The 46,607-nt window shown below is 38.1% G+C and carries 36 protein-coding genes and 1 other RNA gene (1 of these 37 cut by a window edge); 7 read left to right on the top strand and 30 right to left on the bottom strand.

The genetic code is table 11. From position 1 onward, the window contains the following. The first annotated feature begins 708 nt into the window (after nucleotides 1-708). On the top strand, nucleotides 709-1,200 hold the full coding sequence (locus tag HMJ38_RS08190) for a Cif family virulence factor (RefSeq protein WP_194973879.1): 492 nt from the start codon (nucleotides 709-711) through the stop codon (nucleotides 1,198-1,200). Between the two features lie 52 nt (nucleotides 1,201-1,252). Here the strand turns inward: HMJ38_RS08190 and HMJ38_RS08185 are convergent, their stop codons facing one another. The 5 genes from HMJ38_RS08185 to HMJ38_RS08165 all read right to left on the bottom strand — a co-directional run bounded on the left by HMJ38_RS08185 (nucleotide 1,253) and on the right by HMJ38_RS08165 (nucleotide 5,949). Continuing rightward, the gene (locus HMJ38_RS08185; protein WP_228779955.1) at nucleotides 1,253-2,386 is read right to left on the bottom strand and encodes a sensor histidine kinase; all 1,134 of its coding nucleotides are present in this window, start codon (nucleotides 2,384-2,386) and stop codon (nucleotides 1,253-1,255) included. 3 nt (nucleotides 2,387-2,389) lie between these two features. After that, on the bottom strand, nucleotides 2,390-3,190 hold the full coding sequence (locus HMJ38_RS08180; protein ID WP_194973878.1) for an alpha/beta fold hydrolase: 801 nt from the start codon (nucleotides 3,188-3,190) through the stop codon (nucleotides 2,390-2,392). Nucleotides 3,191-3,233: 43 nt separating this feature from the next. Then, nucleotides 3,234-3,872 (bottom strand): O-methyltransferase, encoded by a 639-nt coding sequence (locus HMJ38_RS08175; RefSeq protein ID WP_194973877.1) that lies wholly within the window; start codon nucleotides 3,870-3,872, stop codon nucleotides 3,234-3,236. 94 nt (nucleotides 3,873-3,966) lie between these two features. Beyond that, a complete protein-coding gene (locus HMJ38_RS08170) occupies nucleotides 3,967-4,485 on the bottom strand; it encodes an SAM-dependent methyltransferase (RefSeq protein ID WP_194973876.1) in 519 nt (172 codons plus the stop codon). Nucleotides 4,486-4,557: 72 nt separating this feature from the next. After that, nucleotides 4,558-5,949 carry an APC family permease gene (locus tag HMJ38_RS08165; protein WP_194973875.1) on the bottom strand — a complete coding sequence of 464 codons (1,392 nt, stop codon included), beginning with the start codon at nucleotides 5,947-5,949 and terminating at the stop codon, nucleotides 4,558-4,560. Nucleotides 5,950-6,281: 332 nt separating this feature from the next. Here HMJ38_RS08165 and HMJ38_RS08160 point away from each other — a divergent pair, with 332 nt between their 5' ends. Further along, nucleotides 6,282-7,385 carry a 3-keto-disaccharide hydrolase gene (locus HMJ38_RS08160; protein WP_228779954.1) on the top strand — a complete coding sequence of 368 codons (1,104 nt, stop codon included), beginning with the start codon at nucleotides 6,282-6,284 and terminating at the stop codon, nucleotides 7,383-7,385. A gap of 144 nt (nucleotides 7,386-7,529) precedes the next feature. On the opposite strand, the gene HMJ38_RS08155 is transcribed toward HMJ38_RS08160, so the two are convergent. The 3 genes from HMJ38_RS08155 to HMJ38_RS08145 all read right to left on the bottom strand — a co-directional run bounded on the left by HMJ38_RS08155 (nucleotide 7,530) and on the right by HMJ38_RS08145 (nucleotide 14,431). After that, nucleotides 7,530-8,669: a DEAD/DEAH box helicase gene (locus HMJ38_RS08155; RefSeq protein ID WP_194973874.1), complete on the bottom strand. Its 1,140-nt coding sequence runs from the start codon at nucleotides 8,667-8,669 to the stop codon at nucleotides 7,530-7,532. Between the two features lie 51 nt (nucleotides 8,670-8,720). Then, nucleotides 8,721-11,768, bottom strand: a complete 3,048-nt coding sequence (locus tag HMJ38_RS08150) for a PVC-type heme-binding CxxCH protein (RefSeq protein WP_194973873.1) — start codon at nucleotides 11,766-11,768, stop codon at nucleotides 8,721-8,723. A gap of 95 nt (nucleotides 11,769-11,863) precedes the next feature. After that, a complete protein-coding gene (locus tag HMJ38_RS08145) occupies nucleotides 11,864-14,431 on the bottom strand; it encodes a family 20 glycosylhydrolase (RefSeq protein ID WP_194973872.1) in 2,568 nt (855 codons plus the stop codon). A gap of 246 nt (nucleotides 14,432-14,677) precedes the next feature. Here HMJ38_RS08145 and HMJ38_RS08140 point away from each other — a divergent pair, with 246 nt between their 5' ends. Further along, the gene (locus HMJ38_RS08140) at nucleotides 14,678-15,826 is read left to right on the top strand and encodes an acyltransferase family protein (RefSeq protein WP_194973871.1); all 1,149 of its coding nucleotides are present in this window, start codon (nucleotides 14,678-14,680) and stop codon (nucleotides 15,824-15,826) included. 94 nt (nucleotides 15,827-15,920) lie between these two features. Here HMJ38_RS08140 and HMJ38_RS08135 read toward each other — a convergent pair whose 3' ends face one another. Then, nucleotides 15,921-16,487 carry a DUF3109 family protein gene (locus tag HMJ38_RS08135; RefSeq protein WP_194973870.1) on the bottom strand — a complete coding sequence of 189 codons (567 nt, stop codon included), beginning with the start codon at nucleotides 16,485-16,487 and terminating at the stop codon, nucleotides 15,921-15,923. 263 nt (nucleotides 16,488-16,750) lie between these two features. After that, a complete protein-coding gene (locus tag HMJ38_RS08130; protein ID WP_194973869.1) occupies nucleotides 16,751-19,192 on the bottom strand; it encodes a TonB-dependent receptor in 2,442 nt (813 codons plus the stop codon). A 232-nt stretch (nucleotides 19,193-19,424) separates the two neighbouring features. Between HMJ38_RS08130 and rnpB the strand changes: the two genes are divergently transcribed. Together rnpB and HMJ38_RS08120 are read left to right on the top strand one after the other, a co-directional pair. After that, nucleotides 19,425-19,838: RNase P RNA component class A (rnpB, locus tag HMJ38_RS08125), an RNA gene on the top strand. 21 nt (nucleotides 19,839-19,859) lie between these two features. Then, a complete protein-coding gene (locus HMJ38_RS08120) occupies nucleotides 19,860-21,020 on the top strand; it encodes a sigma-54-dependent transcriptional regulator (RefSeq protein WP_194973868.1) in 1,161 nt (386 codons plus the stop codon). A gap of 183 nt (nucleotides 21,021-21,203) precedes the next feature. On the opposite strand, the gene HMJ38_RS08115 is transcribed toward HMJ38_RS08120, so the two are convergent. Further along, nucleotides 21,204-22,217, bottom strand: coding sequence for an acyl transferase (locus tag HMJ38_RS08115; protein WP_228779953.1), 1,014 nt, complete (start codon nucleotides 22,215-22,217; stop codon nucleotides 21,204-21,206). A gap of 53 nt (nucleotides 22,218-22,270) precedes the next feature. On the opposite strand from HMJ38_RS08115, the gene HMJ38_RS08110 reads away from it, so the two are divergent. Beyond that, the gene (locus HMJ38_RS08110) at nucleotides 22,271-22,945 is read left to right on the top strand and encodes a hypothetical protein (RefSeq protein WP_194973867.1); all 675 of its coding nucleotides are present in this window, start codon (nucleotides 22,271-22,273) and stop codon (nucleotides 22,943-22,945) included. 41 nt (nucleotides 22,946-22,986) lie between these two features. On the opposite strand, the gene HMJ38_RS08105 is transcribed toward HMJ38_RS08110, so the two are convergent. Beyond that, nucleotides 22,987-25,404: an alpha-ketoacid dehydrogenase subunit alpha/beta gene (locus tag HMJ38_RS08105; RefSeq protein ID WP_194973866.1), complete on the bottom strand. Its 2,418-nt coding sequence runs from the start codon at nucleotides 25,402-25,404 to the stop codon at nucleotides 22,987-22,989. Between the two features lie 440 nt (nucleotides 25,405-25,844). Here HMJ38_RS08105 and ald point away from each other — a divergent pair, with 440 nt between their 5' ends. After that, the gene (gene ald, locus HMJ38_RS08100; RefSeq protein ID WP_194973865.1) at nucleotides 25,845-26,960 is read left to right on the top strand and encodes an alanine dehydrogenase; all 1,116 of its coding nucleotides are present in this window, start codon (nucleotides 25,845-25,847) and stop codon (nucleotides 26,958-26,960) included. Nucleotides 26,961-27,068: 108 nt separating this feature from the next. Here ald and HMJ38_RS08095 read toward each other — a convergent pair whose 3' ends face one another. The 18 genes from HMJ38_RS08095 to HMJ38_RS08010 all read right to left on the bottom strand — a co-directional run. Further along, nucleotides 27,069-28,979, bottom strand: a complete 1,911-nt coding sequence (locus HMJ38_RS08095) for a polysaccharide biosynthesis protein (RefSeq protein WP_194973864.1) — start codon at nucleotides 28,977-28,979, stop codon at nucleotides 27,069-27,071. Nucleotides 28,980-29,199: 220 nt separating this feature from the next. Next, nucleotides 29,200-29,802 carry an acetyltransferase gene (locus HMJ38_RS08090; RefSeq protein WP_228779952.1) on the bottom strand — a complete coding sequence of 201 codons (603 nt, stop codon included), beginning with the start codon at nucleotides 29,800-29,802 and terminating at the stop codon, nucleotides 29,200-29,202. 24 nt (nucleotides 29,803-29,826) lie between these two features. Next, nucleotides 29,827-30,441 (bottom strand): sugar transferase, encoded by a 615-nt coding sequence (locus tag HMJ38_RS08085; protein ID WP_194973863.1) that lies wholly within the window; start codon nucleotides 30,439-30,441, stop codon nucleotides 29,827-29,829. 8 nt (nucleotides 30,442-30,449) lie between these two features. Next, the gene (locus HMJ38_RS08080) at nucleotides 30,450-31,580 is read right to left on the bottom strand and encodes an aminotransferase class I/II-fold pyridoxal phosphate-dependent enzyme (protein ID WP_194973862.1); all 1,131 of its coding nucleotides are present in this window, start codon (nucleotides 31,578-31,580) and stop codon (nucleotides 30,450-30,452) included. Between the two features lie 151 nt (nucleotides 31,581-31,731). After that, nucleotides 31,732-32,886, bottom strand: coding sequence for a glycosyltransferase family 4 protein (locus HMJ38_RS08075; RefSeq protein ID WP_194973861.1), 1,155 nt, complete (start codon nucleotides 32,884-32,886; stop codon nucleotides 31,732-31,734). Nucleotides 32,887-33,256: 370 nt separating this feature from the next. Next, nucleotides 33,257-34,135: a glucose-1-phosphate thymidylyltransferase RfbA gene (gene rfbA / locus HMJ38_RS08070; protein ID WP_194973860.1), complete on the bottom strand. Its 879-nt coding sequence runs from the start codon at nucleotides 34,133-34,135 to the stop codon at nucleotides 33,257-33,259. A gap of 190 nt (nucleotides 34,136-34,325) precedes the next feature. Continuing rightward, nucleotides 34,326-35,420 carry a non-hydrolyzing UDP-N-acetylglucosamine 2-epimerase gene (gene wecB, locus HMJ38_RS08065; protein WP_194973859.1) on the bottom strand — a complete coding sequence of 365 codons (1,095 nt, stop codon included), beginning with the start codon at nucleotides 35,418-35,420 and terminating at the stop codon, nucleotides 34,326-34,328. A 3-nt stretch (nucleotides 35,421-35,423) separates the two neighbouring features. Then, a complete protein-coding gene (locus tag HMJ38_RS08060; RefSeq protein ID WP_228779951.1) occupies nucleotides 35,424-36,899 on the bottom strand; it encodes a capsule assembly Wzi family protein in 1,476 nt (491 codons plus the stop codon). 207 nt (nucleotides 36,900-37,106) lie between these two features. Continuing rightward, on the bottom strand, nucleotides 37,107-37,556 hold the full coding sequence (locus HMJ38_RS08055) for a cupin domain-containing protein (protein WP_194973857.1): 450 nt from the start codon (nucleotides 37,554-37,556) through the stop codon (nucleotides 37,107-37,109). 76 nt (nucleotides 37,557-37,632) lie between these two features. Then, on the bottom strand, nucleotides 37,633-38,289 hold the full coding sequence (locus HMJ38_RS08050) for a sugar transferase (RefSeq protein ID WP_228779950.1): 657 nt from the start codon (nucleotides 38,287-38,289) through the stop codon (nucleotides 37,633-37,635). A 4-nt stretch (nucleotides 38,290-38,293) separates the two neighbouring features. Further along, on the bottom strand, nucleotides 38,294-39,445 hold the full coding sequence (locus HMJ38_RS08045; RefSeq protein WP_228779949.1) for a UDP-N-acetylglucosamine 4,6-dehydratase: 1,152 nt from the start codon (nucleotides 39,443-39,445) through the stop codon (nucleotides 38,294-38,296). 86 nt (nucleotides 39,446-39,531) lie between these two features. Continuing rightward, nucleotides 39,532-40,446, bottom strand: a complete 915-nt coding sequence (locus HMJ38_RS08040) for an NAD-dependent epimerase/dehydratase family protein (RefSeq protein WP_194973855.1) — start codon at nucleotides 40,444-40,446, stop codon at nucleotides 39,532-39,534. Beyond that, on the bottom strand, nucleotides 40,443-41,651 hold the full coding sequence (locus HMJ38_RS08035) for a glycosyltransferase family 4 protein (RefSeq protein ID WP_317174507.1): 1,209 nt from the start codon (nucleotides 41,649-41,651) through the stop codon (nucleotides 40,443-40,445). Before HMJ38_RS08035 ends, HMJ38_RS08040 begins: the two co-directional genes overlap by 4 nt. After that, a complete protein-coding gene (gene wecB, locus HMJ38_RS08030; protein WP_194973853.1) occupies nucleotides 41,648-42,781 on the bottom strand; it encodes a non-hydrolyzing UDP-N-acetylglucosamine 2-epimerase in 1,134 nt (377 codons plus the stop codon). Before wecB (HMJ38_RS08030) ends, HMJ38_RS08035 begins: the two co-directional genes overlap by 4 nt. Before the next feature lie 39 nt (nucleotides 42,782-42,820). Then, nucleotides 42,821-43,942 (bottom strand): polysaccharide biosynthesis C-terminal domain-containing protein, encoded by a 1,122-nt coding sequence (locus HMJ38_RS08025; RefSeq protein WP_194973894.1) that lies wholly within the window; start codon nucleotides 43,940-43,942, stop codon nucleotides 42,821-42,823. A gap of 7 nt (nucleotides 43,943-43,949) precedes the next feature. After that, nucleotides 43,950-44,990, bottom strand: coding sequence for a polysaccharide biosynthesis protein (locus HMJ38_RS08020; RefSeq protein ID WP_194973852.1), 1,041 nt, complete (start codon nucleotides 44,988-44,990; stop codon nucleotides 43,950-43,952). A gap of 17 nt (nucleotides 44,991-45,007) precedes the next feature. Continuing rightward, nucleotides 45,008-46,123, bottom strand: coding sequence for a glycosyltransferase family 4 protein (locus HMJ38_RS08015; protein WP_194973851.1), 1,116 nt, complete (start codon nucleotides 46,121-46,123; stop codon nucleotides 45,008-45,010). A gap of 18 nt (nucleotides 46,124-46,141) precedes the next feature. Continuing rightward, nucleotides 46,142-46,607, bottom strand: the final stretch of a protein-coding gene (locus HMJ38_RS08010) for a glycosyltransferase (protein WP_194973850.1). It continues 584 nt past the right edge of the window; 466 of the gene's 1,050 nt are visible here — the last part of the coding sequence; its start codon lies beyond the right edge, outside the window; its stop codon occupies nucleotides 46,142-46,144.

Genomic DNA, 46,607 nt, shown 5'->3' with positions numbered 1-46,607 from the left:
GAAACACTGACTATATTTGAAAAACAAAAGTGTCAACCATTTTCAGGACGAGACACGTGAGAACTCCTACTTTTCTGTAGGCTCAAGTCCAATTGGCTACTTGCTGACTTCTCAGTCTTCAACTCGTGAAGTCCGAGATCTCCCCAGAGCCTGTCCCGTGACAACGGGATAAGGACATATTCCCCAGCGCTCACCCTGGCTCTTCGCACTCCCGTGCTCAGCCCTGATTCCTGCGGCATCTACCTAAAAGGGATTGTCGGTCACGGGCTTTGCAATCCGCCAGCTGGCGGATACTTACCCTCCCTTTTTGGCCTCCGTATGCCGTTTCCCGAAAATCGGGACAGGCTCTGTTCGTCAGTACCGGATTTTGCAGTCTCGCTTCCCTGTCCTCCGGGAGGCGGGCTTCACTGTATGCCTCACGGCAACCAGCCCCGATACTCGGGACAGGCTTTGCGACTTACTAGCAGGCTTCACCAACTTGCCTGCAAGGGACTTTCACCCTCTGGAATAATTTGGTATCTTCGATACCAGATGCCCTTGCTGGGCACACACATCACCTTGGATACAGCGGGCGGTTCAAAGTAAATTGAAAGTTTACTATCTTTAAGAAGTTAGGAATAGGTTGAAAGAGAACGTCTCCGAAAGCCCGCCGTCTCCAAGCTGAATCCCGTTGGCAAAAATTTTTAAACAACTTAAAACCACAAAATTATGAGATACTTCACAATATTTCTTTTAGCAATTGCTATCATTTCCTGTAACGAGAATGGAGATAAATTACAATCAAATTCAAATAACCGCGAGGCAATTGATATTCAAAAAGAATTAGAATCTATTGAAGATACTAGAGCAGGATTTGAGCTAGCGATCAAAGAAAAACGCTATGGTGATTTAAAAAAATTTGCAACGGCAGACCTGATTTCCCTAACCCCTATTTGCGGAGAATGGGAAGAATATAAAACACTTAGAGCCAATCCTAATGACTTATTTAGCTACGACAGTTTAGTAATGAGACCTGAGGAAACCATTATTGTCAGTGATAGTGTTGCTTATGACTTTGGTACCAGTTCAGTTTATTATACCAATGGAGAAGGAAAACCAGTAGTAATTTCAGATACATTTTTGGCAATTCTCAAAAAGGATAAGAATGATGGAATGTGGAAACTGCATAGAGAAGTCGCTACTTCCAATAAAAAAGAATAGATATTTTACCTTATCCAAGACTTGTAAGACAGTGGTAAGCAAAGAAATCAACTTACACAGTTTTTGTCATAGGCCCATTTTTTGGGAGTTTGAAATAAAAATTACTTCCTATTCCCGGCTCCGATTTTGCCCCGATTGTCCCTCCATGAATTTCAAGTATCCGCTTGCAAGCCGAAAGTCCAATACCCGTCCCGGATATACTGCTATGGGTATGTAGTCTTTTCATAAATCCAAATACCTGATCGGCAAACTCCTGTTTAAATCCCATCCCATTATCCTTGACAAAAACAGTAATTTCATCAGCGTTTTCTTCAAATTCCACTTTTATCACCGGGTCTTTTTCAGAGCGATATTTGATAGCATTACTAAAAAGATTCTGAAATAGCCTTACCAATTGAATCTTATCCCCAAAAACTATTGGTAATTCTGCTATTAAAAAAGTTGCACTACTTTCGTTTACCTGATTTTCTATCATTTCAAGCGCATACCCACAAACCTCATTTAAAGAAACCTCATCAAACTCCAACTCATCCCCATCTATTTTAGAATATTCAAGTAGGTCTTTGATCATCATCTTCATTCTCTCCGCATTACTCTTGATGAGTGAAAAATACTTCTTCCCCTCACTACCATCAGGAAAATAACCATTCAGCTCCAACAAACCCATCAAACCGGATATGGTATTCAAAGGAGCCTGCAAATCATGAGAGGCCGTATAGGCGAATTGTTCCAAATCCTCATTGACCTGTTTAAGCCTTTTAACAGTTTGTTCAGCTTTTTCTCTGGCTTTCTTTAACTCCAACTCATATTGTTTGCGCTGAGTGATATCTAAAACAGAAAGCCTGTAGACCGATTGGGAACCCGAACGTGCGGGAATGCGCTTTGCATTGACCAAAGTGGGCAACTTGATTGATTCTTTTGTTTTAAGCTCGATGTTTATCTCAGAGATCTCCCCCTGCATTTGTAGCAGGGGCAACATGTGTGTTTCAAAGTAAATCTTCCCGCCCATCCCCAATAATTCCTGAAAGGGTTTCTGATAGACTATCTCGTCTCGCTCATAGTCTAACCAATCCAGTAATGTGCCATTTATATTGATAATAAGTCCGTCTTCTCGCATAGATAAATAGCCAAAAGGTGCATTTTGGTAAAGATCTTCTGCTTCTTCTAAGATTGGTTGGGTATTCAAGGTTCAGTTTTTTAAATAAGTTTGTATACTATCAATAACTTGTTCAGGAGCAGTAAGGTGAGGGCAGTGACCGGGAGTGTCCAAAAGTTCATATTTGCTTAAAGGCATTTGGTTATGAACAAATTCTCCAACTTGAACAGGGGCTATTACATCAGGGTGACATTGGATAATCAAGGCAGGGGTCGAAACCTTTGGTAAATCCTCTCGATTATCTCCAAGAAAGGTCACTTTTGCAAAATGCTTGGCAATTTCAGGGTTCATGCTGCAAAAACTGTTCCTAAGTTCTTCGGAATACTCCGGCTTTTCCGGGTTTCCTATGATGACGGGAGTTATGAAACTTGACCAACCTAAATAATTACTCTCCAAAGTTTCTATGAGCTCATCAATATCCTCCTTTGAAAATCCCCCAAAATATCCATTTTCATTGATGTAAGATGGGGATGGCCCTATGAATATCAATTTTTCAAAAAGTTCCGGTCTTTCCACATCTGCCAAAGCCCCAATCATACTACTTACTGAATGGCCTACAAAAATCACCCTTTGAAGATTCAATTCAGTGCAAATTTCTACCAAGTCATTCGCATACCCCTTGAGAGAACTGTATTTTTCAAAATCATATGCGTTGGCATCTGATTTTCCAGATCCCACATGGTCAAACAAAATAATCTGATAATCTTTCTCAAAAGCAGGGGTAATAAATCGCCACATATTCTGATCACAACCATAGCCATGGGCAAAAACAATCGGCTGTGAACCTTTTCCATAAATTTTTATATTATTTCTTTTTATTAATTCATTATTCATATTTTCTACGCTACTTATTTTAAAATTTAACCAATAATAGAGATTATTTTTTAAAACTGATCGCTATTCCCGAGCTGCTGCTTTTATCCACTGTGGTGATATATTCGGGATGCTTGTTGACAAATTCCATAAACTCCCGGATACCACCTATATTTTGAAGCACATTATGTGCTGTAAATCTACCTCCTCTTTTAAGTTTGGGATGGACATCCTTGAAGTACTGAACATACCAATCTTTATCTGCATCCGAAAACACAAAATCAAAAGGTCCTTTCAGTTCTTTGACGATCTGATGGGCATCTCCAGGCCTAAATTCCACAAAATCCGAAAGTCCTGCCTTTTTGATATTTGCTATTGCTTGTTGTTGTCTTTTTTCATTCAACTCAACGGTGATCAGTTTCCCACCCGTTTTACTCAGCGCCCAAGCAATCCAAATGGTGGAATGACCTGTGGATGTTCCAATCTCAAGTGCTGATTGGTAATTGTTTTCAACGATGAGATCATGGATAATTTTCCCGTCTCCAAAAGGGACATTGAGATCCCGCCATTGTTGCCGGTTCTCATCCAGAAATTTCTCAACTTTTTCATCAAGATCTTTGGGTTCTTGGCTGAAGCATGCGGTAGAAATTATAACTGTAATCAACAGTAAGAGAAACGTGTTTTTATTTATCATTGCTTTCATGTCTTCAGGGTTTAGTATTTGGAAGTATTTAATACATTACTTTGATTGGAGAACTTTTAATAAAAAAATAATCATGTACGTATTTTTTCAAAGATCACCGAATGGTCCATAGGTAAATGGTATAGCCATCTACAGATTCCACTTTATCCGGAACCCAATCACCCATACTAAAAGTATTGCTAACAACCCTGGAACCCGGCTTTAACTGTTCAAGCAATTTAGGTCTTAATTTCAGATTTAATGATTCCAAAAGGTACAGCGTAACCACGGAAGCTTCCCGTACATCCGCTTCAAACAGATTTGCAAGGACAAATTCAACTTTATCAGTCACCCCTGCATTTTGTGCATTTTCATTGGCTTCCTTAATCCTTTGGGGATCAATGTCGATGCCCTTTCCTTTCGTTCCATAGGTTTTGGCAGCAGTGATTACCATCCGCCCATCACCACAACCAAGGTCATAGACAATATCGGATTTTTTCACATCGGCCAACTTAAGCATGGCATCGACCACCTTCTGCTGTGTCGGAACATATACTACATCTTGGGCAATGGCCAAACATGAAACTCCTATACTTATCAGGAGTGAAAGGGATAAATTCTGAATTGTTTTCATATTCTTTTGATTTTTAGGTTGAAGAAATCACTACTTACACGCTGTTCATATCATTGAGCTTAACATTTTGATTCAGGTTGAATTATCAGCACCGGATGTGATGATAGAAGGTTTGAATAAAAGCAACAAAGCACCTGCCAGCAAAACCGATATCCCTACAAAAGCACCCCATCCGGTGTATGCGATACTGGAATAAAGCAAGTAGGAACTTGATAAACAGAATACCAAGGGCAATATGGGATAGAATGGGACTTTGAAGGGTCTTGCGGCATTGGGTTCTCTTCTTCTCAAAACAAACAATGCCAGTCCGACCATCAACAGAAAAAACCAGAAAACCGGAGCAGTATAATCGATCATGGTTTCGAATCCACTTCTTGAAAACAAACCAAAACTGACCAATACCATGGCAATTACACCTTGAATGATAAAAGCATTGACAGGGCCTTCAGAACCGTTTTTCCATTTTCCCATAAATGCAAACACAGGGAAATCCCTGCCCAATGCATAATTTGACCTTGCCCCTGTAAAAATCGTGGCATTGGCAGATGTCAGCGCTGCTATGCCTACTAAAACGGATATCAGCACAACGCCGGGTTTCCCAAAAGCATTCCCCATCAGGTCACTGGCAATAGCATTGGACCCGGCCATCCCGGAAAGTCCCAAACCCCTTAAGAATGCCAGGTTAACCAATAAATATATTGCCGTAATGAGCAAAATCCCGAAAATCAAAGCCTTGGCAATCCACTTTTGCCCTGACTTCATTTCGGCGGATATATAAGCAGCTTCATTCCACCCTCCAAACGTCAACAGCACAAAAACCATAGCAAGGCCCAATGAATTGCCTGAATTGGTTTCCCTAACCTGAATTGACTCAGAATTAGGTGACAAAACAAACAAACCCACAAAAATCAGTACAATCAAACCCAAAACTTCAAACAAGGTTAATATCTTTTGCGCGCCGGTCCCCATATTTACCCCCCTGAGATTAACGAGCGTGAGGATTGCAACGGCAAATCCTGCATATATAACAGAAGAATAGGGCCCGATTCCGTAGATTTCCGAAGCATAATCTCCAAAGATAAATGCCAATAAAGCAATAGATCCTGTCTGTATCACACTCATTCTTGCCCAAGCAAATAGAAAAGCTACCCTCTTACCAAAAGCCCTCATCAAAAAATAATAATCTCCTCCTGTATTGGGAAATGCCGTGGTAAGTTCGGCATAGCATAGAGCGCCTGCCAATGAAACAAAGCCGCCGAGCACCCAAACCAGAAGCATAACCCAACCAGAATCCACATTCCCAGCTACCAACGAAGGTGTACGGAATATTCCGGCGCCGATTACAATACCAACAACCAAAGCTACCACATCCACCGTTCGCAAAACCTTTGCAGGTTTGTTGGACAAGGATTGGCTTTCCTTTTGTTCCAAAATAATCTTTGTATTTGATTCTTGTCCTGACATGAATTTTCAACAAATAGAAAAGCCTATAAATGATGTCAAAAATCTTTGTTTTAGGTAGAAAATGACAATTAATAATCCGAAAAAATGAATTGAAGATCTAGACAAGCAATTTGTTATTAACTTACTGAATATAAATGTTTAACAAAAAAATCTACCTGTATTTTTTATACTAATTTATATAAGTGGATGAATGGGGAGGTTGAATTTTAAGAATAACATTCCATTCGTTAATTCTTCTAAATATATCACTGTTTGGAACTTAAACCAATCTTAAAGTTTCCTTTGATAGGATAATTCCTTAATTTAAATTTCGAAATTAAAACCTAAAGATTATGAACAATATGGTTTCTCAATTCGGATCATTTTTGGGCAAGATTGCCCTGATTTTGATATTGTCCACAGGTACAACAATCGCGCAAGTTGAAACTGTAACCAAGCCAAAAATCAATTTGGATAACCCTGATTCAAGAACTATGGAACATGATGGTAAAACTGTCATCATACCCTCCAGCATCAAGGATCAGACCGTAACAGGTTACACATCTTACCGAATGGGCTATAATTTGCTAAGTGATCTAAAGGACTTTATTGGAAAATGGAACCTGACTTTGGATATGAACGGTAAAGCGATCCCCTCTTGGCTTGAGGTAAAACTATCGGGCTTATCCACTTTGGTGGGCTATTTTGTCGGGGATCATGGAAGTGCCCGTCCTATTTCCATTATCAACTTTGAAAATGGGAAAATCACCTTCAGTATACCTCCACAATGGGAAAGTGCCAACAAAGACCTGGTATTTGAAGGGGTATTGTCAGGAAATAACCTGACCGGAACCATTCAATACCCAAATGGTGATCAGTTCAATTATGTAGGAGAAAGAGCCCCAGCATTGGTCCGGGACAGAAACCCGACTTGGGATAAACCCATCAGTATATTTAATGGCAAAAATCTGGATGGCTGGCATGCCGACAAACCTGAAAACCAATGGGTAGTAAATGACGGCATCTTGAGCAGTCCCGAATCAGGAGCTAACCTGATAAGCAATAAGAATTTTGATGATTTCAAACTCTTGGTAGAATTCCGGTATCCTAAAGGAAGCAATAGCGGGATTTACCTAAGAGGAAGGTATGAATTACAAATTCAGGATGATATAGGTCAAGAACCTTCAAATCTTCTTTTTGGTGGAATCTATGGTTTCTTGACACCAAATGAAATGGCTGCCAAACCAGCAGGTGAATGGCAGACTTATGAAATAACCTTGATCGGAAGGAGATTAACAGTAGTGGCAAACGGTAAAAATATAATCAATGATCAGATTATACCAGGCATTACAGGAGGTGCTTTGGACAGCAAAGAGGGTTTACCTGGACCAATCGTGCTTCAAGGTGATCATGGTCCTGTAGAATTCCGAAAAATTGTTATTACTCCAGCAAGATAAAGAACCGGGTTCAGTTATGTTTCCTTTCACAAATGGTAGGATTTGAAAAAATCATATGACCTATATTTGTTTAATATATTCTGGGCCTGATCTCTAAGTGCTTCCAAATTCCAGTTAATAATCGAAGAACCGAAAAGAATTATTTTACCTCTTAAAATCCAGATTAATGGAATCTATTAATTCCACCCTCCTGCCCATTTTTTTCTGAATGACTTTAAAATGGTGCTCTTCTTCCTCTGAAACCAAGGAAATAGCCTCCCCTTCACTTCCTGCCCTACCTGTCCGACCAATTCTATGGATATAATCCTTTGGTGATCTTGGTAATTCAAAGTTGACAACATAGGGCAAAAATTTAATATCAATCCCTCTTGCTGCCAAGTCAGTGGCCACAAGAACCCTTATTTTGCCTGCTTTGAATTTGGTCAAGGCATCTGTTCTGGCACCTTGGCTCTTATCACCGTGAAATGCCATGGCTTCAATGCCATGTTTTTTGAGTTTATTCGCAACATTATCCGCTGTTCTGATGGAAGATGCAAATACCAAAACCTGCTGCCAATCACCTTCTTGGATCAAATGACGCAATAAGGGTCCTTTGTATTCCATTGGTACCAAATAAGCGGATTGGGAGATCAGTTCAGGTGCAATCTTATCCTGTTCGATTTCGATTTTCACAGGATTGCGAAGAAGTCTGTTGATCAATTCCTCCACGGATTCCTCCATGGTTGCGGAGAAAAGGATGTTCTGTCGTTTTTTGGGAAGCCTTGAAAGGATTTCATCCACCTCCAACTTAAAGCCTAGATTCAAAACCTTATCCGCCTCATCGAGGACCAATATCTGTAGTTTATCCAGCTGAATGGAATTCCGGGCTACCAAGTCCAATAGCCTTCCCGGAGTGGCCACTAAAATTTCTGTACCATGGAGATTCATCATTTGGGGATTGATGGAAACGCCACCAAAAACCGCCATGGTTTTAATCCTTCTAGGCAAAAACTCAGAAAAAACCTTGACCACTTCCTGAACTTGGGCCGCCAATTCCCTTGTAGGTACAATCACCAAAACGGGGATCTCCCTGTTTTGAGGGACTTCTTTTTCCAACAGCATCTGAAGAATCGGTAAGACGTAGGAAGCTGTTTTGCCCGAACCTGTCGGGGCAATGCCCAAGAGATCTTTTTTCTGAAGTATAGCCGGAATGGCCTCTAACTGTATAGGATAAGGGCTATCATATTTGGCTTTGCTGATAGCCGCCAATAATTTTTCTGATAACCCAAGTGAATCAAATGTCATGTAATCATATTTTGGACAAAGGTAGGTTTAAATGGTTATTTAATTGTCCTCTTAGGATTTCTTCTTCAAACTCATCAAATACTCGACCAAATCAACCATTTCCTGTGCTGTCATACCCCTTTCCAAGCCTGCCGGCATCATGGAGTTTTCCATTTGTTCGATAGAGGCAATATCTGATGTCTTTAGACTGACTGAGGTTCCTCCAGGCATTTTCAATTCCAAATCAGTTTCTGTTCGACTACTGATAATTCCGCCATAAGTGTTACCGTCTTTTGTCTTCAATATTTGACCCTCATATCCAAAACTGATTCCTGCATCGGGATGGATGATGGCAATGTATTGTGCCTCCTTGGATAACTTACTTCCAATCTCGGTCAATTTGGGACCAAAATCCATTCCCTCCTCTCCTACTTGATGACAGATGGCACAGCTATTCTTAAAAACTGTCTTACCATTTTCTACCACTCCTGACATAGCCAACAAGTCATTCATGGGCGGTAGGTTACTTTCTCCCCCATTTTCCAAATAAGTGGCAGCTTCCTGCCTCACTGTCCTTCTCCAAGCCCTACTTAAACCATTCACTGCAGAAGCCTTTAGATTGTCCGGAAATTTTTCTTCCCTCAATAGGTCCAAAACCCTTTCTTCCCCTGAATAACTTGCACCCATAGCCGAAGCAGCTTCCCTTCTGACATTGATAGAACGGTTTGCATCAAAAGCTACATTCTCCAAAAGTGCTATGGATTCATTAGAACCAATACCCCTGAGCGAGGCCATCATATCAATGACTACTTTTTCCTCCTTACTTTGTAATGTTCCGACTATTAAATTCTTCCCTCCTAGTTGCATCAAAGTAGAGGCCGCATTTCTGCCCAGGTTATTCCCACTGTTTTGGATCGCCAAATCCAGGAGTTTGGTATTGTATTCATTCAAACTAAATTTACTGACCAACTCCACAAACTCCTGTTTACCTTCGGACTCGGCAATCAATTCCTTTAAGGCAGCCATAGCCACAGGTGACCTTTTGGTATATTGGGGATCCAAATGGGCAATGACCAATTTGTTGATTTCTTGTTGATCAGCTTCTTTATTGTTCAGCATATTGATCAATGCTTTGGATTTACCTTCCACATCGGGATTGAAGTCAAATGCCCTGAAATACCTCAACCTATCTTCCAAAGGTTCATCCTGGCCAACCGCCAAGGAAGCCAACATCGGTATTGAGTTTCCAGTCCTCGCTCTCCAAATAATATCCTGATTTGCCTTTTTATTTAAATCTGCCTCCACTACTGCATCCTTCCAAGCTGCAAAGTAGTTGTCCCATTGGTTATGAGCGCCTATACCGAGAGCCTCCAGGTACCACCGGTCTTCTCCGTCATGTTGCATGGCAAGCTTTGCCCATAACCTAGGGGCCTCAGGAGAAGGGTGAAAGCGAAGTGCAATAGCAGCCTCCCTCATGACTTGTGGGTCAATGCTTTCGGATAATGTTGTTATGATCGGTATCAGATCCAAATCAAGTTGCCGTGCTGCCCTTAGACCTGCTATCTGAATATCCGGGTTGGAATCTGCGATAGCCAAGTCAACATATTTTTGTCCTTTCCCTTCCATTTTGGCCAAAACCCAAAAAGCCCTTGCCCTCATCCTTGGGTTTTCATGGTTTGCAAACATTTCTGCCAATTCTTTTTCTGCCTGACCACCAAAGTCTTGAAGAGCCATCCAAGCCTGATACCTCCAGGAAAGGTTTGGATTCTGTAATGCTTCTAAAGCCCCTTTGACCTTAGTTAAATTATAATTAGGGATTTTGTAACGGGTCCTTGGAGGTGCCAACCTGAATATTCTTCCCCGATTCAAATCACCCACTTGATGGCCACCCACTCCCGGGTCATACCAATCAGCTACAAATAGAGAACCGTCCGGTGCTATACAAACATCAGAAGGACGGAACCATTGATTCTTGTCCCCAACCATAATATTGACCATTTCTGCCGTATAGCCGGCGCCATCCTTTTGGACGGGATATGACCTGACCACATTTGGACCTGCATCGGCATGGATCATTTGATCCCAAAACACCTCCGGAAGCAATCTCCCTTCATAAACCAAAATACCGGTAGGTGAGCCGGCTCCAGTTTGCAATAAATTAGGTACAACACCCGGGTCATTCAAATGCCAATGTTGAAGTGGAATCTCTTTTTCTTTGTTGGTCCTGTTTGCCGACCAACTCGCATTGGTCATTTCATCTTTATATCCATAATTCCCGAACTCCATGACATAGTTGATCCTTACACCTTTGTTTCCATCATCATCATTGTCCGATTGCCAAAGGGTACCATAAGAATCCACAGCCACCTCGTAATTGTTCCTGAAATTCTGCCCTAAAACCTCAATGTCCGTAAAGTCTGTATTGCATCTGAAAACCAATCCTTGTCTGAAATTTTTGGTATTGATTTCTACGCCATGGATATCCTTAATAATCTGATTGTTTTTATCCCTCAATTGAGCGCCTGAATTCCCAAAGTTGAAATAAAACTTCCCATCTGGGCCAAATACAAAACTGTGCATCCCATGGTCATGCTGTTCACCGGAAATTCCCTGAAAAATGATTTCCTTTTTATCTGCCTTATCATCCCCATCGGTATCAGTAAACATCCACACATAGGGACTTTGCGAAACAATCGCCTGATTGCCCATTACCCAGATACCCAATGGTGCATTGATTTCAGGTCCCTGATAGAATACCGTGCTTTTATCCTGAACACCGTCACCATTGGTGTCTTCCAAAATCACTATCCTATCCCCTTCAGGTTTGATTTCATTTCCTGTGATCTCGGGACGGTAATTAAATGCTTCCAGCACCCAAACTCTGCCCTTATGGTCAATATCAATATTTGTCGGGTTGGTGATGGTGGGTTCCGAGGCAAAAAGTTTAGCCTCCAAACCTTCAGCTATGCTAATTCCTGAAAGGGCAAATTCAGGTAAATGTCTTTGTTCATGTGTCAAAGTATCAAAATCCGGAATAATGACAGGCTGGTTGCAGGAATAGAAAGAGAGGAATCCTGCCGTCAACATGGGCAAGAGAATCAGTTTAACAGGTTTTTTCATAATAGGTCATTTGGGAAATTTGGGCTTTATTTAACGACTAAAGATAATAGGCTTTCTTTCAATAGATTCTGGTAGCATCAAAATAAATGGGCAAATCAATTACTCTTTTGAAGACAGGTTGAAGTCTCCCCTGCATGTCCTGATGGTGTAAATACCCTCACCTTGATATTGCCTTCTATGGGCATTGGGGCAGAATATTCGGGGGAATTCATATCGGGTTCAGTTCCATTCCTTGTATACCTTACGATGAGACCCGGGGTCTCGACATTCACGTGCATCAGGCCATCGTGAACCAAAGTACCGGGCTTGGGTAACCTGACATTGAATCCTCCAAACAAATAGTCCAACCTCGGGATTTCCCGCTGACCGACAGCATTTGCAAATTTGTTCCAATCCTTTTCCCTTGCCTCTATCCTCTTTTCCGTGTTTTCTAATGAAGTCCAACTTGGGTCAGTTGCCCAGGCCCTTTCCACCAAGCCGAGCATTTTGGGCAAAAGATAATATTCCATCATGTCCTGCCCTTTGACCGTTTCTGTCCAAAGTTGTCCCTGAATTCCTTTGATATTTTTTGAGCCTTGCGCGCTAAGCTTAATTTTTCCTTTTGCCAGTTCATCAGGATCAATGGGTCTTCCATACATGTCCTTTTCATTTGAAATGAAATGATTTAGTGGTACAGTTCTCCAAGCCGTTTTCAGGTCCACATATCCTGACCACTGATGTCCGGGCTCGTCCGGGTCCATGTTGTAAGCCAGGTCAAAATAAATATTGGAGGAATTACAGACAATTACCTCATAACCAGCATTGGCCAACTGATAGGCCATGTCCTCTCCGCCCCAACCTGCAACTGAGTTCCAGGCATAAACCCTAAAATTTTTGTTAGCAAATTCGGGATTGGGTCTAGAAACTTCTTTGCCATTTACCATTTCAGACTTTTGACCTATTTCTTCCCAGCCCGCAACTTGTAGCCCCCTATCTTGAAAAATCTTATTTACTCTATTATAAAAATAATTGCTCAAATCTTTAACCTCATTTAAGTCTTCATGCTTGGAGATAAACTCAGCACAAGTTGGTGACGCAGTCCAAGCCCCATGAGGGACTTCATCGCCGCCAGTATGGAAGGTATTCAGCGGGACTCGCGCAGACCGATACCTGGCCATCATTTCATCAACAATTTTTTCATAAAAATTGTAAGTTGATTCCTGACAGATGCACAGGGTGTTACCCCGAAAATTCTGTGCCGAGAGATATTCTGAGGTATCCTCAAAATCTTCCAAGAGGAACTCGATTGCAGCAGCCATGTCATTTTCTTTTTTATCATGATAGCGCTTTCGCATGGCAATGATAGCAGCTCTTGAATGTCCTGGGACTCCCAATTCAGGGATCACTTCAATATGCCTTTCATGGGCGTATTTTAGTATCTCTTCAAAATCTGAAACTGTATAGAAACCGGTCCCATTTGGTGAATTGTCGACATCAGGACCTGAACCATAATATGGCCAAAGGAAGTTTTTCTCATCCCTTGAAAATCCCCTCTTGCTTCCTACATTGGTCAATTCCGGCAAGCCTGGGATTTCAATCCGCCAGCCTTCATCATTGGCCAAGTTTAAATGAAAAACATTCAATTTATAAAAAGCCATCAAATCCAAGAGTTTTAAGACAGCTTCTTTGGTCTGGAAATTCCGAGCCACATCCAGAAAAAGTCCTCGATACGCAAAACGGGGCTCATCTTCAATTTTCAGTTGAGGGAAAACCAAGCGGGATTGGGCTTCTCTGAAATTGTCAATAGGTAACAATGCCAATAAAGACTGTAAAGCATAAAAAACACCTTTGGGATGATTAGCCTGGATTTGGATTTTATCTGAGATATCCAATTGATATCCTTCTTGATTTTTAATGGATGGATTTTTTTTGATCTGGATTATGGCATCAGATGTTGAATTGGAAGCAATCTGTCCCAGGAATTTTGATTCTAAAGTATTGATCAAAAATTCAGCTTCACTTGAAAAGTCTGGGTCAAATGATATTTCAAAATCTCCTTCGATCTGTAATTCACCTTCACTCCATTCTAGAGTTTTGGGTGTAGGAATGATGGGAGAAAATTCCATTCGCTTTAATAAAGTAAGCTCTTTTGACTGTTCAAATAAATTCTTGCCGATAGGAATAGGAAGCGGGGTACCCTCAGACATTTTATACAAGTCACCAAGGCTAAATTCTTTTGCTGTGTAATTAGCCATCGTATGACCTTTTTCTTCCTCACCAAAGACCATAAAAACCCCCTGAGGTGAATGGCTGTTTTTCACAAGAAAATTATCGGATTGGTAGGAAAAAGAATAGGTTTGATCCGTCTCTAATACCGGAAAATCCATTGTGGGTTTTATCCTAAAAAAATCCCCGGATAAATGTTCCAACATAATATTTTCATCTAAACTGGATGGATTCACGGAAAGAAATATGGTATTGAAATAAATCTCCCAATCAGGATTTAGAGGGGATTTTGCTGTATTGGTAATGTTGAACGTAGCAGTATGGGTTTGATTGGGTAAAGCAATATTTTCTTCTAATTCCCAACTCAGAAGTATATCATCTACATTGATTTTATCATTGGTGGATTGGCAGGAAAACCAAAGGAATATCAAAGGCAGAAACGGTATCCGATAAGTCATAATTGATAGCTTTAGACCTCAATATAATATTTTATGTTTTGGAAAAAATAAATTGTAATGGCTAAAGCGAATATCAGATTAGTTTAACTGATTAGTTTTCAATGATTTCAACAGACAAATGATTTGATTTTGTTGGTCAAACACATTTATATAAAAAAAATTATTAGATTTAGAATTGATACTTTAATAAAAATATTGCTTAAGTATTTGCTATTGGAATTCAGTTATCAATAAAACCCAAAGCTAATGACCCCAACCCCAGCCTTAGGTGTACCCATTCAAGAAAGGTACCTAGCCCTTGATGTTCTACGTGGACTGACGATTGCATTGATGATCGTGGTCAATACTCCTGGCAGTTGGAGTCATTTGTACGCACCATTTGCCCATGCCGATTGGCATGGATTCACCATTACTGATTTGGTCTTCCCTACTTTCCTTTTTGTGGTAGGAAATGCCATGAGCTTCAGCATGAAGAAAATGGAAAAAATGGATCAAGGAGTTTTTCTGAAAAAAGTATTCAAAAGAACCGCTATCATTTTCCTGATCGGTTGGGGTTTGAATGCATTTCCATTTTTTGAATACAACGAAGCCGGCGGAATCGTCATGATCAATTGGTGGGATGTGAGGTTATTGGGTGTGTTGCAAAGAATTGCACTTTGCTATATGTTGGCTTCTCTTATTTTGTATTATTTGGGAAAAAGAGGAGCTATTGTATTCAGCATTGTCACACTTTTAGGATTTTGGTGGGTATTGTATTTTTTTGGAGATGCGGAAGACCCATATTCATTGACAGGTAATGCAGTATTGAAACTGGATCTATGGCTGATCGGAGCCAAAAATCTCTATGGGGGTGAAGGCATCCCATTTGAACCGGAAGGTATCTTAAGTACATTCCCTTCGGTAGTCAATGTAATTGCAGGATACTTTGCCGGAAAATTTATCCAGCAAATGGGAAATACAAGCAAAACTGTAAAGGCCCTCTTTATCGCAGGTGTGATAATGATTGTAGTCTGTTTGCTATGGGACAATCTGTTTCCAATCAATAAAAAGATCTGGACAAGCCCCTATGTACTTTTGACAGTTGGACTTGACCTTTTTCTGATTGGGTTTCTTATCATGGTCATTGAAGTCTGGAAAAAAAGAAACTGGACTTATCCTTTTGAGGTATTTGGCAGAAACCCTTTGATCTTGTATGTGCTTTCCGGAATTGTGATTTCGGTGATGCACATCATTCCGATCGCTGATAGCAGTTTGAAGGGGGTGATTTATGATGTCGCATTCACCTCTTGGCTTGGGCCAAAGAATGCCTCAATTTTGTTTGCTGTCTTTTATATGCTGTTGATTTGGTTGGTGGGATTGTGGATGGATAGGAAAAAGATTTATATAAAGGTTTGATTGAAAGTGAATTGAAAAAATTTTAAGATTGGAAAATTTTAAAATTGAAAAAATCAAAATAAAAAAGAGGGATTGTTTAGAATAAAATTGCTTGTCAGTCCTCTTCTATTTCCTTTACCAATTCTGCATACCAATCCGCTCCATATCTTCTGATCAAAGCATCTTTAAGGAATTTGTAGATAGGAACTCCAAGCTTGCTGCCCAATACACATGCAGCACTGCAAATATGCCAACGGTCGTAATTAAGGGCTTCAAATTGATCATATTTGGTTATCCTGATCGGATACATGTGGCAGGAAATGGGTTTTTTAAAATCTGTTTTTCCGTCAAGATAGGCTTGTTCTATACCACATTTTAAAATCCCCTTTTCGTCATAAAGGGCATAGGCACATTCCCTGTTATCCCCTATGGTAGGTGTTCCTTTGTCTCCGTCTTTATCAATGACCCATGTTCCTTGTTCTTCAATTACTTTTCGGCCCTCTTCTGTGATATAGTCTTTTACCAATGGATAAATCTGCTCAATAATGCGCGTTTCCTCCTCTTCCAGAGGTGCACCGGAATCCCCCTCAACACAGCATGCCCCTTTGCATTTTTCCAGATCACAAACAAAAAATTGTTCTTTAATATCATCGCTGATGACAGCATTACCTACAAGTATCATTTTCTAAATTGTATTAAGGGGCAAAGGTATGGATATAGATTTAAAAACATAAAAAAAGGGATCACACATGGCATATAATGAACCTCCAAATGCTGTCTTTTTGGGTCTTGCTGACCATCTTTCTTTTTTCACAATATAAAAAAAAAGAACCGTCCCAATTTCTTGGAACGGCTCAACCCAGCACTATGAAGAAAAGCTATTTAAGCCTTCCATCAAATAACAGCGGTGCATTTGAAATGTTTAAAATTTTAAAAACTTTTTTTTTAAAATCTGAATTCATAACCCGCTGTTATAAATCTTGGTATTCCAACCCTAATGCCTTGTGGTCTTCTAGAAGTAATAAATCGCTCGTCTGTGAGGTTTTTGATGCTAAAATTAAATCTAGAATTCCATTTGGAAATATCATAGCTGAAAACTGCATCAAATACTTTGTAGGAAGGAATAAGACCTATTCTGCCATTTACTGAAGGTTCGATTGAGTTTAGTTCATCTGCAAATTGATTTCCAACAAAATTACCCGCCAACCTTAGGCCAAAGCCGGAATTAGTCTGAATGGTGATTGCTGAATTGACAAACCACTCAGGTGAATAAGGAGTCCTGTTGCCATTGATATTGACATCATTGATGAATCTGTCTGCCGAAAATGTAGACCTGAGGACAGTTGCATTCAGGTCATAAGTCACTTTTATACGGCTCATTCCAAAAAGATTACTGATGTCAAAAACCATCGCCGACTCCACTCCTCGGTGCAATGTCGCACCTGCATTGACCACACCAAAGCCTATTCCGCCTGCTGATTCGGCCACCGGAATAATCTGATTGCTAAAATCCATCAAAAAACCCGTAGCCTCAATAAATAACCATCTTGTAGGTTCTGTTCTCAGGCCAAATTCATAATTGACACTTCGCTCCGCCTCCAAATCAAGGACGTCACCCATCGCAGTAATGGCATCTTTGGTCCTAGGTGGTGCATACCCCCTATGTACTCCGCCAAAGACATTAACAGTCGAAGTAGGTCTTACATTAAAACCAATACCCGGTATGATTTCATTGATCACATTACCTGCAATCAATACTGTATCCCGGATGCCAATGCCGGCAAAGTTTCTTCTTCTGATATCTCTTTCATAATCGAAATTCTCAAATCTAACGCCGATGTTTAAATCAGCCTTTTTTGTGATTTCGATTTTGTTCTGTGCATAAGCACTGATGGCATGTCCTGTCCTTACTTCGTCCTCAACAAGGTTACCACTTTTGACTCCTGCCCTTGTCCCGTTAACCCTTTGTTCAAAAGCCCTTTCATATAAATATCGCGTGCCTACTATCAGTTCATTTTGTGTATTGAAAAGCTTGTGGTCAATTTCAAGCCTTGGTTCAATACCTGCTACTTCAAATTGTCTGTTTCTGTTTCCTGTACCATCCCTCATAAAAACCGCGCCACCGGGGATTTCACGATCACCCCAAACCACACCTGTCCAATTTGCAGGAGGAGTATTGGTCTGATTGATTGAAAAATCCTGTCTGCTCCAATTCCTTGTAGTAGTATACCCATAAGCAATTGTCCTCAGTCTCACATGCTTATTGATTCTATATTTATGGCTCAAGCTCATAGAATATCTTTTGACCTCCAATCTGTCATCCGGAGCCATTCTTGTAAAATCTTCTCCACCCCTATCAAACATGACCTGATTGATACCTATATAGGTTGAATTGGATATTTCATTGTAGAGCCCCAATTTAAGACCCAATTCAGATTTTTCATTGAGATTGAATAAGAATTTGGTATTGAAATCTGTGATGTCAAATTCGGTCGGACCTACATTATCAGCTCTCTTTTTTAACAGATTTGCTTGAATCCCTGTGTTTCCAAATGTATTTCCATAATTGACCATTCCGGTAAAAAACCCTCCCTGACCTCCTTGGATATATATAGCACCTTCTTCCTCCTGAGGTGGATTGGCTGTAATATAATTAACAACACCACCTATAGTCTGGGGACCGAAAAGGACCTGTCCTGAACCCTTTAAAATTTCTACTCCTGACATCCTATCCATCACAGGTGTATAATATAACTCAGGCTCACCATAGGGAGCCAAGGCTACCGGAACACCATCCTCAAGTACAAGAATACTTCTACTTCTATCCGGATCAAGTCCTCTAATTCCAATATTGGCCCTCATCCCTACTCCTTCTTCATCTACTACATGAACTCCCGGAGATCTTCTCAAAACTTCATTTCCACTTAGCGGGTTCACAGTTTTGATTTCTTTTGCATCAATATAGGTAACTGATCCGGGAACTCTGCTGAACACCCTATCCTTGCTGGCAATAACAGTAAACTGTGGCATTTCGACTCCCACTTCCTCAAAAATCAAATTCAATTCACTCAATTGACCATTGATCACCTGGACATATCTGGTAAAAGTCTTGTAACCGACTGCCGACACCTTAACAGTATACTCTCCATCCGGTAAATCATAAATCTGAAACGTCCCATCAAGATTGGTATATGTGCCCTTTACTGTCCCCACAACCATAATATTGGCAAATGGGATCGTTTCTCCTTCCAGTGAGCTTACTTTTCCAGAAAGCACCAGGGATTTTCCATCATTATCATTTGCAGATACATCCTTGGCAACTGAAACATTAATGGAAATAATAAAGATGGCAGTTGCGAAAATCCAATTAAATAATTGAGATAACATATAGGTGGGCAATTCTTATTTAGATTTAATTTAATTAACGTCGCAAATGTATTTGCTATTTAAACTTAATCCAAATAAAGGGGTGGCTATTCCGATACTTTTTATTTATATCCAATCCAATTAAATAGATTTTATCAATGATATGTATTTAAATAATTTATATTTTAAATTATAACTTTCGGTTTTGGACTCAACGTTGAATAAGATTGATTGAAATTGTCTTACTTTGCAAGGTGCAAGCTGACTTGTCGCTGTGCCGATAACTATCGGGAGAGAGGAAAGTCCGGGCAACATAGAGCGCCATACTTCCTAACGGGAAGGGGCCAAGTTGGTGACGGCTTGGTTACAGAAAGTGCCACAGAAAATATACCGTCCCGTCCCGATAGCTATCGGGATCGGGATAAGGGTGAAAAGGTGGGGTAAGAGCCCACCGTTCCGGTGGTGACATCGGGAGCAGGGTAAACCTTATGGGTTGAAAGATCAAATAGGTCCCGCGATGAAACTTAGTTTCATAAAAGGTTGCTCGTCTTTATGCGGGATGGGTAGATCGATGGAGTCCTTCCGCGAGGAATGACCTAGATAAATGACAAGTGATGCATTCATCAGGAATGTTGAACAGAACCCGGCTTATAGGCTTGCACCTATTTTAATCACTTAAAAAGCATTTATGCCAAAAATTCTGATTATTGATGATGAAAAGATCATCAGGTCCACGCTTAGGGAAATTCTTGAATACGAAAAATACCAGATTTCTGAAGCGCAGGATGGGGAACAAGGATTAAAAATGTTAAAAGAGGAAGATTTTGATCTAGTCCTCTGTGACATAAAAATGCCTAAAATGGATGGTTTGGAAGTATTGGAAAAATCATCTGAATTAGAAAAACAGCCCCAATTCATTATGATCTCTGCGCATGGTTCGATTGAAACAGCTGTAGAGGCCACAAAAAAAGGTGCTTTTGATTTTGTCCCCAAGCCTCCTGATCTAAATCGGCTTCTTTTGACCGTCAGAAATGCCTTGGACAAAAAGAATCTTGTTTCAGAAACAAAAGTTTTAAGAAAAAAATTGTCACAAAAACTTGATATGGTAGGCAAATCCCCTTCCATCAATCATGTGAAGGACACCATAGAAAAAGTTGCCCCGACAGAAGCACGGGTATTGATAACTGGACCAAATGGTACGGGCAAAGAATTGGTAGCCCATTGGCTGCACAAAAAGAGCAATAGAGCTAATGCACCTTTTATAGCTGTGAATTGTGCCGCAATTCCAGCTGAATTGATAGAAAGTGAACTATTTGGGCATGAAAAAGGCTCCTTTACCTCTGCTGTCAAACAAAGGATCGGTAAATTTGAACAGGCAGATGCAGGTACACTTTTTTTAGATGAAATCGGCGACATGAGTTTATCTGCACAGTCTAAAGTTCTCAGAGCCCTTCAAGAACACAAAATTACCCGCGTCGGCGGTGATAAAGACATCAAAGTTGATGTACGGGTTTTGGCCGCCACCAACAAAGATTTGAAAAAAGAGATTGAGGAGGGTAACTTCCGTGAAGATTTATATCACCGTCTCAGCGTCATATTAATACAGGTTCCACCATTGAAGGACAGAAAGGAAGATATTCCCCTTCTTGTAGATAAATTCCTAGAGGATGTCGCCAACGAATATGGCACAGCAAAGAAGGAAATTTCCAAAGAGGCAATTTCTAAACTTCAAGAATTTCCTTGGACCGGAAATATCAGGGAACTACGTAATGTTCTTGAGCGCCTGATGATTTTGGGTGAGAAAACCATCAGTTTGGATGATATAAAAAAATATGCTGACTATGAGTAGTCAGCTTATTTTTATCCTTTAATCTCTGTAGAATCTACAGCTTTTGCATAAGCTGGGCAAGGCTTGCTCGAGGCACAGGCACCTAGTGCCAAAAGTCCTACGGCCATTACAACAATTGCTAATCTTTTCATACTTTTCATTTTTTGGAAACCAAATATGTTTATTTCTTTAAGGAATACAAAATTAATTGACCATTAAATTACAGCCCCTTATCTCGCTATTATCAAATCTCCCAAGCACTTCAAGACTACCGTCAGGCCCGATTTTTCCCAAATCCTGCGTTTCTATAAATGCGCAAGAATGAAAATTGGCAAGATCAATAATATTGATTCCTCCCTGCGACCTAAAGGTTAAGGAAAGGGGGTCGTTGATGTCCCTCAATAAAACGCGCATGGTAGGAGGTAAATTGTATTTCCCACTTCCTTTCGAGTAAGCTTGCGACATCAGTTCGGTCATACCATATTCAGAATGAACTGCTTCAACATGAAATGCTGACTTCAAAATATCATGCAATTCTTCCCTGACCAACTCCCTCCTTCGACCCTTCATACCTCCTGTTTCCATTAAAAAAAAATTTTTATTTATTGGGATTTTCAGGCCACTTTCTGCCAAATCCAGAAGTGCAAAGGTAACACCAAGCAATAAAACCTTTCTGGAATCATTCTTCAGCTCCTCTAATTTTTTAACAAGTTCTTCATGATTATAGAGGTAATAGCCTGAATGTGAAGAGTTGGATTGCTGTATCAAATGATCTGTCATTTTGACCAATGAACTTCCGGGACGTTCTAAATATGAGGGCAATAAGGCCAAAATATGGTAATTATCCACAGGACCATAAGCCAATTCAAATAGCTGTTGCGAATGTTTCAAATAAAATGACTCGTCCCAAAAATAATGCTTGCTGGTAGTGCTTCCTGTAGTGCCACTGCTTGAATAAAAACCTTTGAAATCCTGTATTTCTGAACTTATAACATTGTGGTTTTTGAAAAAACCAATAGGAAGAAATGGAATTTGATCCATTTGTCGGACATCGGAAATCTGGACTTTTCTAAAATCAAGGTATTGGCGGTACACAAAATTATTCTTTGCCTGAAATTTAAAAATCTCCAAAGCAAATTCCTCAAAATCGGTAAAGTCATGAGATAAAATCCTTTGCCCAAAACTTTTGAAATAATTGATCGTTGTATTATTTGTCATCCAAAATATGTGGTATTTTGACTATACGTAAATTCCTGTAAATTTACAGCAGCATGAGCAATGTAAGAAAATATCTTGTTTTAATATCACTGATTTCACTTCTAGGATCCTGTATCTCTCCCCCGGAAAATTTTCCTACGGTTCCGGAAATTTCTTTTAAGGATATAAGGTTTATACCTACTGATGGATCAGATTCTTTGATTGTAAGTGTCAATTTTAAAGATGCAGAAGGCGACCTGGGACTAAATCCAACTGATATAGATCCGCCATTCAATCCTGTCACTTTTAAAAGAGACAATGGTGGCAACCTGATTGTTTACAGCAATAGACCATCTGATGCTCCTTCCTTCAATCCAATTGATTGGGAAATCAATCCTATTGTAAACAACGAGCGCGTTAATGACACGATTTGGGTGGAACAAAACCCCAATCACAACAATATTTTTGTCAAATTCTTTATTAAAAGAAACGGTGTTTTTACAGAATTCAGATGGCAAGACCCACCATTCTTTACAACCTTCAATGGACGTTTCCCAAGGATTGTAAACAATTCAAATGGTCAACCTGTAGAAGGAAGTATTCAGTATGCCATGCTTTCCTTTGGCTGGACATCTATATTCAGAAATGATACGCTCAGAATAGATGTTGAAATTCAGGACAGGGCCTTAAATAAAAGTAATTTGGTTTCCAGTCCGGAAGTAACCCTCAATCAAATAAGAAGGCCTTAAAAAAGCTTCAGAAATTTCTGAAGCTTTTTTGATGATTTTTTTTAGATCAATCCGGGAAATTCATGCGGATTTGATTCTGACATCATTTCGTATATTTTTTCCACTACATCCTCCACAGAAGGTTTTGAAAAATAATCTCCGTCTGAAGAATATGCTGTTCTATGTTCTTTTGCTGTAAGCGTAGCAGGTTCACTATCTAGATGAAAATAGCCCTTTTGACCTTCAATAACCTGTTGCATCATAAACGCCGATGCCCCACCCGGAACATCTTCGTCCGCAAATAAAACCCTGTTGGTTTTTTTGATGGACGATACAATTCTATGGCTATTGTCAAATGGTATCAAAGTCTGAACATCGATGACCTCAATGTCTATACCCATCTCCAGAAGATCAGCTGCTGCATCCATTACAATCCTGCACATAGAACCGTAGGTGACTACTGTCAGATCTTTCCCCTCCTTCAAGAATTCAACTTCTCCCAATGGCAATCTAAACTCACCGATATTGGAAGGCATTTTCTCCTTCAACCTATAACCATTGAGACATTCAATCACAAGCGCAGGTTCATCTGCTTCAAGAAGTGTATTATACATTCCTGCTGCTTGCGTCATATTTCTGGGAACACAGATCAACATTCCTCTCAATGAATGTAACAACATACCTGTTTGTGAACCAGCATGCCATACTCCCTCCAAGCGATGCCCCCTAGTCCTTACGATCAAAGGTGCTTTTTGTCCTCCTTTGGTTCTATATTGGAGACAGGATAAATCATCCGCCAAAGACATCAAAGCATAATAGATATAATCCAAATATTGGATTTCTGCCATGGGCCTCAAACCTCTTAATGCTGCGCCAATACCTTGGCCAATAATTGTACATTCTCTGATTCCCGTGTCTGAAACCCTTGATTCTCCATATTTGGCTTGAAGACCGGCGAATGCTTGGTTGACGTCACCGATTTTACCTACATCCTCCCCAAATGTCAAAAATCTTGGTTCTCTTTCCAGGATTTTATCAAAACATGACTGAAGAACCTCTCTACCATCCACCATACTTGCATTTTCCTGATATTCAATAGGAACAGCTTTTATATTTCCGACTTTAAACTCTGATTGACTGTATAAATGGCTGCTATATCGGTCTTTATTTTTTATTTGCTGTCCACGGTACCATTGTTCAATCTCGTACTTCACAACATCTGCGTCGCCTCTCATCGACCAAAGAGCTCTTCTAACCGTACTGACAACATCTTTCCGGATGGGATTTAAAGTCTTTGCCAGCTCATCTGCCAATTGACCCAAAACTTGGCCATTTACTGATTGAGAAGCTGCCTTTTTTAGTAAATCGATTGCTTCTAGCAATTCTGACTTTATTTCTCCGGAGAATGCCCTCCACGCAGCATCTTTTTCCTGCTTTACATAAATTTTAGCCTCCTGATCAATGGCATCTAACTCTTCTTGTGTGGCTAGCTCATTTTGGATGAGGTAATTTCTGAATTTAAGAATGCAATCATTGTCTTTTTCCCAATTCAAGCGTTCTTTTGATTTATATCTCTCATGTGAACCAGAAGTAGAATGCCCTTGAGGTTGGGTAACTTCGACTACATGAATGAGTACTGGCACATGTTCTTCTCTTGCTATCCTGGAAGCATTCTCATAGGTCCAATCCAATGCCTCGTAATCCCAACCTTTAACGACAAATATCTCATAACCCTTTTGGTCATCATTCCTTTGAAATCCACGTAATATTTCAGAAATACTGCTCTTGGTTGTGTGAAATTTATTTGGCACTGAAATACCATAGCCATCGTCCCAAACAGATACTACCATCGGAACCTGCATCACTCCGGCTGCATTGATGGTTTCAAAAAACATACCTTCAGAAGTAGAGGCATTTCCTATCGTACCCCAAGCAACCTCATTACCATTATTACTGAATTCCGTAAAGGATTTCAAACCGGAATTTTCTCTGTATAATTTAGATGCATAAGCCAAGCCCAAAAGCTTCGGCATTTGACCGGCAGTCGGGGAAATATCAGCTGATGAGTTTTTCATGGACATAAGATTCTTCCATGTTCCATCATCATTGAGAGATCTCGTGGCAAAATGCCCATTCATTAACCTTCCGGCCGAAGCAGGCTCAAGTGCTACATTGGTATGTGCATATAATTGCGCAAAATATTCTCTTATAGAAAGCTGATCGATTGCAAACATAAAAGTCTGATCCCGATAGTAACCCGCACGAAAATCTCCATCCTTAAAATATTTGGCCATGACAATTTGGGCAAGTTCTTTACCATCTCCAAAAATCCCAAACTTAGCTTTACCCATAAATACTTCCTTCCTTCCCATGAGGGAAGCTTGCCTACTCTCCTGAGCAATGCGATAATCCCCCAATAGGGTCTCCTTTTCAAATATTTTAGAATGCTTTTGCTTAGAGTTTGTTGACACTACCTTCATTTTAAGTGATCATTAATGCTAACTGAATTTAGTTGGTGAAACCAGTCAACTCAAAAATAAAGAAATTTAGGATTTTTACAAACTACCAAACAGAATAATTCTAATTTTTTACAAAATTTTTTATTGAAAAAATGAATTAAAAATATTATTTACAAAATTTTATTCTTTAAATATTATCATTAATTTAATAAAAAAGTTGGCAAAAAGCCAAATACAAACAAATCTGATTGCGATATTCACAATTTTAGAATTACCGAAATTAAAAATCAAAAGAAAAGCATTTTTAAAATTATATTCATTTAAATTAATTATTAAGAAATTAAATTTTGAAAAGATTTCATTTTCTTATTCCATTCAAAATAAGTGAGCATATTTTGACTTGTATTAGTGTCCGCGTATTATCTTTGTGCTCTTGATTTACAAACCCAAATTTTAACAAAATGATAATAGGTATTCCAAAGGAAATCAAAAACAATGAAAACAGGGTGGCCATGACCCCTGCCGGTGCAAAAGAACTAGTCAAAAGAGGACATCAGGTATATGTTCAGCATACAGCTGGCGAGGGAAGTGGTTTTCCTGATGACGAGTATACAGCAGCTGGGGCGGCTATTTTACCCGCCATAGAAGATATCTACAGCATAGCTGAAATGATCATCAAAGTAAAGGAACCTATTGAACCCGAATATAAATTAATCAAAGAAGGACAATTATTGTTCACCTATTTTCACTTTGCTTCTTACGAGCCTTTGACCAAAGCTATGGTTGAAAGTAAGGCTGTTTGTTTGGCCTATGAAACAGTAGAAAAGTTGGACAGAAGTCTACCATTATTGGTTCCTATGTCAGAAGTAGCAGGTAGAATGGCTATTCAAAAAGGAGCGAATTACTTGGAGAAGCCTTTGAAAGGCCGAGGTATTTTATTGGGCGGAGTACCTGGCGTCTTACCTGCTAAAGTTGTGATTCTTGGAGGTGGTATTGTAGGCACTCAGGCAGCATGGATGGCTGCTGGATTAGGCGCGGATGTAACCATCATGGATGTCTCCCTTCCAAGGATGAGGTATTTGGCAGATGTAATGCCTGCCAATGTCAAAACCATGATGTCGAATGAATATAATGTAAGAAAAATGATCAAAGATGCCGACCTTATTGTAGGCGCTGTCTTGATTCCAGGGGCAAAAGCACCCCATTTGATTACGAGAGACATGTTGAAGGACATGAGAGCTGGAACCGTATTGGTAGATGTGGCAGTTGACCAAGGAGGATGCATCGAAACATGTAAACCAACTACGCATGAAAACCCAACCTATATCATAGATGACGTGGTCCATTATTGTGTAGCGAATATGCCCGGTGCAGTGCCATACACTTCCACTTTAGCCCTTACCAATGCCACATTACCTTATGCCATTCAATTGGCTGATAAGGGCTGGAAAAAGGCAGCACAGGACAATGCGGACCTTATTCCCGGTCTCAATGTTATCAATGGAGATATTGTTTACAAAGCGGTAGCAGAAGCATTTGATATGTCTTATGTTCCTGTAGAAAAATATTTGGTGTAATTTATAAAGAGTCAAAAGAAAGTATTTAGTTCAAAATTATTTGATAGAACGCTGATTGAGCTGATTATGGTGATGCATACAGATTAGTAAATCAGCGTTCTTTAAAAATCAATTCAATCTATCTAATACTTCAAATCTTGATACGCTGCTTTTGAATTCCGGGATGATTGATTTCAAATGAAAGACAAGATCATTTTCAGAACTTTTTCCAATCATATTAAAGAAAATCTCTAGCTGACCATCAATTTTGTAATAATGCACGCTTGATACTTGGGCAATTTTGATTTTGGGATGATGGGTAATTTTCACGGTTTCGGAATCATTGAGCAATTCCTCATATAATTTTTCGCCATCTCTTAATCCGGTAAAAACTATAGAAATATCCTCTCCAACTTTCTTGCCACTTAAGTGAATCATATTGACAGCAAGGTCTAAAATCTTTAAGGGTTCGCCCATATCAAAAGCGAAAATTTCACCGCCATTCCCCATTATACCTGCCTCAATCACCAACTGACTTGCTTCAGGAATTGTCATAAAGTATCTGGTCACATCAGGATGTGTCACAGTTATAGGTCCACCTTTTTGAATTTGTTTTTTGAATAAAGGGACAACTGAACCATTGGAGCCAAGGACATTCCCAAATCTTGTAGTAATAAATCTAGTATATGAACGCTTATGGTGATGCTCAAGATAGGTATTCAAGGACTGTACATACATTTCAGCAGCTCTTTTGGTAGCTCCCATGACATTTGTAGGATTTACTGCCTTGTCAGTACTCACGAAAACAAATTTTTCGACATGGTATAATACCGCTAAATCTGCTAATATTTTTGTACCCAGGATATTACTCTTAATGGCTTCCTCAGGATAATTTTCAATCATTGGTACATGTTTGTAAGCTGCCGCATGAAAGACGATATCAGGCTTGATCTTACTAAAAATCGACTTCATTCTGTTCTTATCTCTAATATCAGCTAAGATGGTAGTATGGGAAGTTGCCATACCTGAATCCTTTAAATCAAGATCCAATTCATAAAGAGCAGATTCTGACATATCTAATAATACCAGCATCTTGGGATTATAAAACATGATTTGCCGGCACAATTCACTGCCAATCGAACCCGCTGCCCCTGTCACCAAGACGACCTTATCCTCTAAATCGGATTTTATCTTGGGATTTTCCAGTGATATCTGTTCCCTGCCCAAAAGGTCTTCAATTTTCAAATCACGGATAGCTTCAGAATTAAGACCCCTGTTGATCCATTGATTCAGAGGCGGAACTATACTGACATGAATTTTATGAAGATAACATGCCTCCATGATTTCTTTTTTCCTTTGGACAGACAAATCCCTAACCGCAATGATCAACTCAGAAACACCATGGCTTTCAACCAGTTTTTTTAAATTCTCAAGACCTTTATGGATTTTTTTACCTTCAATGATTTTTCCTTCTTTTTTCGGATCGTCATCAAGAAAAGCGGCAATCTCAAAATTTGAATTACTATCTCTCTTGATCACATCATTGGCTATGATTCCGGCTTCACTCGCCCCAAAAATTACCCCGACTTTTACTTTGTTATTTACAAAGCCACTTTTGAGATAGAGAAAGAGTTCTTTTACAAGCAACCTGTAAAATACCAGAAGAAATAGTGCTGTCAACGCAGCAATAATCAATACCGAGGTAGGTATCAAATAATTTTTAAAAATCAGTTTGTCATAAATAAAATTGACAGATGCTACCAATAAGAAATTAAACATAACCGTCCTAAAAATGATGATACTATCCCTGAAACCAGTATGTCTAACAATCCCTTGATAACTACGGGTAATTAGCATTACAATTACTCCAAGTACCATAAATACTAAAGATCCTAAAAAAGCATTATTTTGTTCAACTAGTTGCAATTCAAAATTGAACCTGACCAAATAAGCAAAAAATGCAGATTGGAACAGAACTACAGCGTCCAGTGAAGCAATGACCCATCTGGGAAGTATTCTAATTTGTTTTAAAAAATCCATAGTAGAATAAGATCAATGGAGTAAAATAATGATATTTAACGGGTGATAATTCACCAAATATAGAATCGATTCTCAGAAAAACTAATAAATATTACAACTAATTTAAGCAAATTTTTTAAGTAACATTTTTGATTATTTATATTACAAATAAAAGTAAATCTTTCAAAATTTCGTTTACATAAATTTTGTCTTTTGAATTAATTCAAGAAAAAAATAGAAGTTAAATATATAAACGATTGCCTATCCATTTAGCTCCGTCAGGTACATCTTGATGAACGACACTACCTGCTCCAATCACACACCAACTGCCTATAGAAACTCCCGGAACGACTACCGTTCCAGCTCCAACAAGCGTCCCCTCTCCCACTTTGATATTGCCACAAAGCGTCGATCCTGGACCAATATGAACAAAATCATCAATTCGGCAATCATGGTCTATGGAAGCCCCGGTGTTTATAATTACATGATTACCGATCTCAGAATCCACCTTGATGATGGCACCTTCCATGACAACAGTCCCATCACCCATTTTTGCTAAAGTTGAAACAAGGGCTGACTGATGGACTATGGTTTGATATTTTGTTTCGGAAGTTAATGATTCTACAATTTTCCTTCTGATCTTATTATCTCCTATGGCAATGTGTACTTTGCCAATTGCGTTAATAATTTTACTTCCTGGACTTTGCACCCTTATTCCCAGGATTTCTCCGATTTTGGGATTATCATCATATACAGCAGCAATCATTGATTTGTCTTCCAACAAGTCAATAACAGCTTTGGCATGTCCAGATGCGCCTATAATATGCAGATCTTTTTTTTTCATAAGATGAATTTATAATAGATAACCTCAGATTTCGGATTCGTTGCCTTTAAACTTCGGCATGGTTACGTGGCCCTGAAAATTGACTCCTTCCCGCTGGAATATCTTTTGAACAGTCAACAACATGATTTTCAAATCCAACTTAAAAGAAATATTGTCAACATACCAAACATCCATTTCAAATCTTTTTTTCCAATCTACGTCATTTCTGCCATTCACCTGCGCCCAACCCGTAATTCCAGGTCTTACTTCGTGCCTTCTTGCTTGCTTGTAGGAATATAGAGCCAAATATTCCTCCAACAAGGGCCTGGGACCTACTAAACTCATTTCTCCAATTAGAACATTCCATAATTGAGGAATTTCATCTAAGGATGCTTTTCGTATTATTTTACCAAAATTTGTCAACCTTTTCTCATCCTCCAACAAATTGCCTTGGTCATCAAAAACATCGTTCATGGTTTTGAATTTAATTAACTTGAAAATCTCCCCATTCAATCCTGGCCTAAACTGATAGAAAAAGGGTTTTCCATTATTGGAGAAAAATAAAACCAAAGCCACAATCATAAAAAACGGACTGGTCAAGACTATTAAGACCAAAGCTAAAATCAAATCCATCAACCTTTTGCCAAACGGAATATACATGGTAGCTTTTATTTGTTCCGTAAACCGATAATTACTTTTACAATCCTTTCCTGATCCGAAATTATCAGGTCTTCGCTGCTTGGTAAGCACAGCCCTTTATCAAATAGATCCTCCGACACGCCATTACTGTAAAATAAGCTTTCTTTGAATGAAGGCTGAGTATGGAGCGGTTTCCATAGGTACCTGGATTCAATGTTTTGGTCAAGCAGGGCTAGCCTTAATTCTTCATTTGAAAACCCCGTCTTGATTTTGTCAATCAGGATTGCCGATAACCACCTATTTGAATAAAAACCATTTGGTTCGTCCAAAAAGGTAATCCCATCGATATTTTTTAGAAGGTCAACGTAATTTTGATAAACTGTCCTTCTTCTTTCAATTTTATAATCCAACTTCCCGATTTGTGCCAAACCAATAGCCGCAGACATGTTGTTCATGCGATAGTTAAATCCAACTTCTTTGTGGACATAGTATTTATAATTTTCACGTGCCTGAACGGACAAATATTTTGCCTTTTCAATCCTTTCTTGATTTGAGGAGAGTAATGCACCGCCACCACCGGTTGTGATTATCTTGTTTCCATTGAATGAAAAAATTCCGAATTCTCCAAATGTGCCACATAGTTTGCCTTTTAAGGAGGAGCCCATGGCCTCAGCGGAGTCTTCGATCAAGGGGATAGTATAAGTTTTCGAAATTTGGTTTAACACATCATATTTGGCTGGCATACCAAAGAGATCTACCGCAATAATTGCTTTAGGTTTTTTCCCTCTAGAAATTCTATCATTTATGGCATTTGACAAAGTTTCAGGACAAATATTCCAAGTTTCTGTTTCACTGTCCACAAAAACCGGGGAAGCTCCTAAATAAGCGATAGGATTCGCCGTCGCACAAAATGTCAGGGATTGGCAAAGGACCTCATCCCCCTTTCCCACACCCAATAATTTTAAGGCTAAATGAATAGCAGATGTACCGGAATTCATAACAGCCGCATGAATTCCTTGATGACGTTGTTGAATGGCTTCTTCAAAGCCCTCTATAAACTCCCCACTTGTTGCCAATTTCCCTGCGTTGATTGCATTCAGGATATTTTCTTTTTCTTCCCCATCGAAAACAGGAGTTGAAAGAGGTATAAATTTTGCCATTTTAATTGCTTTGACTTCCAAACAAAACTATGCTAAAGTTTAAAGAAAAAAAATGTGATGCACTTTATAAGAAAAGATTGAAGAAATAAAAACATAAAAAAACTCCGGGGATTTCCGGAGTTAAAAATCTTCCATTATTGTAAGGAACCGTTTAATTGTCACTGATGTTTACCTTTTCCAAAACACTTCCCTGAATATCCGGCTTGGAACCTGATTTTTTCTTACCTCTTTTGGACAGTATAGGTGGCTCATTTTTATTAATTTTTTTCACCCTTTTCAAGGTCATGGTATCTAATCTCAGGCCAAGTGTAATTGCACCCAATACTACTATTGGCAACAAGATATAGTCACTCAAACTTGACCCTAGAAAAATCAATCCTATAAATGCACATTTAATAAACACCAACGAAAGTGTAACCTGATCATGTCTCAATCCCATTCTTAACAGAAAATGATGAACATGGCTTTTATCCGGAGCCATGGGAGACTTGCCTTTTAAAGTTCTTTTGATAAAAATCCTGGAAGTATCATAAATGGGAATGATCAGTAAAGCCACTCCTGAAGCAATGGGCGCATTGAATTTCCACCCTTCAAAAGAAGCCATTGTCCCGTTTTTATCTATAAATAAAACAGTAAGTACAGATAGTGCAAATCCTAAACTCAGGGAACCGGTGTCTCCCATAAAGATTTTGGCGGGATGCCAATTGTAAACCAAAAATGATAAAACAGCTCCCACAAGGATAAGCGAAAAAATGGCATAACTCATCAATTCCGCTTCAAAGAACCACCATCCCAAAAACAAGAATGTCACCAAGCTGATTGAGCCTGCCAAGCCATCCAGTCCATCGATCAAATTAAAGGAGTTGGTCAAAACAAGAATGGTGAAGAAAGATAAGCCATAGCTAATCCAAAGGGGAAGGTCATAAATCCCCATGAAACCATAGAGACTGGTAAAACGGATATCTGCCATCACGACCACCAAATAAGCTGAGATAAATTGACCGGCAAGTTTTTGAATGGCACTCATATTGACCATATCATCCCGGAGACCAACAAAAAACATCAAACCAAATGCTGCCAACAGAAACCTGATCTCCATGATATATTGGGCATCCAACCAAGAAAGAACAGCAATAAATGTAGCAATCACAAAAGCGATCCCTCCCATGGAAGGAATGTAACCACTATGGATTTTTCTTCCACCAGGTGAATCCATCAACTCCATTTTTTTTAAGACAAGTATGACGATAGGTGTAAGGAGAAAACCTATGAGGAAAGCGGTGCTTACTGCAAGAAAAATGACCATAAAAATTAATTTTGTGACAAAGTTAGCGATAAGCTATTCTTTTATCAAAATTTCATGAATTAAAGTGATGTTATTAATTTATAATAATCTGAAGTTCATTTTGTGTATTACGAAATTCATTGAAAAATGAACTATATATTTCGTTTTTTTGGAAAATTTCTGGTCAATCACCTTTCTACCATTAAGAATTATTTGTTGGATGACCGATGACGGATGACTGATGTTAGCCTCTTTCTATTACATGGGTGTGCCCAATTATACAAGGTAAATGGTAATTCGATATAATTCATTACAGGAGCCTGAAATATCCGGTACTTCGGTCTTCTGTCCTGTCTGGATACTGATATCATAGATTTTCCTGAATTTCCCCTTACCTTGATTTGATTTTCTTCAATAAATACTCCCCATAATCATTTTTTCGAAGCTGATTAGCCAATTCCAAAAGTTGATCACTATTGATATATCCCATGTCATAAGCTATTTCTTCCAAGCAAGCGACCTTTAGCCCTTGTCTTTTTTCAATGGTTTGGATAAAATTGGAAGCCTCCAACATGGACTCATGTGTACCTGTATCCAACCATGCATATCCCCTTCCCATCAGTTCTACTTTTAGTCTACCTAGATTTAGATATTCTTGATTGACTGTTGTGATTTCAAGTTCGCCTCTTTTGCTGGGTTTGATTTTTTTTGCAATATCCACAACCGAATTAGGGTAAAAATACAATCCAATTACCGCATAATTGCTTTTGGGATCATTTGGCTTTTCCTCAATACTTTTGACCGTTCCTGAATCATCAAATTCCACTACCCCATACCTTTGGGGATCCTGAACGTAATATCCAAAAACACTGGCATTTCCATCACTTTCCACCGAGTCAACAGACTTTTGCAGTAGTTTGGTAAATCCGTGACCATAGAAAATATTATCTCCCAAGACAAGACAAACCGAATCACCCCCAATAAATTCCTCTCCAATAATAAAGGCTTGGGCCAATCCATCAGGGCTTGGTTGTTCCGCATAGGAAATCTGCAAACCCAAATCAGACCCATCCCCAAAAAGCTTTTCAAAATTTGGTAGATCATGTGGGGTACTGATGATCAAAATCTCCCGAATCCCTGCCAACATCAATACGGACAATGGATAATATATCATGGGTTTATCATAAATCGCCAAAAGCTGTTTTGAGGTACCTTTGGTGATGGGATAAAGTCTAGTTCCGGAGCCGCCGGCTAGGATGATTCCTTTCATGGGTTTAATTTATATGATGCGTTTAAATTATTTATTCCTCAAATTCTGGTCAAATAGATATTGATGGATATTTGGAAATTACTTGAAATTTGTTTGACGTAGCGTATTATTCCTAAAATCGATATGAAATTTAATATTTGCTGACATAACAATATTTTATAAAGTAAATTTTTAGAATTGAATCCAAAAATCAACTGTAAATTTCAATTATTTTATCCACAATTCTTTCAGCTGCTTTTCCATCCCATAAGGGTATTCCCTTGTAAGATTTCCAATCACCATTAAGCAGTTTTTCCAATGGCGCTTTTAGATTTGCAGGATCGGTTCCGATCAATTCATTTGTACCAAGGGTAACTGTTTCGGGGCGCTCGGTATTATTTCTCATGGTAATACAAGGAACATTCATCACGGAAGCCTCCTCAGTAATTCCACCGGAGTCGGTGATAACCCCCATTGCGTTATTTACCAAGTAGTTGAATTCCAGGTAGGACAAGGGTTCCACTATTCTCAATCTTGGATGCTTGACACCAATCTTTTCCAGATTTTTAGCAGTTCTGGGATGAACCGGAAATATCACGGGAAAATTACCAGTCCCTATCATGATGGCATCTATCAAGGCTTTAAGCTGTTGCTCCCCATCTACATTTGCAGGCCTGTGCATTGTGATTACAAAATAATTCTTTGGTTCAAGATCATCGAACATCTCTCCTATTGGACTTATAAATCTATCTTGATTGGAAAGCAGCGTGTCAATCATGGTATTCCCTACGAAATGAATTCTATTCTCGGCCACTCCTATAAACTTTAGGTGTTGGTTGGCGACTTCCGAGGTAGTAAAAAAATGGTTTGTGATACTATCTGTTACAATCCTATTCACTTCTTCCGGCATACTCATATCTCCGGAACGGATACCCCCTTCCACATGTGCCACATCTATGACCAATTTCTTGGCTGCAATAGAACAGGCCAATGTCGAAGTTACATCTCCCACCACAATAACTAAATCAGGCCTGTTGGCTATCAATTCTTTTTCAAAAGCCACCATGATGGCTGCTGTTTGTTCGGCCTGACTTCCTCCCCCAGCTTCTAGGTTAATATCAGGTTCAGGAATATTCAATTGCTCAAAAAAATCACCCGACATTTTCTTGTCATAGTGCTGACCAGTATGAACCAGTCTGAAGTATATTGCAGTCCCATTCTCTTTCTTGTTTTGAATGGCTTTCAGAATAGGAGCAATTTTCATAAAGTTTGGGCGGGCGCCTGCGACAATGGTAAGGTTAATCAAAATCTATTGTTTTTGACTGATTAAATATATGAGGCTAATTTGGGAATAAAATGATGTCAAATTTTTACCTCTTGTGAAATCTTCTATACTGAAATCATGCAACTGCCACTGATAATTTCTGCTATTGATAAATTGAACTTTTGAACTTAACAAGAAATTATTCCATCGATGGTCAAATAGAAAACCCAAACTTAAATCAATCCAAGGCCTGTGCTCAGTATTTTGCATTTGAGCTCTATAGTAGAAATCCTGATGGTTTTCCAATCTTTCAAAGAGAAAACCAAATTTATTGAAATTCTGAACCATGGCCATTTCAAGGGATTGAACATTTGATCCAATTCCAATTCCTACTCCTAAAGGCTGCCCTAAATTGGCAAATCCTCTCGTTGGAAAATGAGTATGCCATGTAATTCCTCCAGTTAATCCAGGATACCTGATATATCTGTTAATGGATTCTTGTTGATGGGTAATTTCACCCCTAACTTGAAAAAACTTATTTTCACCTTGCATGGGGATGAGTTTCTTAAATCCCATTAAATATGCCCTTGCGTGTTCGGGATTCAAAATAAACTCTCTCCAATTTAAGGCATGGTCTCTTCTTCCGAACTCACCATAAAATTCAAGATGACTTTTTGGCACAACCCATCTCAAAAAAACACTGATTTGCTGATCTGACCCATCACTATCGAATGCAACCGAATTACCATCTTCAAAAAATTGTTCCTTGGTAACCCCTGTAAATACGGGAAAATAATCCCTGAATGAATTGCCCATTTTTTCTCTGTAAACTTGGAAAGTTCTCGCAAAACCAAGAAAAATATTTGGAATCCATTTGGGATTGTAGGAAATCGTCAAAGCGTTTACATATTTCCAATCTCCACTAAAATCTCTGAAAAACCGACTATTCAAATCCGGAACCTGCGTCGGGGCAAAACCTGATTCATCAATTCTCCCGCTTAATAATTGGCCCTCAAAGTTTCCCAAAAAAGTTTTGGCCGGCTTTATGGTATTAAATGTGAAATGCGCAAATCCTTGTGCATTATTTGAAAAAGTAAGTGCATTCCATTGGCCTGGTCCCCACCAAATGTTCTGTGTAGATAATCCCGTTTCAAATGCGCCAAATTTTCCGGTTAATTTTGACTGTCCCCACCAAACACTGCTGTAAACGGAATCTCCAAATCTTTCAGGATAATCTCCTTGGTTCCAATATATAAATCTTGCCCTTGTTTCTGAATCAGAAAATCCAGGTCTAAATCCAAAATATAATTGATTTTCTGCTATGACAATTTCCGGTTGGAATTGCAAAGACAAAAACTTCCATTCTGCATATACTCCCCCACTCAAATATTGCTGAAGACCTACATTGGGAATCATTCCATAATCCCCCCAACCGTATGGCCTGTTTGTATTGAATCGGGATGTGCCTAATATCGGAAGAAATGAAAGTGACAAGTCTCCAAATGAATTTTTGCTCACCATTCCGTTAGTATGAGTATTTAAACGATCAAATTGGAGCGGTCTATATAAAAAAGAAGCATTGTTTGAGCTATCCAAATCTATTAGTTGTTTTCTTCTTAGATATTCTTCGAATATTGGGAAACTAGCTGGCAGTGACTGTGATGAAGACGGCAATTGAATGCAAAAAATCAACATAAGAAACAAAAGTGAAAATTTTCTCATTTGATTTCAAAGTTTATCCCAATCCAACCAGTTCCTGCTGATATATTTGAAATTATCATTCTCTGCTTCAATCAAGGATAGATCTGAAAAAACCAAAACTCTCGAATTTGGTTTAATCGCTTTTAATCCATTGGCAAAACCTCTTGGTATATGCAATACAACATTTTCAGATGCTTCTATAATTTTAAATTCTGAAGATAGATCAGTAGAAGGATTTTCGAAATCATCTATACCAACCCATGCAATCACAAATGCACCTTCTATAACATAAAACCATTTATTTTCGATTTTATGCCCTTGCCAAGCTCTTACAACTTCAGGATTGGTGTTTTCTATTGAATATAACCTTTTGATTGGTAGCAAAGAAAATTCATTGAATGCTATGAGAGTACCAGTCTCATTTTGAAAACTTTCAGTGTTTATAACTTTAGGTTTTATATCCATCTTTTTAACCAAATACTTTATTCAGATAAATACTCAACAATTAATTTAAAGTTACTCCAAGTGTTTAACTGGGGGAAATTACAATATTTTATCCTAACTTCCGCTTGGGCAAATCTTTGAATAATTGCTCATAAACTTTTGAATTCGGGAAAAATATAACCCAAATAGTTAAAAATATTAACAACATATCCAATCCAAAACTTTGATGTTTTTTGTACCAAACTTCCAATTCGCCTTTGTAAGGTGCAATATCTTCTTCATAGCATTGGAGATGTGGTTTAGGAGAATTGGCCAAAATACTTTCTTCATCTCTGAAAACGATTGAACCAATTCCAGTTAATCCAGGTTTCAAATCTTTAATTTTGTCTTGGATGTGCTTTGAATAAAAAGCAAAAGTTTTCGGGGTTAATGGCCTGGGGCCTATTACACTGATGTCTCCCTTGAAAATATTCAGTAATTGAGGCAATTCATTTATTTTAGTTTTCCTTAACACCCTTCCAACTGGTAAAACCCTGGGATCTCTTCCCATAGTCACATCACCACCTGGCAAGTTTGGACTATTTTCCAACATAGTAGCAAACTTCAATAAACCGAAGTGCTTACCGTTTTTTCCAATTCTTTGTTGCACGTAAAAAATTTTCCCTTCTCCAGTAAGTCTTAATAAAACCATTAATGGTATAAGTAAGGGGGAAATGAGCAAAATCAATACTCCAGAAGAAATTATATCAAATATTCGTTTTATCATGCCCTTACATTTTTTTATCCAAGCTTATTCCAGTTTCAATATGCTCAAATTCGGGAATATATTTTTTGAGCCATGTTACAATATCTGATTTCTCTAGGTTCTTTTTTTCCAACAAATTATAAAGCTCTTCAAATATTGGAGAAAATTGACTGGAGGAATAAGTTGTTTTTTTGGATATTACACCAAGAGCATTGAATTTATCCAAATCAAATATTTCAGAATCCGTATAAAATTCTTCGTATAGTTTTTCACCTGAAGTTTCTGTTTTGAATACATACACAGGATATTTTTTTTGATCTATGAGATTTATACTCTCCCTTGCTTTTTGATCTGAATCAAAAATAACGGGTTCAAAACCCAATTCATTCAACAAAACCGGGAAAATATCAGCAAAATTCACCAAGTCTTTTTCCATATCGAGTTTTGGAAAGAAGATTTCCCTATTTTTCCCAAGAATGCAGGCCAATAAACAAATTTCCCCGGATTCTTGGGGTGCTACAAAAAATCTTTTGACATCACTAGGACAAGAAAGCGGTTGGTTTTTTTCAATTCTCTTTAAAAAACCTTCCAATAAAGACCCATTTGAAAATGCCACATTGGCAAATCTTGCGGTAGAAACCTTGAATTTATCTCCATAGGACATAATGAGTTCTTCCATCATTTTTTTGCTGGCCCCCATGATATTCACCGGATTCGCTGCCTTGTCAGTAGATACACAAAAAAAATGTTTTGGCGGATACTCCACTAAAAGGTCCAATAACCCTTTTGCTTTTACAAGATTATTTTCCAATAATGCCTCAATTGAAAAAATATCCTTTTCACTTCTTACATGTTTGTGTGCTGCAAAATTGGCAACAATATCAAATGGGCCATGGGCAATAAACAATTTCTTAAATGCGGGACTATCAAAAGAAAGTGGATAAGTATAAAACTCTTCAGGAATGTACTGCCCATCAATACTTCTTAAATCCCTTACCAACTCTGTTAAGCCATTTTCATTGGTATCAATAACCACCAATTTTTTTGGTTTGAACTGCAATGCAGCTTTAATAAATGATGAACCAATAGTCCCGGCACCCCCGATAACTAAAAAATTTTTATTTTTAATATTTTCCGAAAGAACATTTTTATTTTTCAGTATATCTTCTGAAAACATACTATTTCTCCTTTTTAAATATCTTAGAATAAATTTATTTAAATCCATAAATTATGATTTAGTTTGATTTTAGTATTTAAAATTTTTCATTTAAAAGACTTTATTGTTTTGACCAAGCCTGACCGAGCATCTACAGGAAGCGATTTGCCTAGAGCCAATTTCAATTTAAAATTTGAAACCACATAATTTTCGGTGAGTTTCTGAATTTTTTCAGAGTTGAAACCGAGTCCGAAAACATCTCCTATCCATGCAAAAAAATGAATTATTTTTGGATGAAGATTCCATATTTCAGGAGAGTTACCGTTTGCATCTGCAATTATTTTAATAAGATCGTTTGTGGAAACAGCCTCATCATCAGAAATGTTATAAATTCCAGAAGGCACCTTCTCATTTTCAATCAGTTCGTGGATCACAAACAAAAGATTATCTATAGATAAAAATGACCTTTTATTTTCAAATGCCCCTAAAGGCCATGGAATGTGTTTTTTTACTAAAATATTCAATGCATTTAAATTCCCCTTATTGTGTGGGCCATGAATCATACATGGCCTGAGGATGATGACTCTTCCGTTTTGATTTTGAGTATTTTTTAATAAATAATTTTCAGCCTCTAATTTACTTTTTCCGTAATGAGTCTTCGGGTCGGGTATTTGATCCTCAGTTAGAATCCCTTTGACTTCATCTGCTACAGCTTTTACTGAACTCAACATAATGAAAAGGTAGGCTTTAGACCTCAAATAGGCATCAAAAAACTTTTGAGTCAGAACTGTATTAACATTATAATATTCCTGAGAATTAGAAACATTTTTAAGGTCATGTGCTTTTCCTGCTAGATGAATAAATACATCAACATTAAATTCTTTATTTTCCAAATCCCGCCAAGAAACTTGGTTTTCACCATTTTCTCTACCAACAAAAATTAAATCATAGCCATATAAGGAAAGAAAACTAACTAAATTTTTCCCAACAAATCCTGTACCACCAGAAATTAGAATTTTCACTTCAATTCTTTAATTAAGTTTACATATCTTGAAGTAACCACTTCTTTGCTAAATTCATTAATAACAAATTCCCTCCCCAATTCATTGGTGCCATTTAATAAATAACCGTTTGATATTTTTTGTATTTTTTCTGACATCCCTTCAGCATCTCCTAAAGGTACAACGACTCCATTTTTACTCCTTTTAAGTATTCCTGAAAGGGGGGAATCAACATTGGTGGATGCTAATATGGGTCTTCCTGTTGAAAGAATTGCAAAAACTTTTGATGGTAAACCATCATAATCTGAAGCCTTTGTCATCGCAATTACATGCAAGTCTATTCTAAAATTAATTTGTGGGATTTTTTCTCTCGATTGGTAAGACCATACTGTAAGATTAGGAAAAATAGCTTCTTTAGCCTTTAATTTTTCATATTCACTTCCTCCCCCTATAATCAAAAAATGTTTATCAAAATCATTCTTTAGAATTTCAACAACTCTTAAAATCAAGTCCCAATCCTGGACTTTTCCTAAATTCCCTACATAGCCAATAATGAATTTATTATCAAAAATCAATTCTTCAGAAAAATCTCCCATATATGGCTTATACAACTCCGTGTCAATAAAGTTAGGTATACATAGTAGTTTTTCATTCGGAAGTCTTCCTTCGATTTTTCTTGAAAATAATTCATCAATTGTAACCACTTTATCTGAAAATAGATAAGTATATTTTTCAATAAGCTGGAGGAATTTTATAATCGATTTATTTTTGATCGACCCTTGTTTGATTAAAACATCAGGGTAAACCTCCTGTACATTATATATTGCCTTTGCGCCTCTTAATTTCGCTACTATCCCACTCAATAAACCTGAGGTGATAGGCGGAGAAGGAGTTAGTATAAAATGGAATTTTTTCATCGCCATTACTTTTACAAAAAAAGCCAAATGAAAAAGCAATAAATAGCCTCCTCTTACAACACTGGAATTAGATTTTTTTTGGGGAAAGTGATAAACTGTTGCTCCAAAAAAATCGGTTTTTCTCCAAAAAAATCCCCATTTTGAATCTTTTTTGAAATTTTTATTAAAATTGTAATGGGGATAGGTAGTCAATACCACCACCTCATAACCGCTGTTAATTATTTTTTGTGCAATGTCACCATAAAGGTAGCTTGTACTAACTTGATCAGGTGGGAAAATTAATGAATGGATTAAAACTCTTTTTTTCACTCGCTCCAAACTACCCTTTTTACATAATCAACATAAGAAATTATTATTCTGACCATTTTGGCAGATACATTTGGCATACTATAATCAGCAACCTTTCTAAAATTTCTATTTTCACCAATTTCCTGTTTTTCAAGTTGAATGATACCTTGGATAATCCTTTCAGTATTCATCCCTACCATCATTACAGATGCCTCTTCCATTGCTTCGGGCCTTTCGTGGGCATCTCTAATATTCAATGCCCGAAAGTTCAGAATTGAAGATTCTTCAGAAATAGTCCCACTGTCAGAAAGTACCGCAAATGAGTTCATCTGCAAAGCATTATAATCAATAAATCCAAGCGGTTTTAATAGTTGAATTAAGGGATGAATTTCAATTCCTTTTGATTCAATCATTTTTCTTGTCCTTGGATGGGTGCTGACAATTATAGGATATTGATATTTTTCAGCCAAGAAATTAAGACTTTCAATCAATCCTTTAAAGTTCTTTTCACTGTTTATGTTTTCTTCCCGATGAGAAGATACCACGAAGAATTTCCCTGTATCCAAACCTAACCTTGATACAACATCGGAATCAATAATTCTTTCCAAATGATAATTCAAAACCTCGTACATTGGAGAACCTGTTTTGATAATCCTGTCAGCAGAAAGGCCTTCACGTAATAGATATTCTCTTGCTATATCACTATAAGTAAGATTGATGTCAGAAATATGATCAACTATTTTCCTGTTGGTCTCCTCAGGTACTCTTTGATCAAAACACCTGTTTCCTGCTTCCATATGGAAAATGGGTATATGCCTCTTTTTGGCTGGAATGGCACAAAGACAACTGTTGGTATCTCCCAAAACCAAAAAGGCATCGGGTTTTAATAGTTCCAACAAAGGGTCAATTTTTATTAAAATTTGTCCCACTGTTTCTATGGCTGTAGACCCCGCTGCATCCAAAAAATAATCCGGCTTTCTGATTTGAAGATCTTCGAAAAATATTTGGTTCAATTCATAATCATAATTCTGACCGGTATGAACCAAAATATGATCAATAGCTTCAGATTCATCCAAGGCAGTCAATACCCTTGACAATCGAATGATTTCTGGTCTGGTTCCGACTACGGTCATTACTTTTAACCTCTTCATATAAGTTTTGCCAGTTTTTTAATTTTAGATTCAGAAAATTCAGACAGTTTCAAAATAGGTATCATGATCAGATGGGTCATAATGCTCATTTATCCAGAAAATAGTATACAGTTCTTCTTCTCCAATGTTTTTGATATTATGAGTGAACCATATTGGCATATCGACATAAGCAGGCTCATTTCCATCCAAATAATAATCAAAAACCTTGTCTGTCCCTATTTTCCTAAGTTGAATGAGGGCCTTACCTTTGATAACTGCGAAACGCTCAATTTTTCTGGTATGAAAATGATTTCCCCTCGTAATCCCTGGTACAGTAGTGGAGAAAGAAACTTGCCCTCCTATTCCCAATCGGATAACTTCAACAAATGCACCCCTCGGATCTTTATGTTGGGTAAATTTTCGGGGGAAATAATTTTCAACATCCATATAGCACCTATAGGTATTGAACAGGTTATGTTCAAAAACGCTTGAAATTTGCGGAATTATACCAGATTCTTGATATTCTGATTTGAACTTTTGGAGCATAAACAGGAGTTCGGAAACTTTCGCCTTTGCAGTATGTTCCACGAGGATTGAGGGACCATCTTTTCTTGTTCTGATAAACTCAAGGAGAGTATTTACCAACTCGCCTACATAAATCAATTTCAAATCTCCATCTACTTCTATTTTAGGAATTTCCCCTCTACTTATCTGATGGGCGAAAGTCGCCACAACTGAATTATAGAATGGATTACCAAATGGTCCAAAAACATTGGGTATAATCAATCCAGAAAAAACAGCATTATTCTTTTTTGCCCAATCAGCAAATAGTTTCCTTCCAGCTTTTTTTGATTTTCCATATGGATTATCCTTTTCCTCTTGGGTTGAAGATGAAATCAAAACATGGGGCTTAGTTCCTGTCCTTTCAAAAGAGCTTATTAGTAGTTCAACAAGATTAATGTTAGTGGAAAAAATTACCTCAGGATCATTGTGCCTGTTTAGGGCTGCCAAATGAACAATGACGTCGCACTTTTGTACAAATGAATCAAGAAGTTCTTCATCTGAAAACCAATCTCTATTAAACTCAATTCTCTCAAATTCATCGGGAAACAAACCCAGCGTATTAAAAAGGTGGGTTCCGACAAAACCATTTTGTCCGGTAATTCCAATTTTTTTAGCCATATTGATATCAATCCGGATATTGTTCGACATTTGTTTCTCCCAAGATCTCTTTTCTTATGATAGGGAGTTTGAAAAGCAATTTTTTCATTCCCTCAATATCCAACCTTCCTGTATTATGGGAGTGATATTCTTCAAAGTTGGAAACATTTGGTTCTCCTTCTGAAAAAAATTGGGCATAATTAAGGTCTCTTGTATCAGCAGGAATTCTATAATAATCACCCATATCTATTGCTTTAACCATATCTTCCCTATTGACCAAAGTTTCATACAACTTTTCACCATGACGGGTTCCTATGACCTTAATCTCATTGGACGCATCATACAGCTCTAAAAGCGCTTTGGCCAAAACCTCAATAGTAGCAGCCGGAGCTTTTTGAACAAACAAATCCCCTTGTTGACTATTTTCAAAGGCAAACCATACCAGGTCAACAGCATCCTCCAAAGTCATCATAAACCTTGTCATATTGGGATCTGTGATAGTTAAAGGATTTCCTGATTTTATCTGATCAATAAATAAAGGAATAACGGAACCTCTTGATGCCATCACATTCCCATACCTTGTCCCGCAAAATATAGATTTCGAATCATCAAGATTTCGTGATTTTGCTACCATAACTTTTTCCATCATCGCTTTGGACATTCCCATTGCATTGATGGGATAGGCGGCTTTGTCTGTACTTAATACCACCACCCTATTTACTTCAAATTTCTCGGCCGCTGAGAGGACATTGTCAGTGCCTAAGATATTGGTTTTAACTGCCTCAAGGGGGAAAAATTCGCAGGAAGGAACTTGTTTCAAAGCAGCTGCATGAAATATATAATCAACTCCTTTCACCGCATTTTCAACGCTAGCTAAATCCCTAGCATCTCCGATGTAAAATTTAACCTTTTTATTATTGATTTTTTTTCTAAGGTCATCTTGTTTTTTTTCATCTCTGCTGAAAATTCTGATCTCGCTAAAAGTATCCAAATGGACGAACCTATTGAGTACGGCATTTCCAAAAGAACCGGTACCACCGGTGATAAGTAGTTTTTTATTTTTTAACATTGTAGATTTAAATTTAATTATTTATGCCAGATTTTTTCATATTCAACAATTATTGATTCCATGGTATAAGCTTCCAATACCTTTCTTTTGCCCATTTTTGACATATGATTAAGATCAACTTCGCCTTCAATAGCTTTTTGAACAGCTTCCTGAATTTCTTTTACATCCCTTGGTTTAAAACAGATACCTGAAGCAAAGTCTCCAGGGAAATCCAACATCTCAGAAATTGCCCCCACATCTGTTGCTAAAACAGGACACCCACAAGCCATGGCTTCAAGTACTACATTTGGAAATCCTTCTGAATAGGATGGGAGAATCAAAGCCATACTGGTTTTCAGGATTGCAAAGATTTCAAATTTTCCTAAAACTCCCTCAAATGACAACCAATTTGTTTGATTATTTTTTTTTGTAATTACTAAAAGTTTTTCCTTTATCGCAGGTTCCACAGGTCCAATTAGTTTGAGATTGGGAGGATTATGAAAATTAGAAAAGGCTTCAACAAGCTCAAATACACCTTTTTCTTTGATAATATGGCCTATAAAAACAAAGTCTTTATTTCTATTAGGATTGGATTTGATCTTTGAGATTTCTTCCAAATCTGAAGAACATGGATTCGGAATTTGATGAACATTCGATTTTTGTTTAATATCTGTGAGAGCATTAAATGATTTTCTATCCAATACTATGACTTCGTTTGAAATTTTAGTTAATAAAACCAACATATACCACTCCCAATTTCTAAGTTGTGACAATTCAGGGATGCGGCCAAATCTAAAATGAACAATCAATTTAGATTTAGAAATCTTGCAGATCAAAGACACTAGAATATCTCTTACAAGCCCAAAAGATCCAGAAGTCGTTAAATGGACGGAGTATGGTCGTATTTTCCAGATTTTGCTAAACGCCAAACCAACTATACGACCTGCATCTAAAACTCCTGAGGTAATCCTAGCCAAATTACCAATATCTGTGATATCCCGAAACTTAATAGCTGTATCCAAGTGATACTTCTCCTGATATCCGGATTCTTTCAAATAAGTCAAAACATGAGAGGACCAAGAAGCAATGCCGCCAACTGGGGGGGGCAATGGTGACATAATCAAAACTCTCCTTTGTTTAATATCTTGTTTCATTTAAAATCCTGAAATCGGCTAAATCTCTAAGAAAAAATCTGAAAATTTCTTTGTAAAATTTCTATAGTTAAAATGAATTTCAGCTGAGGCTCGTGCATTTACTTTCATTTTCTCATAACTTTCTCGGTCTAATTCCAATGCCCTCTTGAGGGTTAAAATAATTGAATCCACTTGATGGTCTTTTGCAATTAAACCATTAAAACCCTCTTCGAGGTACATGCCTAAATCACTTGATATATTTGCCAAGACGGGTAATCCCATGCTTAGGCTTTCAACAAATTTTGTAGGAAACCCAGCCATAGCATAGCGTTTGGAAGGCCTGAAAAGTACTGAAAAATCTGCAGACCTAAGAAAATTATTCACAAATGATCTTGGTTGTTTTCCATAAGTTTTGACACTATTTCCAGGATACTTCCCATAAGTCATTTCTAATTCTTTGCCATTCATACCAAGAATATGAAATTCTATTTTTTTTTTGTCGGAA

This window comes from Aquiflexum lacus, assembly GCF_015476655.1.
In the GTDB taxonomy this organism is placed as follows: Bacteria; Bacteroidota; Bacteroidia; order Cytophagales; family Cyclobacteriaceae; genus Aquiflexum; species Aquiflexum lacus.
This window is presented reverse-complemented; position numbering and strand designations above follow the sequence as displayed.

What these genes read in the sequence shown, in the direction of transcription:
- HMJ38_RS08190 (WP_194973879.1), top strand. Translation starts at nt 709, where the DNA reads ATGAGATACTTCACAATATTTCTTTTAGCAATTGCTATCATTTCCTGT.
- HMJ38_RS08180 (WP_194973878.1), bottom strand. Translation starts at nt 3,190, where the DNA reads ATGAATAATGAATTAATAAAAAGAAATAATATAAAAATTTATGGAAAA.
- HMJ38_RS08175 (WP_194973877.1), bottom strand. Translation starts at nt 3,872, where the DNA reads ATGAAAGCAATGATAAATAAAAACACGTTTCTCTTACTGTTGATTACA.
- HMJ38_RS08170 (WP_194973876.1), bottom strand. Translation starts at nt 4,485, where the DNA reads ATGAAAACAATTCAGAATTTATCCCTTTCACTCCTGATAAGTATAGGA.
- HMJ38_RS08165 (WP_194973875.1), bottom strand. Translation starts at nt 5,949, where the DNA reads ATGTCAGGACAAGAATCAAATACAAAGATTATTTTGGAACAAAAGGAA.
- HMJ38_RS08160 (WP_228779954.1), top strand. Translation starts at nt 6,282, where the DNA reads ATGAACAATATGGTTTCTCAATTCGGATCATTTTTGGGCAAGATTGCC.
- HMJ38_RS08155 (WP_194973874.1), bottom strand. Translation starts at nt 8,669, where the DNA reads ATGACATTTGATTCACTTGGGTTATCAGAAAAATTATTGGCGGCTATC.
- HMJ38_RS08150 (WP_194973873.1), bottom strand. Translation starts at nt 11,768, where the DNA reads ATGAAAAAACCTGTTAAACTGATTCTCTTGCCCATGTTGACGGCAGGA.
- HMJ38_RS08145 (WP_194973872.1), bottom strand. Translation starts at nt 14,431, where the DNA reads ATGACTTATCGGATACCGTTTCTGCCTTTGATATTCCTTTGGTTTTCC.
- HMJ38_RS08140 (WP_194973871.1), top strand. Translation starts at nt 14,678, where the DNA reads ATGACCCCAACCCCAGCCTTAGGTGTACCCATTCAAGAAAGGTACCTA.
- HMJ38_RS08135 (WP_194973870.1), bottom strand. Translation starts at nt 16,487, where the DNA reads ATGATACTTGTAGGTAATGCTGTCATCAGCGATGATATTAAAGAACAA.
- HMJ38_RS08130 (WP_194973869.1), bottom strand. Translation starts at nt 19,192, where the DNA reads ATGTTATCTCAATTATTTAATTGGATTTTCGCAACTGCCATCTTTATT.
- HMJ38_RS08120 (WP_194973868.1), top strand. Translation starts at nt 19,860, where the DNA reads ATGCCAAAAATTCTGATTATTGATGATGAAAAGATCATCAGGTCCACG.
- HMJ38_RS08115 (WP_228779953.1), bottom strand. Translation starts at nt 22,217, where the DNA reads ATGACAAATAATACAACGATCAATTATTTCAAAAGTTTTGGGCAAAGG.
- HMJ38_RS08110 (WP_194973867.1), top strand. Translation starts at nt 22,271, where the DNA reads ATGAGCAATGTAAGAAAATATCTTGTTTTAATATCACTGATTTCACTT.
- HMJ38_RS08105 (WP_194973866.1), bottom strand. Translation starts at nt 25,404, where the DNA reads ATGAAGGTAGTGTCAACAAACTCTAAGCAAAAGCATTCTAAAATATTT.
- ald (WP_194973865.1), top strand. Translation starts at nt 25,845, where the DNA reads ATGATAATAGGTATTCCAAAGGAAATCAAAAACAATGAAAACAGGGTG.
- HMJ38_RS08095 (WP_194973864.1), bottom strand. Translation starts at nt 28,979, where the DNA reads ATGGATTTTTTAAAACAAATTAGAATACTTCCCAGATGGGTCATTGCT.
- HMJ38_RS08090 (WP_228779952.1), bottom strand. Translation starts at nt 29,802, where the DNA reads ATGAAAAAAAAAGATCTGCATATTATAGGCGCATCTGGACATGCCAAA.
- HMJ38_RS08085 (WP_194973863.1), bottom strand. Translation starts at nt 30,441, where the DNA reads ATGTATATTCCGTTTGGCAAAAGGTTGATGGATTTGATTTTAGCTTTG.
- HMJ38_RS08080 (WP_194973862.1), bottom strand. Translation starts at nt 31,580, where the DNA reads ATGGCAAAATTTATACCTCTTTCAACTCCTGTTTTCGATGGGGAAGAA.
- HMJ38_RS08075 (WP_194973861.1), bottom strand. Translation starts at nt 32,886, where the DNA reads ATGGTCATTTTTCTTGCAGTAAGCACCGCTTTCCTCATAGGTTTTCTC.
- rfbA (WP_194973860.1), bottom strand. Translation starts at nt 34,135, where the DNA reads ATGAAAGGAATCATCCTAGCCGGCGGCTCCGGAACTAGACTTTATCCC.
- HMJ38_RS08060 (WP_228779951.1), bottom strand. Translation starts at nt 36,899, where the DNA reads ATGGTGAGCAAAAATTCATTTGGAGACTTGTCACTTTCATTTCTTCCG.
- HMJ38_RS08050 (WP_228779950.1), bottom strand. Translation starts at nt 38,289, where the DNA reads ATGATAAAACGAATATTTGATATAATTTCTTCTGGAGTATTGATTTTG.
- HMJ38_RS08045 (WP_228779949.1), bottom strand. Translation starts at nt 39,445, where the DNA reads ATGTTTTCAGAAGATATACTGAAAAATAAAAATGTTCTTTCGGAAAAT.
- wecB (WP_194973853.1), bottom strand. Translation starts at nt 42,781, where the DNA reads ATGAAGAGGTTAAAAGTAATGACCGTAGTCGGAACCAGACCAGAAATC.
- HMJ38_RS08025 (WP_194973894.1), bottom strand. Translation starts at nt 43,942, where the DNA reads ATGGCTAAAAAAATTGGAATTACCGGACAAAATGGTTTTGTCGGAACC.
- HMJ38_RS08020 (WP_194973852.1), bottom strand. Translation starts at nt 44,990, where the DNA reads ATGTTAAAAAATAAAAAACTACTTATCACCGGTGGTACCGGTTCTTTT.
- HMJ38_RS08015 (WP_194973851.1), bottom strand. Translation starts at nt 46,123, where the DNA reads ATGAAACAAGATATTAAACAAAGGAGAGTTTTGATTATGTCACCATTG.